The organism is Gordonia sp. UCD-TK1 (assembly GCF_001691435.1).
GTDB lineage: Bacteria > Actinomycetota > Actinomycetes > Mycobacteriales > Mycobacteriaceae > Gordonia > Gordonia hongkongensis.
The window spans coordinates 115,343-173,013 of record NZ_LZMP01000057.1; the positions used below are offsets into that span (position 1 = coordinate 115,343).

At 66.9% G+C, this 57,671-nt stretch carries 48 protein-coding genes, 1 tRNA gene and 6 pseudogenes (2 of these 55 running past the window's edge); 28 read left to right on the forward strand and 27 right to left on the reverse strand.

What is annotated here, in order from left to right; genetic code table 11:
• The 5 genes from A9310_RS21805 to A9310_RS21825 all read left to right on the forward strand — a co-directional run.
• Positions 1–612, forward strand: the 3' end of a protein-coding gene (locus A9310_RS21805; RefSeq protein WP_065632355.1) for an ABC transporter ATP-binding protein/permease. It extends 1,374 nt beyond the left edge of the window; only the last 612 of its 1,986 coding nucleotides appear in the window; the start codon falls outside the window, past its left edge; it ends in the stop codon at positions 610–612.
• 108 nt (positions 613–720) lie between these two features.
• A complete protein-coding gene (locus A9310_RS21810; protein ID WP_065632356.1) occupies positions 721–2,550 on the forward strand; it encodes a long-chain fatty acid--CoA ligase in 1,830 nt (609 codons plus the stop codon).
• A 53-nt stretch (positions 2,551–2,603) separates the two neighbouring features.
• Positions 2,604–3,074 carry a DUF6325 family protein gene (locus A9310_RS21815; protein ID WP_065632357.1) on the forward strand — a complete coding sequence of 157 codons (471 nt, stop codon included), beginning with the start codon at positions 2,604–2,606 and terminating at the stop codon, positions 3,072–3,074.
• Positions 3,075–3,115: 41 nt separating this feature from the next.
• Positions 3,116–3,421 carry an SHOCT domain-containing protein gene (locus tag A9310_RS21820; RefSeq protein ID WP_065632358.1) on the forward strand — a complete coding sequence of 102 codons (306 nt, stop codon included), beginning with the start codon at positions 3,116–3,118 and terminating at the stop codon, positions 3,419–3,421.
• A 524-nt stretch (positions 3,422–3,945) separates the two neighbouring features.
• Positions 3,946–5,010, forward strand: coding sequence for an IS110 family transposase (locus tag A9310_RS21825; protein WP_065632406.1), 1,065 nt, complete (start codon positions 3,946–3,948; stop codon positions 5,008–5,010).
• Between the two features lie 115 nt (positions 5,011–5,125).
• On the opposite strand, the gene eutC is transcribed toward A9310_RS21825, so the two are convergent.
• The 3 genes from eutC to A9310_RS21840 all read right to left on the reverse strand — a co-directional run bounded on the left by eutC (position 5,126) and on the right by A9310_RS21840 (position 7,726).
• Positions 5,126–5,929 (reverse strand): ethanolamine ammonia-lyase subunit EutC, encoded by an 804-nt coding sequence (eutC, locus tag A9310_RS21830; protein WP_065632359.1) that lies wholly within the window; start codon positions 5,927–5,929, stop codon positions 5,126–5,128.
• Positions 5,926–7,335 carry an ethanolamine ammonia-lyase subunit EutB gene (locus A9310_RS21835; RefSeq protein WP_065632360.1) on the reverse strand — a complete coding sequence of 470 codons (1,410 nt, stop codon included), beginning with the start codon at positions 7,333–7,335 and terminating at the stop codon, positions 5,926–5,928. The genes eutC and A9310_RS21835 overlap by 4 nt, the downstream gene beginning before the upstream one ends.
• 163 nt (positions 7,336–7,498) lie before the next feature.
• The gene (locus A9310_RS21840) at positions 7,499–7,726 is read right to left on the reverse strand and encodes a dodecin (RefSeq protein WP_065632361.1); all 228 of its coding nucleotides are present in this window, start codon (positions 7,724–7,726) and stop codon (positions 7,499–7,501) included.
• A 113-nt stretch (positions 7,727–7,839) separates the two neighbouring features.
• On the opposite strand from A9310_RS21840, the gene A9310_RS21845 reads away from it, so the two are divergent.
• Positions 7,840–8,229: a YchJ family protein gene (locus tag A9310_RS21845; RefSeq protein ID WP_065632362.1), complete on the forward strand. Its 390-nt coding sequence runs from the start codon at positions 7,840–7,842 to the stop codon at positions 8,227–8,229.
• A gap of 7 nt (positions 8,230–8,236) precedes the next feature.
• Here the strand turns inward: A9310_RS21845 and A9310_RS21850 are convergent, their stop codons facing one another.
• The 4 genes from A9310_RS21850 to A9310_RS21865 form a co-directional block, all read right to left on the reverse strand.
• The gene (locus A9310_RS21850; RefSeq protein ID WP_065632407.1) at positions 8,237–9,169 is read right to left on the reverse strand and encodes an antibiotic biosynthesis monooxygenase; all 933 of its coding nucleotides are present in this window, start codon (positions 9,167–9,169) and stop codon (positions 8,237–8,239) included.
• Between the two features lie 79 nt (positions 9,170–9,248).
• Positions 9,249–10,646 carry an amidohydrolase family protein gene (locus tag A9310_RS21855; RefSeq protein ID WP_065632363.1) on the reverse strand — a complete coding sequence of 466 codons (1,398 nt, stop codon included), beginning with the start codon at positions 10,644–10,646 and terminating at the stop codon, positions 9,249–9,251.
• Positions 10,647–10,839: 193 nt separating this feature from the next.
• Positions 10,840–11,475: a DUF2461 domain-containing protein gene (locus A9310_RS21860; protein WP_065632364.1), complete on the reverse strand. Its 636-nt coding sequence runs from the start codon at positions 11,473–11,475 to the stop codon at positions 10,840–10,842.
• 2 nt (positions 11,476–11,477) lie between these two features.
• A complete protein-coding gene (locus A9310_RS21865) occupies positions 11,478–12,071 on the reverse strand; it encodes a CHAP domain-containing protein (RefSeq protein ID WP_065632408.1) in 594 nt (197 codons plus the stop codon).
• Positions 12,072–12,263: 192 nt separating this feature from the next.
• Here A9310_RS21865 and A9310_RS21870 point away from each other — a divergent pair, with 192 nt between their 5' ends.
• Positions 12,264–13,748, forward strand: a complete 1,485-nt coding sequence (locus A9310_RS21870; RefSeq protein WP_065632365.1) for a phospholipase D-like domain-containing protein — start codon at positions 12,264–12,266, stop codon at positions 13,746–13,748.
• Positions 13,749–13,750: 2 nt separating this feature from the next.
• Here A9310_RS21870 and A9310_RS21875 read toward each other — a convergent pair whose 3' ends face one another.
• The 10 genes and pseudogenes from A9310_RS21875 to A9310_RS21920 all read right to left on the reverse strand — a co-directional run bounded on the left by A9310_RS21875 (position 13,751) and on the right by A9310_RS21920 (position 21,664).
• A complete protein-coding gene (locus A9310_RS21875) occupies positions 13,751–14,353 on the reverse strand; it encodes a TetR family transcriptional regulator (protein ID WP_065632366.1) in 603 nt (200 codons plus the stop codon).
• Positions 14,350–15,546 carry an NAD(P)/FAD-dependent oxidoreductase gene (locus A9310_RS21880; RefSeq protein WP_226513510.1) on the reverse strand — a complete coding sequence of 399 codons (1,197 nt, stop codon included), beginning with the start codon at positions 15,544–15,546 and terminating at the stop codon, positions 14,350–14,352. Before A9310_RS21880 ends, A9310_RS21875 begins: the two co-directional genes overlap by 4 nt.
• Positions 15,543–15,722 carry a rubredoxin gene (locus A9310_RS25765; RefSeq protein WP_058251790.1) on the reverse strand — a complete coding sequence of 60 codons (180 nt, stop codon included), beginning with the start codon at positions 15,720–15,722 and terminating at the stop codon, positions 15,543–15,545. Before A9310_RS25765 ends, A9310_RS21880 begins: the two co-directional genes overlap by 4 nt.
• On the reverse strand, positions 15,719–15,931 hold the full coding sequence (locus A9310_RS21890) for a rubredoxin (protein WP_065632367.1): 213 nt from the start codon (positions 15,929–15,931) through the stop codon (positions 15,719–15,721). Before A9310_RS21890 ends, A9310_RS25765 begins: the two co-directional genes overlap by 4 nt.
• Positions 15,928–17,163 (reverse strand): alkane 1-monooxygenase, encoded by a 1,236-nt coding sequence (locus tag A9310_RS21895; protein ID WP_065632368.1) that lies wholly within the window; start codon positions 17,161–17,163, stop codon positions 15,928–15,930. The genes A9310_RS21890 and A9310_RS21895 overlap by 4 nt, the downstream gene beginning before the upstream one ends.
• A gap of 444 nt (positions 17,164–17,607) precedes the next feature.
• Positions 17,608–17,772 (reverse strand): annotated as a pseudogene (locus tag A9310_RS25375) (HNH endonuclease); the annotation flags it as partial.
• A gap of 6 nt (positions 17,773–17,778) precedes the next feature.
• Positions 17,779–18,120, reverse strand: a pseudogene (locus A9310_RS21900) (integrase core domain-containing protein); the annotation flags it as partial.
• Position 18,121: 1 nt separating this feature from the next.
• On the reverse strand, positions 18,122–19,321 hold the full coding sequence (locus A9310_RS21905; RefSeq protein ID WP_139104710.1) for an IS30 family transposase: 1,200 nt from the start codon (positions 19,319–19,321) through the stop codon (positions 18,122–18,124).
• Between the two features lie 286 nt (positions 19,322–19,607).
• A pseudogene (locus tag A9310_RS26435) lies at positions 19,608–20,578 on the reverse strand (IS3 family transposase); the annotation flags it as partial.
• A 486-nt stretch (positions 20,579–21,064) separates the two neighbouring features.
• Positions 21,065–21,664 (reverse strand): hypothetical protein, encoded by a 600-nt coding sequence (locus A9310_RS21920; protein ID WP_065632371.1) that lies wholly within the window; start codon positions 21,662–21,664, stop codon positions 21,065–21,067.
• A 414-nt stretch (positions 21,665–22,078) separates the two neighbouring features.
• Between A9310_RS21920 and A9310_RS21925 the strand changes: the two genes are divergently transcribed.
• From A9310_RS21925 to A9310_RS21935, 3 genes and pseudogenes are all read left to right on the forward strand, one after another.
• Entirely contained in the window at positions 22,079–23,689 is a 1,611-nt protein-coding gene (locus A9310_RS21925) for an aldehyde dehydrogenase (NADP(+)) (RefSeq protein ID WP_065632372.1), read from the forward strand.
• Between the two features lie 25 nt (positions 23,690–23,714).
• The gene (locus A9310_RS21930) at positions 23,715–24,647 is read left to right on the forward strand and encodes a 5-dehydro-4-deoxyglucarate dehydratase (RefSeq protein ID WP_065632373.1); all 933 of its coding nucleotides are present in this window, start codon (positions 23,715–23,717) and stop codon (positions 24,645–24,647) included.
• 6 nt (positions 24,648–24,653) lie between these two features.
• Positions 24,654–25,793: pseudogene (locus tag A9310_RS21935) on the forward strand (glucarate dehydratase family protein); the annotation flags it as partial.
• On the opposite strand, the pseudogene A9310_RS25380 reads toward A9310_RS21935, so the two are convergent.
• Both A9310_RS25380 and A9310_RS21940 read right to left on the reverse strand, forming a co-directional pair.
• Positions 25,794–26,540 (reverse strand): annotated as a pseudogene (locus A9310_RS25380) (pirin family protein); the annotation flags it as partial. It lies immediately after the preceding pseudogene.
• An 86-nt stretch (positions 26,541–26,626) separates the two neighbouring features.
• Positions 26,627–27,301, reverse strand: coding sequence for a DUF1345 domain-containing protein (locus A9310_RS21940; RefSeq protein ID WP_065632374.1), 675 nt, complete (start codon positions 27,299–27,301; stop codon positions 26,627–26,629).
• Positions 27,302–27,407: 106 nt separating this feature from the next.
• On the opposite strand from A9310_RS21940, the gene A9310_RS21945 reads away from it, so the two are divergent.
• From A9310_RS21945 to A9310_RS21985, 9 genes and pseudogenes are all read left to right on the forward strand, one after another.
• Positions 27,408–27,701, forward strand: coding sequence for a hypothetical protein (locus A9310_RS21945; protein ID WP_065632375.1), 294 nt, complete (start codon positions 27,408–27,410; stop codon positions 27,699–27,701).
• Positions 27,698–28,521 (forward strand): annotated as a pseudogene (locus A9310_RS21950) (hypothetical protein). The gene A9310_RS21945 and the pseudogene A9310_RS21950 overlap by 4 nt, the downstream one beginning before the upstream one ends.
• A gap of 58 nt (positions 28,522–28,579) precedes the next feature.
• A complete protein-coding gene (locus tag A9310_RS21955) occupies positions 28,580–30,526 on the forward strand; it encodes a fumarate reductase/succinate dehydrogenase flavoprotein subunit (RefSeq protein ID WP_065632376.1) in 1,947 nt (648 codons plus the stop codon).
• Position 30,527: 1 nt separating this feature from the next.
• Positions 30,528–31,274 (forward strand): succinate dehydrogenase/fumarate reductase iron-sulfur subunit, encoded by a 747-nt coding sequence (locus tag A9310_RS21960; protein WP_065632377.1) that lies wholly within the window; start codon positions 30,528–30,530, stop codon positions 31,272–31,274.
• Positions 31,275–31,354: 80 nt separating this feature from the next.
• A complete protein-coding gene (locus tag A9310_RS21965; RefSeq protein ID WP_083207481.1) occupies positions 31,355–32,728 on the forward strand; it encodes an AMP-binding protein in 1,374 nt (457 codons plus the stop codon).
• A 64-nt stretch (positions 32,729–32,792) separates the two neighbouring features.
• Positions 32,793–33,935, forward strand: coding sequence for an acyl-CoA dehydrogenase family protein (locus tag A9310_RS21970; RefSeq protein WP_065632378.1), 1,143 nt, complete (start codon positions 32,793–32,795; stop codon positions 33,933–33,935).
• 240 nt (positions 33,936–34,175) lie between these two features.
• Positions 34,176–35,120 carry a WcbI family polysaccharide biosynthesis putative acetyltransferase gene (locus A9310_RS21975; protein WP_065632379.1) on the forward strand — a complete coding sequence of 315 codons (945 nt, stop codon included), beginning with the start codon at positions 34,176–34,178 and terminating at the stop codon, positions 35,118–35,120.
• Complete coding sequence (locus A9310_RS26055; protein ID WP_065632380.1) at positions 35,117–36,127, forward strand: hypothetical protein; 1,011 nt, start codon at positions 35,117–35,119, stop codon at positions 36,125–36,127. Before A9310_RS21975 ends, A9310_RS26055 begins: the two co-directional genes overlap by 4 nt.
• Complete coding sequence (locus tag A9310_RS21985; protein ID WP_065632381.1) at positions 36,124–37,500, forward strand: glycosyltransferase family 2 protein; 1,377 nt, start codon at positions 36,124–36,126, stop codon at positions 37,498–37,500. The genes A9310_RS26055 and A9310_RS21985 overlap by 4 nt, the downstream gene beginning before the upstream one ends.
• 43 nt (positions 37,501–37,543) lie before the next feature.
• Here A9310_RS21985 and A9310_RS21990 read toward each other — a convergent pair.
• Positions 37,544–37,620 (reverse strand) — tRNA-Leu (locus A9310_RS21990).
• 111 nt (positions 37,621–37,731) lie between these two features.
• Here A9310_RS21990 and A9310_RS21995 point away from each other — a divergent pair.
• Positions 37,732–38,355, forward strand: coding sequence for an ANTAR domain-containing response regulator (locus A9310_RS21995; RefSeq protein ID WP_065632411.1), 624 nt, complete (start codon positions 37,732–37,734; stop codon positions 38,353–38,355).
• 195 nt (positions 38,356–38,550) lie between these two features.
• Positions 38,551–39,915: an ABC transporter substrate-binding protein gene (locus tag A9310_RS22000; protein WP_058251839.1), complete on the forward strand. Its 1,365-nt coding sequence runs from the start codon at positions 38,551–38,553 to the stop codon at positions 39,913–39,915.
• 92 nt (positions 39,916–40,007) lie between these two features.
• Here A9310_RS22000 and A9310_RS22005 read toward each other — a convergent pair whose 3' ends face one another.
• From A9310_RS22005 to A9310_RS22020, 4 genes are read right to left on the reverse strand one after another with little or no spacing between them, the layout of a single operon-like run.
• The gene (locus tag A9310_RS22005) at positions 40,008–40,820 is read right to left on the reverse strand and encodes an ABC transporter ATP-binding protein (RefSeq protein WP_065632382.1); all 813 of its coding nucleotides are present in this window, start codon (positions 40,818–40,820) and stop codon (positions 40,008–40,010) included.
• Complete coding sequence (locus A9310_RS22010; RefSeq protein ID WP_065632383.1) at positions 40,817–41,869, reverse strand: ABC transporter ATP-binding protein; 1,053 nt, start codon at positions 41,867–41,869, stop codon at positions 40,817–40,819. Before A9310_RS22010 ends, A9310_RS22005 begins: the two co-directional genes overlap by 4 nt.
• Positions 41,862–42,851 (reverse strand): branched-chain amino acid ABC transporter permease, encoded by a 990-nt coding sequence (locus A9310_RS22015; protein ID WP_058251842.1) that lies wholly within the window; start codon positions 42,849–42,851, stop codon positions 41,862–41,864. The genes A9310_RS22010 and A9310_RS22015 overlap by 8 nt, the downstream gene beginning before the upstream one ends.
• A 3-nt stretch (positions 42,852–42,854) precedes the next feature.
• A complete protein-coding gene (locus A9310_RS22020) occupies positions 42,855–44,129 on the reverse strand; it encodes a branched-chain amino acid ABC transporter permease (RefSeq protein ID WP_254661314.1) in 1,275 nt (424 codons plus the stop codon).
• A 239-nt stretch (positions 44,130–44,368) separates the two neighbouring features.
• Between A9310_RS22020 and A9310_RS22025 the strand changes: the two genes are divergently transcribed.
• The 6 genes from A9310_RS22025 (at position 44,369) to A9310_RS22050 (ending at position 51,891) form a co-directional block, all read left to right on the forward strand.
• Complete coding sequence (locus A9310_RS22025; RefSeq protein ID WP_058251877.1) at positions 44,369–44,941, forward strand: hypothetical protein; 573 nt, start codon at positions 44,369–44,371, stop codon at positions 44,939–44,941.
• 60 nt (positions 44,942–45,001) lie between these two features.
• Complete coding sequence (gene polA / locus A9310_RS22030) at positions 45,002–47,782, forward strand: DNA polymerase I (protein WP_065632384.1); 2,781 nt, start codon at positions 45,002–45,004, stop codon at positions 47,780–47,782.
• Positions 47,782–48,867 carry an isocitrate/isopropylmalate dehydrogenase family protein gene (locus A9310_RS22035; RefSeq protein ID WP_065632385.1) on the forward strand — a complete coding sequence of 362 codons (1,086 nt, stop codon included), beginning with the start codon at positions 47,782–47,784 and terminating at the stop codon, positions 48,865–48,867. The genes polA and A9310_RS22035 overlap by 1 nt, the downstream gene beginning before the upstream one ends.
• A 357-nt stretch (positions 48,868–49,224) precedes the next feature.
• Complete coding sequence (locus tag A9310_RS22040) at positions 49,225–50,124, forward strand: ABC transporter substrate-binding protein (RefSeq protein ID WP_065632386.1); 900 nt, start codon at positions 49,225–49,227, stop codon at positions 50,122–50,124.
• A gap of 1 nt (position 50,125) precedes the next feature.
• Entirely contained in the window at positions 50,126–51,088 is a 963-nt protein-coding gene (locus A9310_RS22045; protein ID WP_065632387.1) for an amino acid ABC transporter permease, read from the forward strand.
• Positions 51,085–51,891 carry an amino acid ABC transporter ATP-binding protein gene (locus tag A9310_RS22050; protein WP_302621832.1) on the forward strand — a complete coding sequence of 269 codons (807 nt, stop codon included), beginning with the start codon at positions 51,085–51,087 and terminating at the stop codon, positions 51,889–51,891. Before A9310_RS22045 ends, A9310_RS22050 begins: the two co-directional genes overlap by 4 nt.
• Before the next feature lie 6 nt (positions 51,892–51,897).
• Here the strand turns inward: A9310_RS22050 and A9310_RS22055 are convergent, their stop codons facing one another.
• Positions 51,898–52,761, reverse strand: a complete 864-nt coding sequence (locus A9310_RS22055) for a class I SAM-dependent methyltransferase (RefSeq protein WP_065632388.1) — start codon at positions 52,759–52,761, stop codon at positions 51,898–51,900.
• Positions 52,762–52,778: 17 nt separating this feature from the next.
• On the opposite strand from A9310_RS22055, the gene A9310_RS22060 reads away from it, so the two are divergent.
• Positions 52,779–55,793 carry a BTAD domain-containing putative transcriptional regulator gene (locus A9310_RS22060; RefSeq protein WP_254661311.1) on the forward strand — a complete coding sequence of 1,005 codons (3,015 nt, stop codon included), beginning with the start codon at positions 52,779–52,781 and terminating at the stop codon, positions 55,791–55,793.
• On the opposite strand, the gene A9310_RS22065 is transcribed toward A9310_RS22060, so the two are convergent.
• Both A9310_RS22065 and A9310_RS22070 read right to left on the reverse strand, forming a co-directional pair.
• Complete coding sequence (locus A9310_RS22065) at positions 55,743–56,840, reverse strand: trans-aconitate 2-methyltransferase (RefSeq protein WP_065632389.1); 1,098 nt, start codon at positions 56,838–56,840, stop codon at positions 55,743–55,745. The genes A9310_RS22060 and A9310_RS22065 overlap by 51 nt on opposite strands.
• A gap of 353 nt (positions 56,841–57,193) precedes the next feature.
• On the reverse strand, positions 57,194–57,671 hold the 3' portion of the coding sequence (locus A9310_RS22070) for a 2'-5' RNA ligase family protein (RefSeq protein ID WP_065632390.1). 101 nt of this gene lie beyond the right edge of the window; the window shows 478 of its 579 coding nt (coding positions 102–579); its start codon lies beyond the right edge, outside the window — the gene reads right to left on this strand; its stop codon occupies positions 57,194–57,196.

Sequence of the window (57,671 nt, forward strand, 5' to 3'; positions counted from 1 at the left end):
GGCGACGAACTCATCAGCGCGCTCAACCTGTCCCTGGCACCCGGGGCCGCTCTCGTCGTCAAAGGGCGGTCGGGCTCGGGCAAGACGACACTGCTCCGCGGCCTCGCCGGACTGTGGCCCTTCATCGACGGCGAGTTCACCCGGCCGCCGGGGGAGCACACGCTGTTCCTGTCGCAGATGCCCTACATCCCGCTGGGGGATCTGCGCACGGCGGTCGCCTACCCGGCACTGCCCGACGACGTCGGTGACGAGGCCATCAAGGCGGCGCTCGAGAAGGTCTTCCTCCCGCATCTGGCAGACCGGCTCCACGACGAGGAGGACTGGGTCAAGGTGCTCTCCCCGGGCGAGCAGCAGCGCATCGCCTTCGCGCGCATCCTGTTGACCCGGCCGCAGGCCGTGTTCATGGACGAGGCGACCTCGGCTGTGGACGAGGGGCTGGAGTACTCGCTGTACTCGCTCGTCCGCACGGAGCTGCCGGAGACGATCCTGGTGTCGGTGAGTCACCGCAGCACCACCGACCAGCATCACACCGACCTGCTTGAACTGACCGGTGGCGGCGCCTGGAATCTTGAGTCGCTGACCGAGCGTCCTTCGCTCGACAAACGGTCCTGATCTGGGGTTTTTGTCAACAGTTCACCATTCACCGGAACCGGCCGTGACGCGCGCCCAAACTGGCTAATGTGACGTGCAACACATCACTTCGGCCAGTCGAGGACTGTCATGACCGCTGCAGAGACCATCACCTTCCCCCATCAGACCGGTGTCGCGGTGGCGACGCTGCCCGCCGCGTTCCAGCAGACGGTCACCGTACGGCCCGACGCCGTCGCCATCCGTACGGTCGGTGGGCTGCAGGAGATCACGTGGACGGAGTACGCCGCGCGCGTCGAAGCCATCGCCGGCGGGCTCGCGGCCCTGGGGGTCAAGCGCGGCGACACCGTCGGGATCATGCTGACGAACCGCCCCGAGTTCCACCTCGTCGACGCCGCGGCGCTGCACCTCGGCGCGGTTCCCTTCTCGATCTACAACACCAGTTCGCCCCAACAGATCGAGTACCTCTTCGGCAACGCGGAGAACTCCGTCGTCGTCACCGAGCAGGTGTTCCTGCCCGCGATCACCGCCGCGGCGACCGGGGTGTCCACCACGATCGTCGTCGACGGCGTCGCGACGGGCGCGTTGTCGCTGGCCGATCTCGAACAGTCTCCGCCGCCGGCCGGATTCGACTTCACCGCGACGTGGCAGGCGGTGGAACCCGAGGACCTCGCGACCCTGATCTACACCTCGGGCACCACCGGCCCGCCGAAGGGCGTCGAGATCACCCATCGCAACATCGTCGCCGAGATGACGGCGCTCGCCGAGATCGTTCAGGCGGGCTTCGACGACCGGGCCATCTCGTATCTACCCGCAGCGCACATCGCCGACCGGGTCTCCTCCCACGCCGCGAACATGATGCGCGGCATCCAGATCACCACGGTGCCCGATCCCCGGGAGATCGCCGCGGCCCTTCCCGACGTGCACCCGACGTTCTTCTTCGGGGTGCCGCGGGTGTGGCAGAAGATCCGAGCGGGGATCGAGGCGAAGCTCGCCGAGGAGTCCAGCCCGGTCAAGAAGGCGCTCGCCGACTGGGCGTTCCGCGCCGGAGCCTCGGCGGCGCAGGCCCAGATCGACGGCAAGGGCTCCGGTGGTCTCACACACGGTCTCGCCGACCGCCTGGTGCTGCACAAGGTCCGTACCGCGCTGGGCCTCGACCAGGTCTCCTTCGCCGGATCGGGTGCGGCCGCGATCCCACCGGAGGTGCTGAAATTCTTCCTGGGACTCGGTATCCCGGTTCTCGAGGTCTGGGGGATGTCGGAGACCACCGGCGTCTCGACGATGACGACCAGCGACAACCTCGGGATCGGAACCGTCGGCAAACCGGTCCGCGGCATGGAGGTGAGACTGGCCGACGACGGAGAGCTCCTCGTCCGCGGACCGGTCGTGATGCGCGGCTACCGCAAACAGCCCGACAAGACGGCCGAGACGATCGATGCCGACGGCTGGCTGTCGACCGGTGATATCGCGACGATCGACGGTGACGGCAACGTGACCATCGTCGACCGCAAGAAGGAACTGATGATCAACGAGTCCGGGAAGAACATGTCGCCCACCAACATCGAGAACGCGATGAAGGCGGCGTCGTCGCTGATCGGTCAGGTCGCGGCGATCGGCGACGGCCGGCCCTATGTGTCCGCGCTCGTGGTTCTCGACCCGGATGCGGCGGCCGCGCGGGCCAAGCGACTCGACCTGTCCGGTGCCGACCTGACCGAGTTGTCCTCGCACCCCGACGTGGTGGACGAGGTGGCGGTGGCCATCCGTGCCGGAAATCGGTCACTGTCCCGCGTGGAGCAGGTCAAACGATTTACCATCGTGCCGACCGCCTGGGATCCCGGCGGCGACGAGCTCACCCCCACGATGAAGTTGCGCCGCAAGCCGATTGCGACCAAGTACGCCAGTGAGATCGGCGAACTGTACGAGGCGCAACCGGGACGTTCGGTGGTGGATCTGAGGTCGTGACCGGGGCCCGTTGCCAGACGGTCACATCGACGGCACGAGACAGGGAGAAGGAATTGGACGACCAAGCAGGTGTCGACCAGACGGCTGACCGCGAACTCGGACCCATCGACTACATCGTGGTCGAGTGGACGGGCAAGCAGCCGACCGGTGAGGCACTTCCACATCTCATCGATCTGATCGACCGCGGGATCGTGCGACTGATCGACATCGTCTTCATCACCAAGGACGCCGACGGTACGGTCGCCCGGCTCGAGATCAACTCGCTCGGCGCTGATTTCGCGATCTTCGACGGCGCGGCGACCTCCCTGCTCGACGACTCCGACCTCGCGGAGGCGGCCACGGTGATCGATCCGGGGTCGAGCGCGGCCGTCCTCGTCTGGGAGAACGCATGGGCTGCTCCGTTCGCCACCGCCGTCCGAAAGGGCGGCGGACAGCTCGTCGCTTCGGGCCGGATACCGGTGAACGCACTGCTCGCCCAACTCGATGCGGCCGACGAGGCGGCGCCGGCCGCTCCGACCGCGTAGCGCACTGCGACCACCGACCTGAAACCTCGAAAGGACAGACCATGCCAGGACTTCTCCGCGGCGTCGCCCGCACCGCCGTCATCTCCGGCACCGCGACGGCGGTGAGCAACCGGGTGTCCCGACGCCAGGCGAGCCGATGGGCTCAGCAGGGTGCCGCTGCCCAGGACCCACGGGCACAACAACAGTACGCACAACCCCAGTACGCCCCGCCGCCTCAGCAGCAGGCGCCCGCATCGACCCCGACGGACACCATCTCGGCGCTGAAGGAGCTCGGAGCCCTGTACCAGCAGGGCATCCTCACCGAGGCCGAGTTCGCCGCACAGAAGGCGAAGATCCTCGGGACCTGACCCCTCCGCTCCCTGATCCGAAAGAAGCACAGACCCAACTGGTCGCTGAGGTGCGAGGAGCGTTAGCGACGAGCCACGAAGGGCCGGGTGAGACACGTATGGAGTCCTTCGAGGCTCGCTTCGCTCGCACCTCAGTAGCTGCACCTGGCGGCCGTCGTGGACTGGAACGAACTCGTTGTGCTCGGAGCGGGCCCAATTACTGCTCCCTGAGGAGGCCGGAGCTTGCGGAGGCCGTCACGAAGGGTCTTGGTGAGATGCGTCGTCAAACCCTTCGTGGCAGTGAGAATGGGTGTGGTGATCGTCGGGGGTGAGGTCTGACCTGCTTCGTGGCTGACCTTGTGTCATGGACGAGATCTGTCGACCTCATTCCGCCGGTGATCACCGCCGCAAACGACCTTGGAGAGGCCTGGGCGGGTGTGACCCAATAAGGGCCGTGTTCGGGCGTGAGCCCGTGACTCCTCACTGTCGTGTCCACCCGCCCCGGCGAGGTCATCCAACACCGCAGTGAAGGAGACATCGCCAGAATGACCGAGACCGCAGTGGATATGCAAGTGGTCGTACTCGGAGTCGACACCCACCAACAAACCCATCACGCAGCGATCATCGACACCCTCGGCCAGCCGTTGGCCGATCAGGAATTCTCGGCCACCGCCGCCGGCTACCGGCAGCTGCTGGAGTGGGCCCGCACCCACGGCCGCCTCGAGCAGGCCGGGGTCGAATCCAGTGCCTCCTACGGTGCCGGACTAGCCCGGGAATTGACCGCGAACGGTGTCGAGGTGATCGAGATCAACGCCCCGGATGTGCGGGCGCGGCGAGCCCACGGCAAGTCCGATCAACTCGATGCCTACGCCGCGGCGATGGCGGTGCTCACCGGTCGGGCCAGCGGCCACGCCAAAGACACCTCAGGTGTCACCGAATCGATCCGAATGCTGTATGTGGCAAGGAGAATGGCGGTCGATCACCGCACCCAACTCGGTGACCAGCTACGTGATCTGTGCACCACCGCACCCGATGAATTCGCTGACCAACTCAAAACCCGCACCACCACCCCGCAGCGACTCGCACTGGTCGAATCGTGGACGGCCCCGGCGTCGTTGACCGACCCGCGTGCAGCGTTCGTGTTCGCGGCGAAGTCTATTGCCGGGCGGTATCGGCAGACCCACCGGGAGGTCACCACGCTGACCCGCGAGTTGAAGACGTTGTTGAAGGCGTTGGTGCCGACGGTGCTGGCGCTCCCTCAGGTCGGTCCGATCACTGCCGCGCGGTTGCTGATCACGATCGGGCAGAACGCCCAGCGGATGCGTACCGAAGCGACGTTCGCCAAACTCGTCGGCGTCGCGCCGTTGCCGGCCTCCTCAGGTAAGACCGTGCGTCACCGCCTCAACCGTGGCGGTGACCGTGGCGCCAACAGCGCGTTGCACATGATCGTCGTCGGACGGATCAAATCCCACGCCCCCACCCGCGCCTATCTCGCCCGCCGCGAGAACGAGAAAACGAAGAAAGAAATCATCCGATGCCTCAAACGCTACGTCGCCCGCGAACTCTACAAAGCCTTCACCACCGACCTCGGAGCGCTTGACAATCTATAGGACCATCTCGTCGCTTGCGCTCCTCGCACCTCAGGGAGCAATGGTTGTGTCGTCCTTTCGGATCAGCGAGCAGAAGGAGGCTCGCTTCGCTCGCACCTCAGGGAGTGAAACGCACTCACGACTCGTGCGGGAGTGCCTCCGCGTCGTCGATCTGCGCGAGGGCGTCCGTGCGCGACATGTCCTTCAGTGCGACACCGGATCGTCCGAGTTTCCGGGCGCCGTCGATGAGCGCGGCAGTCGTCCGTGCGGCGACGTCGTAGTGCAGACCGTCGGGCGGGTGGATGTTCGAGATGCAGTTCCGGTCGGAGTCGGCGCGTCCCGGCCGGGGGAGGTGGGTGAGATAGACGCCCAGGCTGTCGGCGACCGAGAGGCCGGGACGCTCGCCGATGATCACGATGAGCGTGCTGACGCCGAGCGCCTCGCCGATGTGATCACCGAGGGCGACGCGGGCCTCGGTCGCGATGACCGGCGGCGCGATCGAGTACCGGCCGTCGAATTGACGTAACAGTGCCGCGACCAGGCCGCCGCCGTGATCGGTGAGGGCCCGCGGTGACAGTCCGTCGGCCAGCACGATCCCGATCTCGGCGTCGGCGTGCGGGAGCTGCGAGAGATCTTCGGGTAGCCGGCCGAGGTCGGGTCGGCGCAGGTACTCGCTGCGCGTTGCCGCGCGACTCCGGACCACGATCGGGGGATCGAGGTCGAGTTCGCCGATCGCGCGCGTGAGATCCTCGACGTCGAGCGGCTCGTGGACGGCGTCGCGGGCGACTGCGTGAGCGGACTGGAACTCGAGAACTCGTTGCGACGGAAGCGAATTGCCCGCGCGTCCGAGTCCGATCCGGGCCTGTGTGCTCCGGCGCAGCTCGGTCCAGGGGTCCGGGGTCGGCTGATCGTCCGCGGGTGCGGGCTGGGTCGGCGTCATCGCCCGGACGCCAGTGGCAGGAGTGGGGATTCGCCCGGATCGACCGGCAGGATGCGACCGGCGCCGTCGGTCATGCCGAGACGCGCCAGCCAGGATTCGAACTCCGGCGCGGGCCGCAGTCCGAGTGCCTCACGGACATAGAGGGCGTCGTGAAACGACAGGCTCTGATAACCGAGCATCACGTCGTCCGCCCCGGGCACGGCGATGACGAACGCGGCGCCGGCGACGCCGAGCAGGGTGAGCAGCGTGTCCATGTCGTCCTGGTCGGCCTCGGCGTGATTGGTGTAGCAGACGTCGACACCCATCGGGAGCCCGAGCAGCTTGCCGCAGAAGTGATCTTCGAGTCCCGCGCGGATGATCTGTTTGCCGTCGTAGAGATACTCGGGTCCGATGAAGCCGACGACGGTGTTGATCAACAACGGTTTCAGCATCCGCGCCACCGCGTAGGCCCGCGTCTCCAGGGTCTGCTGGTCGACCGGCTTGCCGCCGGTGCCGAGATGCGCACCGGCCGAGAGCGCCGACCCCTGACCTGTCTCCAGGTACATCACGTTGTCGCCGACGGTTCCGCGGCGCAGCGACCGGCCCGCCTCGTCGGCCTCGCGCAAGATGTCCAAGGTGACGCCGAACCCCTTGTTGGCGCCCTCGGTGCCCGCGATGGACTGGAACACGAGATCGACCGGCACCCCCTGCTCGATGAGGTCAACCGTGGTCGTCACGTGCGACAGCACGCACGACTGCATCGGGATCTCGAAACGCTGCCGGATGTCATCGAGCATGTGGAGCAGGTCGGCGGTCGCCCGCGGCGAGTCCGACGCCGGGTTGATCCCGATGACCGCGTCGCCGCAGCCCATGAGCAGGCCGTCGAGGGTCGCCGCGGCGATGCCGCGTGGGTCGTCGGTGGGGTGGTTGGGCTGTAGGCGCGTCGCGATCCGGCCGGGCAGTCCGATGGTCGTGCGAAAGGCGGACGTCACCCTGGTCGCCGCCGCCACCAGGATCAGGTCCTGGTTCCTCATGATCTTCGACGCGGCGGCCACCATCTCGGGGGTCAGTCCGGGGCCGACGCGGGCGAGCCGTTCACCGGCATCTGATCGGGTGGCGATCTCCAGCAGCCAGTCCCGGAACCCGCCGACGGTCAGGTCGGCGATCTCGGCGAACGCGGTCCGGTCATGGGTGTCGACGATCAGTCGGGTCACCTCGTCGGACTCGTAAGGCACCAGCGGCTCGTCGAGAAATCGGCTCAGTGGCACATCGGCGAGTTGCCATGCGGCCGCGGCACGTTCGGCGTCGGAGTCGGCGGCGCAACCGGCCAGTTCATCGCCGGATCGGCGTGGGGTGGCCTTCGCCATGAGTTCGACGAGGCCGTCGAACCCATAGGTGGTGCCGGCGATCGTCTGTGTGTACTTCATCAGATCGACCGGCCGGGGAGGAGCTGAGTGCGCGTCATGATCCCCCGAAGTCTAGGTTCGGACCCGACCGGGCGCATGCCGAACGCGGGCGTCTCCTCGCACCGTCGGGGCCGAGATCGGTGCGTTCCTCACCGCCGCGAACTCACGGCGGTGAGGTCGCGGGTCACTGTGCCGCGTCGGCAGAGGACTCGAGCGTGAAACCGATCTTCAGCGTGACCTGGAAGTGCGCGATCTGACCTTCCTCGATGTGGCCGCGGGTCTCGGTGACCTCGAACCAATCGAGATGCTTGACGGTCTGCGAGGCACGAGCGATCGCGTTACGAATGGCGTCGTCGGTGCCGGTCGATGACGATCCGACCACTTCGATGACTCGATACACATTGTCCGACAAGGTAATCGCTCCAATCGTGAGAACATCTGGGCATAGTCCGCGGTGGGTCCGCCGCCCGGGCGGGCCGCCACTCCTGTCTACCCTACGATCGAGGGGTGAAACGCGGTTCGGAAATGCGGGACGTCCCCGAGCGATGCCCGTGCACGTCCGGCTTGTCGCTCGGCGACTGCTGCGGTCCCGTTCTCGCCGGTGAGCGGGCCGCGCCGACCGCAGAGACGTTGATGCGTTCGCGTTTCACCGCTTTCGCGCTCGGCGATCGGAATCATCTGCTCGCGAGCTGGCATCCCGACACCCGCCCCGCCGCACTCGATCTGGACGAGTCGATCCGTTGGTACCGCCTCGACATCGAGTCGAGTAGTGGCGGTTCACTGTTCGAGGTCGAGGGAGAGGTCACGTTCACGGCCCACTATCGGCGAGGTGCGGAGCGTGGATCGCTGCACGAGCGCAGTCGCTTCCTCCGAGCGAACGGCCGCTGGCTGTACGTCGACGGGATCGTGGGGTGAGCCGAGATCAGGCGTCGGCGTAGTCCCAGAACTGGAGCCACGTCACGTTGGCGAACACCGTCAGACACAGGAGGTAGAGGAGCAGGACCGTAGCCGCTCCCGCGATGTTGCTCCGCCAGTTGCTTCCGTCGACCGGATCGAGCCACCGCCGGAACGGGCGTGAGGCCCATGGCATCAGCCACCACTGCATGAGCGAGACGCTGACCACCTGGCTCAGCCACAGTGCCAGCCACGGCTCCGCACCGAGGCGATCGAGTGTCGGGCCGAGGAACCTGGAGAGGGTCATCACGGTCGGGTACAGGACCAGCAGCACCATCATCGCCGACTTCCAATTCGGTGTCTGCAGAATCCGGCCGCGATCGGTGCGCACCGTGGTGCCGAAGGCCGTCGTGCTGGCCATCGTCTCGAAATCATGGGTCAGGCTCGAACGCAGCCCGGCGAGCGCTTCGCTGCGTCGGCTCGACGAGACCCAGGCCGCCAGCTGGCGGCCCGTGCGAAACCGCAACACCGACAGCGATGTCTCCTGTTGCGCATCGACGAACAGCGCGGTGCCCTCGTAACCGCCGAACTCGCTCGCTGCGTCGGTCAGCACGTATTGTGCCGCAACGAATTCGGGCACCGCTCCGGCGACGATGTCGTGCCGGAACGCTCCGACACCGGGCGGCGGCGACCGCCCGTCGACGAGTTCGAGCACGGGCGTCGCCGGTAGCCAACCGTGCGCTCGTCCGGCATCGAGCGCCGCGCGGTGACCCGAGCTGTCGAGCCAACGATCCAGGGCGTCCTCGTCGACGAAGGTGGTGGCGACCGCCGGATCGAAATGCCCGTCGGTCACCGCCGAGATCGCGACACCCAGACAGCCGTCGGAGTCGGTGGCCGACGCGGCGAGCGTCGCGGCCCACTCCGCGAAATCGCCGGTTTCGCCGGCGTGGAAGACCGACACCGCGATGATCGCGGTGCCTGTGGCGTCGTGGGTGGTGACGATCGTCGTGTCCTCGGGTCGCCGATTCATGGGCTGCCGGTCAGACGGTGACCCGACGCCCCTGGACGTAGACCTCGGCGATGGACGACTCGCGCAGGCCCATCAGCAGGCCGAACAGGGTCTGGTCGCGGGCGAGATCGGCATCGTCGGACCGGACGGCGTTCTCCAGCGTCGACTTCAGGGCGTCCACGGGTTCGATGACCAGGAAGTCGGCTTCCTTGCCCTCATCGAAGTTGCCGAAACGGTTCTCCATGTCGAGCGCCCGGGCCCCGCCGACGGTCCCGATGAACAGCATTTCGGCAGGGTGCATCGACACCCCGGCGTCTCCGGGCTCGGTGATGTGCTGTTTGAAGGCATCTCCGAGTACGCGCGGGACGAGCCATTCGTCGCCGCCGCCGAAATCGGTTCCGGCGGAGATGTTCACACCCGCCGCCACGGTGCGCTTCCACGGCATCGTGCCGGATCCGAGGAACAACTGAGACACCGGACAATGCGAGATCGAGGTACCGGTCTCGGCCATGCGCGTGAGTTCGGCGTCCTGGCAGTGCACGCAGTGCGCGAGTATGGTCCGCGGACCGAGCAGGCTCTTGCCGCCGACCTGCGATCCGGGCAGGAACTTCCCGTCATAGGTGTCGAGGTAGGAGTCGACCTGGTAGACCTCCTTGGTGGTGTCCACCTCTCCGGTGCCGGGACGGTTGTTCTCGTTGAGGTGGCTGTGGACGTAGACGCCCTGCTCGCGGTATTCGTCGTACAGGTCGCCGAGGTTCTTCAGCGTCTCGGTGGTCACCGACAGCGAGAACCGCGGCACGATCGCGACGTGCAGCAACGCGGTCCGGTAGTCGCCGGTGTCGGCGGCATGCCACTTGTCGATCTCGGCCCGGGTGAGGCGGATCGCCTCCTCCTCCGAGGTCAGCAGCGGCTTGGCGGTGTCACCGCCGACGGTCTGGATGCCGCGGCCGGCCACGATACGCAGCCCGGCCTTCTGGGTCTCGGTGAACAGGGAATCCTGGGCGTGGGGGAAGGCGGAACCGAACACCATCATCGCCGTCGTACCCGCGGCGACCCGTCGCCTGGTGAACTCGACCGCGGCGGCCTGGGCGAATTCGTGGTCGGCGAACTTGGATTCGGACGGGAAGATGCACAGATTGAGCCATTCGAGCAGTTGCCCGCCGCCGTAGGAGTCGCCGGCGTAGGTCTGCGGGAAGTGGATGTGGGTGTCGACGAAGCCCGGGATGAGATACCCGCTCGGGTGCTCGTGCGCCTCCGCGCTCGCGAATTCGGAAGGGAGCTCGGATCTCTCGCCGGCGAACTTGATCGTGCCGTCGTCGCCGACCACCAGAGCTCCGTCGGGTATCGATACCAGCGCGTCCACCGCCTCGGTGATCGCGGGACTACCGGCGAGATGGAAGATGTGCCCGTAGTGGACGGTGTCGGTCATCGGTGCTCCTCGGGCATCGGGGTCACAAACTCGGATCGTCATCGGAGGTCCACCCGGGTGCCTGTGATCGTCCTCGGATCTCGGACGCGGTCGGCGACCAGTATCACCCGCCTCCCGTTGCACGCGCGCGCCAACCGTCGAAGTCGCCGTCTGATCGTTTCCATGTGGCGCGCGAACCGGTCGGTGCGGGCTCTCAGCTACCGGTGCGGGCCGCGATCCATTCGACGAACGGGACCGTCGCCCGCCAGTCCCGCCGCACCCGATCGACGAGTTCCGCGGAATGGATGATCTCGTCGAATCCGTAGTCCCGACCCACCGACAGCGATCGGTGGCGGAGCAGTTCGATTCGCGGGTGGGCGACGTCGTACCCGCGAGGTGCGGTCTTCAGCCGGTCCCCGGCGATCTCCCAGCCGTCCCCCGTGAGCCGCCGGAGCAGGCTCTCGAGCTCGGGTCCGCTGCGGTCGTGGTCGATGGACTTCCGAATCTCGGCGAGCCGGGCCGGGGTGGCCTCGTAGAAGCCCGCGCCGACGCGAACACCCGGTGCGCCGATCTGCACGTAGTACCCGGTGGCCGGGGCCACGGCGACGAACGCGCCCTGATGGGTCTTGTACGGCGCTTTGTCCTTCGAGAACCGGACATCGCGGTGCGGTCGGAAGATCTTGGCCGGGCCGAACTCGTCGGCCAGCGCGTCGGTCAGGGCGCGGATGGGTTCGGCCACCGCGGCACGGTAGGTGTCCTTGTGGGCCTCCCAGAACACCTTGGAGTTGTCGATCTCCAGATCGTCGTAGAAGTCGAGGGCGGCCTCCGGGAACCCGGTGAAGTCTGTCATCGTCACCCCGGCAATCCGCGGCCGAATCCGACGACACCGCCGTCGGAGCGCCAGTCCAGCGAATGCACCCGGATGCGGCCCATCTCGTTGCCCCCCACGGTGACGGCGGACTCACCATCGACTGCGACGACGATGTTGGTGTGCTGTCCGAATCCCGACGACCGGTCGTAGAGCACGACGTCGCCCACTCGGGGCGGTTGCTCGCCGACCGCGTCGAACCGACCGGCGGCCTCGTAGTATTCCTGCAGCGTGTACACCCCGGGGATACGCCAGTGACCGGAGTGGGGGTTGACCAGCGGATTGCCGGCCGTCCGCATGATCCAGCTCACGAAGTTCGCGCACCACGGTTCGTCGACGCCCTCGGAGTAGAACGTCCCGGGACGCTGAGCGGTGTGTTCGTGGCGCACCGCCTCGACGACGCGTCGCTGGGCCGGCGTGAGTTCCGCGGCGTCGATCTGCGGGAACTCGGCGGTGTCCCAGGGCAACCACCGTTCGGGTACGGCCCGCCATGCGACGAGACCGACGCCCGCGACGACGATCACGACCAGCGCCGCGGCGATCACCGTCCGCCGACCGCGTCGACGCACCGGGCGCATGCCCGCACCGTCTGCGGGTCGGTCGGCAGTCGTGTCGGCGCTCACCTCGACGAGTGTAGGCATCGTCCGTGGCCGCGCCTCGTTCCTCGTCCCCGCCGACGTTCGCCCGGCGCCTCGCCCGCGCGGGCGACATGCGCGCTTGGCACAATGGGCGCCGGTCGGGGGGCCAAGGCGATTCAAGGAGCGAACGCGGTGGACGAGTCAGATCACGAGCCGATCCTGCGTGCCGGGGACACGTGCCGGGAGATCGCGACCGCCGACCGCGTCGCATGCATCGTCGACGCGGCGGACTACTTCCTGCACGCGAAGTCGGCGTTGCTGCAGGCCCGGCGCCGCATCGTCCTCATCGGTTGGGACGTGGACACCCGGATCCGGCTCGATCCGCGGACCGCCGACGACGAGGTCCCCGACGTGCTCGGTGACTTCCTGAGGTGGCTCATCGACAACCGTCCGGAACTGGAGATCCACGTCCTGCGCTGGAGCACCGGCGCGTTCACCGGAATCCTGCGCGGAGTCGCGCCGCCCTTCGTCCAGGATCTGCTCACCGGCCGTCGTCTGCACTACCGGATCGACGCCGCCCACCCCGTCTCCGCCGCGCATCATCAGAAGATCGCGGTGATCGACGACCAGTTCGCGTTCTGTGGCGGCATCGACATGACGGTGAACCGGTGGGACACTTCGGAACATCTGTCGCACAACGAGTTTCGCCGGGATCCCGATGACCGGCCGCATGGGCCCTGGCATGACGTCACGGTCGCCCTCGACGGCGACGCCGCGCGCGTGGTCGCGTCTGTCGCGCTCGACCGGTGGGAGGCCGCCACCGGCGAGAGCCTCAAACCCCTCGTCGACACCGACGGCCCCGACATCTGGCCGACGGATCTCGACGTCACGTTCACCGACTGCGACGTCGCGGTGGCCCGGACGATTCCGCAGTACGACGGCCGGCCCCAGGTCGAGGAGATCCGGCGCCTGTACCGTGCGGCCTTCGCCGCGGCCCGCCGCACGATCTACATCGAGAGCCAGTACCTGGCGGCGCGCGAGGTCGCGGACGCGCTGGCGGAACGACTCGCCGAGCCCGACGGGCCCGAGATCGTCCTGGTGCTGCCGAGGCATGCGGACAGTCCGGTGGAACGGCTCGCCATGGACGGTGCGCGGCACAAATTGCTGCAACTCCTGTGGCGCGCCGACAAGTACGACAGATTCCGCGCCTTCTACCCCGTGACGGCCGAGGGGGACCCGATCTACGTGCACGCCAAGGTGCTCATCGTCGACGACGTCCTCCTGCGCATCGGATCCTCGAACCTCAACAACCGGTCGCTCGGATTCGACAGCGAGTGTGACGTCGCCATCGAGGCCGATCCGAACGACCCTGCCGACGGCGACCTGAGCGAGACGATCCTGTCCATGCGCACGCGGTTGTTGTCCGAGCATCTGGGCGTCGACCACGAGGTGTTCGACGATGCTTCGGCACAGGAGAACTCACTCGTCGGGGCGGTCGATCGGCTGACCGGCCCGGGCCGGACACTCGAGGCTTTCGATCACGAGACGATCGACGGCGAGGAGTCCCTCATCGCGGAGAACGAACTCGTGGACCCGGAGGACGCGCGGATCGGCACGATCGACCGCATCTACCGCGCGGTGATCCGTCGGGGCACGCGGAACCTGCTGCGGCGCTGACGTCACACCCGCGTGCGGGCCGCCTCGATGGCGGGGGCGATGACCTCGGCGAGGTCGGATGCGACGTCGCGATCGCCCTCCGGGGGCATCGCGATGTAACTCAGCGCCATCCTGGTGATCGCGCGCGAGATCCGCACGACGTCGGACTCCGGCATCGACAGCCACTCGGACTCGCGGAAGGCCTCGGCCAGCCGGTCGGCGGCCGTGGTGATGATCGGTGCCGCATCGGTGGTGATCAGCTTCATCAGATCGGGTTTGGCCTCGCCGGACAGCAGCGAGGCGATCAGCGGGTCGGTGGCGACTCCGGCGAAGAATTCACCGAACCCCTTGTGCAGGGCCTCGGTGACGTCGTCGACGGAACTCGCCAAGGAATCTGCGACATGGCCGGCGAAACGGCCCGCCAACCGCACCGCGTAGCCCTGCGCGAGGCCGTACCGGGAACCGAACTCGTTGTAGACGGTCTGGCGGCTGACCCCCGTCGCGGCGGCCACATCGGACATGCGCACCGCCGCCCAGTCCCGGTCCAGCAGCAGGTCGTGCAGTCCGTCGAGCAGCGAGTTGTGCAGCAGGGCTTTGCTGTCCTGCGCATAGTTGCGAGTCGTCATCCGTGCGCACCGACCGGCTGGAGAGATGACTCGATCTCGGCGCGCAGGGATCGTCCCGAGCCGCCCCTGCCCAGGCAGACCGCGCCGACAAGACGACTGCCGGCGAAAGCCCGCACGACAGAGCAGGAGTCGTCCAGGTCGACCTCCACACGATCTCCCGATGTCGGCCACCCGACGATCTGGATGTTGGTCGTGTACTGCATCGTCCAGGCCAGTGGCACACGCGGTACCGCAGTGCTGATGCCGGTGTCCAGCCCGAGGTCGGCGGCGATCGTCATGGCGACCAGTCTGCCGTGCTCGGTCGCGGTGAGCCACTGCTCGGCACGCATCGGTGCGCCCGTCAACGGATGGGGCCGCGCCGCGACGTCGCCGGCCGCGTAGACGCCGGGGACTCGGGTTCGCAGCGAATCGTCGACGACGATCCCGGCCGCATCGACGGGAATGCCTGCGCTGCGCGGCAATTCGAGATCGGGCTCCATTCCGATCGCGCTGATCACCGTTCCGGTCAAGGCCCGTCCGTCGGGCAACGTCACGGACTCGGCGGTGATCGTGGTGGGCACCACGCCGGTGAGGATCTGCACCCCGCGTTCCCGGTGCAGGGTCGCCACCGCCTCGGCCACCGTTGCCGGAACGACCCGTGACAACAGCGACGTCTCGCGCTCGATGACGGTGACGCGCGAACCGTCTCCGGTCGACGCCACGGCTGCGGCGATCTCCAGTCCGATCAGTCCGCCGCCGAGAACGATCACCGGCCCGTCCTGGATCGCGTGCCGGAGCTCCGCCGCGTCGTGCCGGGTGCGCAGGGCGAGCGGGGACGACGTCGTGCCGGGGAGTCGCCGGGCACGCCCTCCGGTGGCCAGGACCAGCGCGTCGTAATCCACCTGGGAGGAGTCGGCGAGGCAGACCCGCCGCGACGAGGTGTCGACGTCGGCGACGCGCGTCGAGGTCACGATCTCGATGCCCCGATCCGACCAGTACCCGGGCGGACGGAGCGTGATCTTGGCGTCCGTCAGGTCGCCGTCGACGAGGTTCTTGCTCAGCGCCGTTCGTCGGTAGGGGAGTTGTGGCTCGTCCCCGAACACGGTGATTGTTCCGTCGAAACCGTTGGAACGCAGCGACTCCGCAGCCGTCATGCCGGCTACGCCGGTGCCGACGATCACCACCGAACCGCCCCGGATGGTGCCGGCGCTCACGGACGGGCCACCTCGACCATCTCGAAATCGGCCTTGGCCGCACCGCAGTCCGGGCAGCTCCAGTCGTCGGGGATGTCGGCCCAGCGGGTGCCCGGCTCGATGCCGTCCTCCGGCCAGCCGAGCTCTTCGTCGTACTCGAAACCGCAAACCTCGCAACGGAAGAGCTTGAAATTCATCGCACAGAGTTCCCTTCGCTGATTTCATCCGGCCCGCTCGCTTCGCCCCCGGCGCCGAGGAAGTCGATCTTCTCCCGCACCCCGCAGTCGGGGCACGGCCAGTCGTCGGGAATGGTGGCCCAGGGCGTGCCGGGCGGGAATCCCTCCCGGGGGGCGCCGACGGTCTCGTCGTAGACGTAATCGCAGACCGGACAACGGAAGGTGCTCATCGCGGCGACACCCCGTGCTCGGCCAGGACGCGTTCGCGGCGGTGCGGTGCGATGTTGATCCGTTCGACGTTTCCGTCGTAGTGGTCGAGCACCCGCTTGTCCATCACCCGCCGCCAGATCGGCGGGAAGTAGGCGAGCGTGATCATGCTCGCGTATCCGCTCGGCAGGTTGGGCGCGCCGTCGAAGCTGCGCAGCGTCTGATACCTCCGGGTGGGGTTCGCATGGTGGTCGCTGTGGCGCTGGAGGTGGTACAGGAAGATGTTGGTGCAGATGTGGTCGGAGTTCCAGCTGTGCTCGGGCGTGCACCGCTCGTAGCGGCCGGTCCGCGTCTTCTGGCGGAGTAGACCGTAGTGCTCGAGGTAGTTCACGGTCTCCAGCAGTGAGAAACCGTAGACGGCCTGGATCACGAGGAAGGGGAGGATCTCCCAGCCGAAGATCGCGGTGAGCGCCCCCCACAGCACGATCGACATCGCCCATGCGTTGAGGACGTCGTTGCTCGGATGCCAGAAGGGCTTGCCCGCCCGCTCGAGGCGTTTGCGTTCGAGTTCGACGGAGGACGTGAGGCTTCCCCAGACGCTACGGGGGAGGAAGCGCCAGAACGACTCTCCGAAACGGGAGCTGGCCGGATCTTCGGGCGTCGCGACCCGCACGTGGTGCCCACGGTTGTGCTCGATGTAGAAGTGACCGTAAAACGTCTGGGCGAGAGTGATCTTCGACAACCAGCGTTCCAGATCGTCCTTCTTGTGCCCCAGTTCGTGAGCGGTGTTGATTCCGATCCCGCCCATAGCGCCGATCGACAGCGCCAGCCCGATCTTCGACGCGAGCCCGAGCCCGCCGTCGATGCCGAGCCAACTGAGGTCGTCGGCCGTCCACAGGTGGCAGGCCATCACGAGACTCGCGAGCTGGAACGGGATGTACACGTACGTGCAGTAGCGGTAGTACTTGTCGTTCTCCAGCTGCTCCATCAGCTCTTCGGGCGGATTCGATCCGTCGGGCCCGAAGAACACGTCGAGGATCGGGAGCAGGACGTAGACGAGTAGCGGCCCGATCCACCACCACACCGGCGACACGACGTCGAAACCATGGCCGATCGCATTGAAGCCGGCGACGAGACCCATTGCGAGAAAGATCGACGTCGGTGGGATCAGGCCGAGCAGCCAAAGATGGCGTTTGCGGTCCTTCCACTCGGCGGCGGAGTCATCCGCGGTGAACGGGGTCGGTGCGGTACTCATACGCGCTCCTGTCTGGGCGGGCTGTGTTCTACGCCACTAGACATTAACTGCGACAATGTCCGTTGTCTAGACATTGACATCAATTTGTAAAGAAGCAACGCTGCGGGGACGCACGACGAGGACCTGGGCGGCAGGAAGGTTGCTCGCCGACGCGTGCGGCAGTTCTTGTGTTCTGGAGTTCGGGTTCGCGCATGCCTACGTGGTCACGAACCGCGCCGTGAGGCTGTTGCCTGTGCGACTGCCGCCGTCATGGTGCTCGACCGAGGTCTGTTCAGTGATCAACGTCGACGTCGGGTTCGGCTGCCCGGAACCCGCTCCCGCTCGAATGGCCGAGTGGGAGCGGGTCGGTCGTGTTCCGCTGTGGAGTTGTCAAAGTACGGATGCGGTCCCGGGTATGGCCCGGGTGCGGAGGGTGCTACGCGAAAGTGGTTGTCGGACGGCCGGTCAGGCGGCGTCGTCGAGGCGCATGGTGCGGCGGTTGTAGGCGGGTAGTGGTCGGCGGTGCGGGTCGATCGAGGTGGGTGGGACGAGCCAGGGGTGCCGGTCGAATCCCATGACGATGTCCCAGCCGTGGTGGTGGACCTGGGTGTGGCAGCGCTGGCACAGCAGACTGAATCACCCTAGGTTCTGTGCCGCCTCCAATGTGGGCTGGTCCTCGGGGCCGAGGCCAGCGTAGTGAAGCGTTTCGAGCTCGGTCGGGGGGATCTGGCCGATACTCGAGTGCAGCCTGCTGTTGTTGTACCAGTCGACCCAACCAGCGGTCGCGAACTCGACGTCGGAGACTGTCTTGTACGGACCGGAGTGGAAGATCGTGGTCCGGATGCACTCGGTCTTGTACAAGCCGTTCACCGACTCGGCCAGCGCGTTGTCGTAGGCGTCCCCGACCGTTCCGATCGACGCGGCGATGTCTTCGAGTCGCAGACGTTCAGTCAGTGTAACCGATGTGTACTGGGCGGGTTCAATCGGTCCATGCAACACCGGGTTGTTGTAGTGAGTGTAACTGTCCTCCAAAGACTTCGGCGGGGGTCTTCCAGCCGAGGGCCTTTCGGGGACGGTTGTTGAGGGTGTATGCGATGGCCTCGAGGTCGTTTGCAGACCACCGTGACAGGTCAGTTCCCTTCGGAAAATATTGGCGCAGCAGCCCATTAGTGTTCTCGTTGGACGGTCGCTGCCACGGTGAATGCGGATCGGCGAAGAACACCTGCGTTCCGGTATCCATCGCGAACTGGGCATGAGCGGACAGTTCCTTACCGCGATCCCACGTTAACGTCTTGCGCAACTGCTGCGGCAGCGCCGCTATCGACGCCGTCAGTGCCGCGTTCATCGCGATGGCGCCGTAGCCACCGAGTGCCGGCCCGTTCTTCACCCGCGGTTGCTCACCCCACCCTTGCAAGCGTGGGAGATGGACTAGAATCGTTGCGCGACTGCGCCGTTCGACAACAGTGCCGATAGCCGACCGACCCACACCGATGATGAGATCACCCTCCCAGTGGCCGGGGACAGCACGGTCGTGGGCCTCAGGCGGGCGCTGGCTGAGGACGACATCGGAGGTGACGTGACCCTGCGGCTTGTTGCGTGAGCGAGCACGGGGCTCCCGCAATGCCCGCCCGGTCCGCAGGCACGCCACCAACTCGCGTTTGAGCGCGCCACGGCCCTCGATGAACAGGGATTGATAGATTGTCTCATGACTGATGCGCATGGATTCATCATCGGGGAAATCGACCCGCAGGCGCTGGGAGATCTGCTCCGGACTCCATGCCAGAGACCACCGCCGGTCGGCCCGGTGCGGCTTGTTGAGCCCCTTCCACGGCGGCGGCGTGGGGCCGGCGACGATCGTGCCGTCGGGGCTACGGACAGTGCCCGCCAACCGCTCCTGCACGTACTCCCGCAACTCGACGTTGGCCACGAGTTTCGCTGTTTTCGGGCGCTTGGCGGCCTGCTCAGCTTTCCACTGCGCCACCGAGGCTCGATACTCACGTTTCCCACTCCTGGTAGCGGAGTTGCGGCGCAACTCACGCGAAATCGTTGCCGGACTGCGTCCGATCTGCCGAGCAATCTCTCTCACACCACACTGTTGGGCGCGGAGCAGCGCGATCTCTTCCCGTTCAGCGAACGACAGGTAACGACCCGCCGGCTCGTCCAGACTCAGTGGCGTCATTCCGCCAGCGTGGCGGAACCACCGCGACCCCACCGGCACCGACACGCCGACCGCCACCGACGCCTCCGCCGTGCTCATCCCCGTCGCGATCAACCCCCAAAACTGACGTTGCACCGCCCGCGACGGCTCGGGCCGGCCCGGCGAACGCATCGCCGGCCGCAACGCACGATCAGCTCGCCCCTGCCGACGAACCCCCGTGGGCGCATCGCTGGTCTTCTTGCTCCAGTCTGCTGTAGCCAAAGCCAACACCTCCAYGATCAWGGTGTTGCGACGACCAGTTGAATYCRCCCTGACTTCCMGCATCYGAATGRTGAATCAGCTCAGCAGCTTTCACCGGATGMCCYTCYCGYTTSCGCTGCCACAGCGCCATCCGAAGCGGGACCGTCACCAGCTCGACTGTCTTCGATGTCGAKGCGTGCCACGCCACGATTCGACGGGAGAACACGTCGATGATGAACACCACGTACACCCACCCGGCCCATGTCCGGCAGTAGGTGAAATCGGTCACCCAGACCCGGTTGGGTTCGGCGGCACTGAACTGTCGGTTCAGCAGATCCTCCGCGCGTACACCGTCAGTGGAGCGGACGGTCGTGCGGACCCCTTTGGATCTTCGAATTCCGTTGTGGCCTAGCATTTTCATTGCTCGATCAACAGCGCCGTAGGACACCCCAGGCAGTGTTGTGCGGTGCAGATGGGCGCGCATCTTCACCCGCCCGTAGAGGCCCTCGGGAGTCATCTTCCGTCGGCCGTCGTCATCGGTGCGCCAGACGACATTGCGCACCGCATCGACGACGTGAGCGTCGGAGACGGTACGAGCAGCAGGCATTCGTGTTCGCCATGCCCGGTAGGTTCGTGCGGCAACCATGCAGCCCTGCTCACGCAGGACCCGGCAGATCGACTCGACCGCAAAACCGTTGCTGCGCACCTGATCTATGAACGCCACGATCATCGGTTGCGGGGGTCGAGTTCCCCCGCGAAGAAAGTTGTCGCCGCCTTCAGAATGGCAACGTCTTCTCGCAACTGCTTGTTCTCCGCCTTGAGACGCTTGATCTCGGCGGACTCCTTCGAGGTGGTCCCGGAGCGGGCGCCGGCATCGACCTGTGCCTGCACTGCCCACCGGCGTACCGTCTCTCCGCCGACACCGACCTGCTTAGCGATCGCTTCGGCAGCGGCAGTCAACGACGTGTACTCGCCGCCGTGGGCCTCCAGCAACCGCAGAGCCCTCGAACGGACCTCTGGATCGATCTTTTTAGGCATGAGCTCATCCTTCCTGACTCAGAAGGAAGCGGCATCAAACCAGGGGTGATTCACGTGGGTCGAGAGAGCCCGCACCGACCTCCACCAGTGTGCGCGGCGGTGAACTCGTTGATGGAACGAGCCGTGACGTACATCGATCAACCCATCATTGGGCCCCGGCCGGTCAGGTTCGGCGGGTCATCGAGGGGCTCGGCGACGTGAGAACTCATTGGTTTGCTGCATCTCAGCGGCCAGGTAGCGACGTCGCCACCGGACTGGACACGCGCTCCGCATTGTCGAGAAGCGCGCTTGACCGGGTCGGGCGTTCGGCGCCGATTGCCGACACGGTCACTGGCGGCCGCCGACTTCTACGGCACGGTGCATGCCGGGCCCACCGCCGAACGCGCGTCCGCAAGCTGTAAGAAACAGATAATCCCCAACCCCGCACGCGGAGTTGGGGATTCTGCAGCATCTGGGACTCGAGTAGCGAGGCCCTGCTCGCTGGTCTTACGGAGTGTTGATCCAGTTCAGGATCGACTGCCCGGCGCGGGGGTCGCCGTTGTTGATGCCGATGACCGCTCCGATGGCCGCGCCGACGCCCGCACCCCAGACACAGCCGACGATGATGATGCAGCCGATGATGAGGCCGGCGAGAGCGCCGATGGCGGTGGTGACGTTGCCGCCGCGGTTCCACCCGTTGTTGATGTGCCAGATCATCTGCTGGTAGGCGCGGTCCTTCTTCGCCGAGGCCGGGCGGACGCCGGCAGCGATCGCCGCGCGGGCTTCGGGGGTGAGGATCGGGGTGAACGTCGCCTGGGTGCGGTCGGCGGAGACCTTCGCGCGCATCGGGACAGCGGCGCCGTCGAACGGCAGCACCAGTCCGATCCGCTCGATGGTCCGTCCGTGTGAGTCGACGACCCGGAGCTCCTGCTCGCCTGCGACGAACGTCGCGTTGCGGAGCTTGGAAGTGATGGAGGTCCCGTCGGCGGATGCGCTGGAGAAGTGGGACGGCGCCGCGGGCGCGGGAGCGCCGTGTGCGGTGCCGTAGGAGACGGTGAGTGCCGAGATGGCCAGGGCCATGACGGCGAGGAGGCGAATGCGCTTCATCGGTTCTGGATTCCGCTTTCGTCGAATGGGTGGTGTGCCCGCTCCGACAGCCGGTGCTCGCCGTGGCTCGGCGATGTGCGGTATGTCGGATTCGGCGCAGTGATTGTCCCACTGTCGACTGCTGTTGGTCCGGTACGCGGCGCGGCGTGGGCCGGCCGGATGACGTATCGGCTGACAAGCGAGCGCGTCCCGACTGAACCGGACACCTGGGTCGATTCACTCTGAGCATTGAAGACGTCCATATTTGACTTGGACATGTATGGATCGTGGGTTCTACGGTCGGGGCAAGGCCGAGCTCACCGCACAGCCGCGCCGACGGCGACCCGCCATCGAGAGCAGATGACACCTCTCTCGTGGCGCCGCCGCGGCCGGGCTACCTCGGCGGAATGCCAACGCACAACGGATGGGACCACGATGACCATTGCGCAGCACCCCGCACCGCTGACGACGCAGGACCTCACCGGACAACTGATCATCGCGGGTGAGCGGGTGACCGGCGCGGGGAAGGCCGTCCACGGCGTGGACCCGACGACAGGCACTCGTCTCCTGCCCGCGTACACACACGGAACCCCAGCCGACGTCGTCCGTGCCACCGCTGCGGCCGCGGAAGCGTTCGGACCGTATCGCGCCACCTCGTCCGAAGAACGGGCGCGGTTCCTCTCGACGATCGCGGACAACCTCGATGCGGCGACCGAGGTCCTCGTCGAGCGTGCCGTGGCCGAGACCGGACTCCCGGCGGCGCGGATCACCGGTGAGGTGGGACGGACGTCGGGTCAGCTCCGGTTGTTCGCCTCGGTGCTGCGCGAGGGCAGCTGGCACGGCGCCCGTATCGATCCCGCACGGCCGGATCGGACGCCGCTGCCGCGCGCCGACATCCGGCAGCGCAAGGTGCCGCTCGGACCCGTCGCCGTGTTCGGCGCCAGTAACTTCCCGCTCGCGTTCTCGGTCGCCGGCGGCGACACCGCGTCGGCATTGGCCGCCGGATGTCCCGTGGTGGTGAAGGCCCACGACGCCCATCCCGGCACATCAGAACTGGTGGGACGTCTGATCACCGAGGCGGTGGCCGCCACCGGAATGCCTGCCGGCACCTTCTCCCTGCTCTACGGCAGCGGGCCCGACCTGGGTATCGCCCTCGTGACCGACCCGCGCATCAAAGCGGTGGGCTTCACCGGGTCGCGTTCGGGCGGAACGGCTCTCGTCGCCGCTGCGGCGTCGCGAGCCGAACCCGTCCCGGTGTACGCAGAGATGAGCTCGATCAATCCGGTCTACCCGCTGGAGGGGGCGCTGCGTGCCGATGCCGCCGGCCTCGGCCGCGCATTCGTCGGCTCGCTGACGATGGGTTCGGGACAGTTCTGCACCAATCCCGGCCTGGTCATCGCGGTCGACGGTCCCGATCTCGATGCATTCATCGCCGCTGCCGCGGAGGCGATCGCCGCCTCGACGCCGACGCCGATGCTGACCCCGGGGATCGCCGCGAGCTACGCCTCCGGCGTGGAGGAGTTCGGTTCGGCCGCGGAGGTTCTCGCCCGATCGGCGGAAGCGACGGGTCCGAACACCTGCGCCGCCGCGCTCTTCGGCACGCGGGCCGAGACCTTTCTCGCTTCGGAGACGTTGCAGCAGGAGATCTTCGGGTCGTCGAGCCTCGTGGTGCGGTGTCGCGACCTCAAACAGGTGCGGGAGGTGACCGCCGAGCTCGAAGGTCAGCTCACCGCGACCGTTCATGCTGCGGACTCCGACCTCGACGACGCCCGGGTGCTTCTCGAGGCACTCGAACTCAAGGCCGGGCGAATCCTTTTCAACGGGTGGCCCACCGGCGTCGAGGTCGGACACGCGATGGTCCACGGCGGACCCTATCCGTCCACTTCCGACAGCCGTAGCACCAGCGTCGGGTCGCTCGCCATCGAGCGTTTCCTGCGGCCGGTGGCGTATCAGGACGTTCCGACGGCGCTGTTGCCGGACCCCATTGCCGACGGAAACCCCGAACAGATCTGGCGCCGTGTCGACGGCGRACTCATCCGCGACTGATCCTCACCCCATCCAAGGAGTCCCAATGCTCAACGGCGTCTTGTTCTTTCCTGTCACACCCTTCGACAGCACCGGAGAGGTGGACTACCGTCGCCTCGCCGAACACATCGACCGCGGGGTGGCCGCCGGTCCCGGCGGCGTGTTCGTCGCCTGCGGCACCGGCGAATTCCACGCCCTCGGACTCGAGGAGTTCGGGCGGATCGTCCGCTGCGCGGTCGAGACCGTCGCCGGCCGCGTCCCGGTGTTCGCCGGTGCCGGCGGCTCCCTCGTCCAGGCCCGCGAGTTCGCGGTGAGCGCGAAGGCCAATGGGGCCGACGGCATCCTGCTCCTGCCCCCGTACCTGGTGACGATGCCACCTGCCGGCCTCGCCGGGTACACGCGGTCGATCGCGGCCACCACCGATCTGCCGCTCATCGTCTACAACCGCGGAAATGCCGTGTTCGACGAGGCGTCGGCCATCGAGGTCGCCAAGCTGCCGACGGTCATCGGGTTCAAGGACGGCACCGGTGACCTCGACAACGTGTCGCGCATCGTGATCGCGGTCAAGGAAGCACTCGGGGACAGCAAGGAGTTCCTGTTCTTCAACGGCCTGCCCACCGCCGAGATCACCCAGCAGGCCTACCGCGCCATCGGTGTCACGTTGTACTCGTCGGCGACGTTCGCGTTCGCCCCGGAACTGGCCTTGGCCTTCTACAACTCGTTGGAGAACGGCGACGTCGAGCTGACCGAGGCGCTGCTGCGAGAGTTCTTCCACCCCTTGGTCCGTCTGCGCAACAGGGTGCCGGGCTATGCGGTCGCACTCGTGAAGCACGGTGTGACGATGGGGGGCATCGAAGCGGGTCCGGTGCGCGCGCCGCTGGCCCAGCCGACACCGGAGCACCAGGCCGAGCTCGAGCGGATCACCGCCGCCGGGCGCGCCGTCCTCGCGACGACGCTCGCCGCGCAGGCCACGGTCTGAGAACTCATGTCGACGAATACCTTCCAGTCGGTGCCGGTCGGGACGCGAACCGTGGCGAGTCCGCACACCGACACCACGATCACCGAGGTCACGGTCACCCCGGTCGCCTTCGTCGACCCGCCGCTGCTCAACACGGTGGGTGTGCACCAGCCCTACGCACTGCGGGCGATCATCGTGATCGAGACGGCCGGCGGAATCCGCGGGCTCGGCGAGACCTATGCCGACACCGCTCATCTCGCGCGGGTGGAGGCCGCCGCCGAGGCGATCATCGGACTCGATGCCTTCGCGCTCCACAACCTGCGCGATGCCATCGACCTGCGGGTCTCGACCCTGTCGGTGACCGGGGGCGACGGAGTGGCCGGCATGATCACCACGGCCAGCACCACCGATCGTGTCTTCTCGCCATTCGAAGTCGCCTGTCTCGACATCCAGGGCAAGGTCCTCGGTCGACCGGTGAGCGATCTGCTCGGCGGCCGCGTGCGGGACCGAGTTCCGTTCAGCGCCTACCTGTTCTACAAGTGGGCGGCCCACCCCGGGGCGGCCGGCACCAACGGACTGCCGGACGAGTGGGGCGAGGCCGTCGATCCGAGCGGACTGATCCGGCAGGCGCACCGGATGATCGACCGCTACGGGTTCACCGCGATCAAACTGAAGGGCGGCGTGTTCGCCCCCGACGAAGAGATTGCCGCGATCAAGGCGCTGCACGCCGAGTTCCCCGGAATCCCGTTGCGCCTGGACCCCAATGCGGCGTGGACCGTGGAGACCTCGCTGCGCGTTGCGGCGGAACTCGAGGGCATCGTCGAGTACCTGGAAGACCCGACCCCGGGCCTCGACGGTATGGCGCGCGTCGCCGAGCAGGCGTCCATGCCGCTCGCGACGAACATGTGCGTGGTCGCCTTCGATCACCTCGAACCGGCGGTGCGCAAGCGGTCGGTCTCGGTCGTCCTGTCCGATCACCACTACTGGGGCGGCCTGCAGCGGTCGCGTCTTCTCGGCGGTATCTGTGAGACCTTCGGACTCGGCCTGTCGATGCACTCCAATTCGCACCTGGGCATCAGCCTCGCCGCGATGGTGCATCTCGCGGCTGCGACACCCAACCTCACCTACGCCTGTGACACCCACTGGCCATGGAAGACCGAGGATGTTCGTGTGCATCTCCCAGAACAGGATCTCGGCCTCAGACCTCGCGGACACGGTGACCTCGCCCTGATCGATGGTGCGCAGCGCATCGCCCTCGACCAGTCGCGCGCCGTCGTCGAGGTCGACTTCGCCGCGCGCCACGTAGAGATGTCCGTACGGTGCCGGGGGAAGAGTGACCGACTGCCCGGAACCGATCCGGGCCATGTGCAGTGCCGCGAACGGGTTGCCGATCGAGATCGCATCTGTGCCCGCGTGTTCGGGCCTGCCGGAGACCACCGTGACCAGCCCGCCGGTCGCGAGATCGGCGCTGAAGTCGCGTTCGGCGTAGCCGGGTTCACCTCCACCGTGCTCGGGCGCCACCCACATCTGCACGACGCGCAGGTCCCGGTTCTCGCTGCGCCGTGACGCATTCGCCTCGGTATGGGTGATCCCGCGGCCCGCGCTCATCCGCTGCGCGACGCCCGGCGTGATCGTGCCGGTGTTGCCGAACGAATCACGATGAGCGACAGCACCTTCGAGTACCCACGTGATGATTTCGGCATCCCGGTGGAAGTGGGCGTCGAAACCTTCACCGGCGTCGACGCGATCGTCGTTGTGCACCAGCAGGACTCCGTGGGCGTTCGCCGCGAGATCGAAGTTGCCCGTGACGGGGAAGGACTGGCGGGAATCGAGCCACCCGCTCCGGAAGATGTGCCGCTCGGTACCCGGAATGACCTGCCGCGACGGCACGGTCCTGATAGATGGCTCGCTCATCGTGACTCCGATCTGGTCCTCCGGACCCCGCCGGCACAACCGTCACGTCGCCGACCCTATTCCGGTGTGCGATCGTGCCGCGGTCGTCAATCGAGAAGGTTGACCGCGTTGGCCACCACCAGGCTGAGGATGACGATCGACAACAGCGACTGCGACGCCATCGCCAGCTTCGCACGACGCGACAGCGGCATCACGTCGGTGGGGCTGAAGGCAGTCGCGTTGGTCAGGGCCAGATAGAGGTAGTCGAAGAACACGGGACGCCATCCCGGCGGTGCCAGTCGGGGCTCGAGGTGTTGCGGAAAGGCGAGGTCCGGGTATGCGGCCGGACGCAGGTGCCGGTTCACCGGACCGCCGCCGTCGAGCTCCCAGTAGAGGAATGCGAACGCGATGACGGTCTGCAGCCAGACGAGAGCCCCGGCGACCAGCAACTGGTTCGCCGCCGCGGTCTGCGGATCTCCGTGCAGCAGATCCCACACGAGCCGCGCCGCGGCCCACGCCGCACCTGCGGCGATGGCGACGACCAGCCCCACGGAGAGGCTGCGGACCCACCGGCCGGGCCGGTCGATGCGACCGGGGTCGACCACGATCAGTGTCAGCAGGACCAGCCCCTCGATCGCGGGTAGCAGCCAAGCGGTACCGGCGGCGTAACGCGCGGGCAAGAGGAACGGGATCGCCATCGCGACCAGTACGAACGCCGATGCGGTCCAACGCTGCTCAGCTCGGGGCAGGTTCTGCGCGGGAACGTGGTCGTCGTCGTTCATCTGGCGGCCTCCGGTCGGGGGAGCCGACACGTTCCGCCAACATCGTTGACTCAGCGGGCCCGGCCGGTACTGTGTTCTTCATCACATAGGCAGGAAGGGATGTGCCATGATACCGACCGAGATTAAGGAGCTGCATCGGAGTATAGGTGCGCTACGGCATCACATGACCACGCTGCAGACGCAGTACGGCGATGTAGACGCGGTTCGGCGAATGTCCAACGATCTGGATCGGCTGGAGATCGACCTTCACGACTTCGAGCACGCACCGCCACCGCTGCTGCAGACGAAAGTCGGACGAGACCAGGTTATCTATGTGCCTGACTGCAAGTCGGACGAGTCGGCCTGGCTGGGTGCGCAGGACGAAGGGCTGGGCTTTCATTCGCGTGAGCGCACGAAGTGAGCGCCCCCGCGACTGAGCGGGACACAGTCGGGGTCTTCTCTCCGGGCCGCGCGCGAATCCTGGCCCGAACTCTCCGCCAGGACAGGTGGTGGCTGTCGCCGCTGCTGACAGTCGTGGGTCTCGCGGCCTTCGTCATCTACGCGACGATCCGGTCCTTCGTGCGCACCGCCTATTACGCCGCGGACTATCACTACCTCTCGCCGTTCTATTCGCCGTGCCTCAGCGAGTCGTGCGTGCCCGGGGCGAGTCATTTCGGTACCCCCTTCCCCGAACTCCCGATGTGGATTCCGCTGGCATTCCTCTCGCTGCCGTTCCTGCTCGGGTTCCGACTGACCTGCTACTACTACCGCAAGGCCTATTACCGGTCGGTCTGGCTGTCGCCGCCTGCCTGCGCCGTCGCCGAACCCCACAGTCGTTACACCGGCGAGACGCGACTACCGCTCATCATCCAGAATTCGCACCGGTACTTCTTCTACGCGGCCGTGGTCATCTCGGTGATCAACACCTACGACGCGATCGTCGCCTTCCACGGTGAAGGCGGCGGTTTCGGCTTCGGGCTGGGCAACGTCATCCTCGTCGTGAACGTGCTCCTGCTGTGGACCTACACGGTGTCGTGCACTCGTGTCGCCACGTGACCGGCGGCCGGCTCAAGCACTTCTCGAAACATCCGGTGAGGTACTGGGTCTGGAGTCAGGTGTCCAAGCTCAACACCCGGCACATGCAATTCGCCTGGATCACGCTCGGGACTTTGGTGCTCACCGACTTCTACATCATGCTGGTCGCCAGCAACACCATCTCGGACCTGAGGTTCGTGGGTTGACCGAGTGACAACACAACGCCTGTGGTGCAGCCGTTCTCAACGTTGGGAGTCCCGATAGATGACCGAGCCGGAACGCTACGAGTACGACGTCGTTGTCATCGGTGCGGGCGGTGCCGGGTTGCGGGCGGTCATCGAGGCCCGCGAGCGCGGCTACTCGGTGGCCGTGGTGTGCAAGTCGCTGTTCGGCAAGGCCCACACGGTCATGGCCGAAGGCGGATGTGCCGCCTCGATGGGCAACGCCAACTCGAAAGACAACTGGCAGAAGCACTTCCAGGACACGATGCGGGGCGGCAAATTCCTGAACAACTGGCGCATGGCCGAGTTGCACGCCAAGGAGGCCCCGGATCGCGTCTGGGAACTCGAAACCTATGGCGCCCTGTTCGATCGAACCGCGGACGGGCGGATTTCGCAGCGCAACTTCGGCGGCCACACCTATCCTCGACTCGCTCATGTCGGCGACCGCACCGGGCTGGAGCTCATCCGGACGATGCAACAGAAGATCGTCTCGCTGCAGCAGGAGGACTACGCCGCCACCGGTGACTACGAGTCTCGCATCAGAGTGTTCGCCGAATGCACGATCACCGAACTGCTGAAGGACGGCGACGCGATCGCCGGTGCGTTCGGGTATTGGCGCGAGTCCGGCCGCTTCATCGTGTTCGAGGCGCCCGCGGTGGTCGTCGCCACCGGCGGGATCGGCAAGTCGTTCAAGGTGACGTCGAATTCGTGGGAATACACCGGCGACGGGCACGCTTTGGCACTGCGAGCCGGCGCGAGCCTGATCAACATGGAGTTCGTCCAGTTCCATCCGACCGGGATGGTGTGGCCGCCCAGCGTCAAGGGCATCCTCGTGACCGAGGGCGTTCGCGGCGACGGTGGAGTTCTCAAGAACACCGAGGGTAAGCGCTTCATGTTCGATTACATCCCACCGGTCTTCAAGGGTCAGTACGCCGAGACCGAAGAGGAAGCCGACGAATGGCTGGCGGACAACGACAGCGCCCGGCGAACACCGGACCTGCTGCCGCGGGATGAGGTCGCGCGGGCGATCAACGAGGAGGTCAAGGCCGGACGCGGCACCGAGCACGGCGGCGTCTACCTCGACATCGCGTCCCGCATGCCCGCTGAGGAGATCATGCGCAGGCTGCCGTCGATGCACCACCAGTTCAAGGAACTCGCCGACGTCGACATCACCGCCGAACCGATGGAGGTGGGGCCGACCTGTCACTACGTGATGGGCGGGATCGAGGTGGATCCGGACACGGCCGCGTCACGGGTTCCGGGCCTGTTCGCGGCCGGCGAGTGTTCCGGCGGGATGCACGGCTCGAACCGGCTCGGCGGAAACTCGTTGTCGGACCTGCTGGTCTTCGGACGGCGGGCCGGCCTCGGGGCGGCGGCGTACGTCGAATCGCTGACGACCCGTCCCGCGGTCTCCGCCGACGACATCGACCGGGCGGCGGCGTCCGTGCTGGCGCCCTTCGATCCGCCGGCCGAAGGCAAACCGGAGAACCCCTACACCCTGCACACCGACCTCCAGCAGGCCATGAACGATCTGGTCGGGATCATCCGGAAAGAGGACGAGATGCAGGAAGCGATCGGCGTGCTCGCGGACCTGCGAAAGCGTCTGGGCGGCATGCAAGTCGAGGGACATCGGCAGTTCAATCCGGGCTGGCATCTCGCAGTCGACCTACGCAACATGCTGCTGGTGTGCAAGTGCGTCGCGAAGGCCGCACTCATGCGCACCGAGAGCCGCGGTGGTCACACCCGCGATGACCATCCGTCCATGGACTCGAACTGGCGCAATGCGCTGCTTGTGTGCACCGCGGACCTCGACGGGGACGACGCCGCGGTGCCGGAGGTCAGCGTCGTGCGCACGGAACAGACGCCGATGCGGCCGGACCTCTTGGAACTGTTCGAGTTCCCCGAGATCGAGAAGTACTACACGGCGGCCGAGATAGCCGGTCATCCCGGCGCCGGTGGCGAGCGAGCCGAGGGGCATTCGGAGGACTGACATGGGATACGACGCGAAGTTCCGGATCTGGCGCGGCGACACCGACGCCGGCGGTCTCGAGGACTACACTGTGACTGTCAACGAGGGCGAGGTGGTGCTGGACATCATCCACCGCCTGCAGGCGACGCAGGCCCCGGATCTCGCGGTGCGCTGGAACTGCAAGGCGGGCAAGTGCGGATCGTGTTCGGCGGAGGTGAACGGGCGTCCGAAACTGCTGTGCATGACCAGGATGTCGACGTTCACCGAGGACGAGGTCGTGACAGTGACGCCGATGCGCACGTTCCCGGTGATCCGCGACCTCGTCACCGATGTCTCGTTCAACTACGCCAAAGCCCGTGAAGTGCAATCGTTCACACCGCCGCCTGGCCTGGCGCCGGGGGAGTACCGGATGAAGCAGGTCGACGTGCAGCGTTCGCAGGAGTTCCGCAAGTGCATCGAGTGCTTCCTGTGCCAGGACACCTGCCATGTCGTGCGCGATCACGAGGACAACAAACAGAACTTCTCCGGGCCGCGTTTCCTGATGCGCGTCGCCGAACTCGACATGCACCCCCTGGACGTGGCCGAACGCCGCGACTCGGCGCGCACCGAGCACGGACTGGGCCTCTGCAACATCACCAAGTGCTGTACCGACGTTTGTCCGGAACAGATCAAGATCACCGACAATGCGCTGATCCCCATGAAGGAGCGAGTCGTCGACCGCACCTACGACCCGCTGGTGTGGTTGGGCAACAAGCTCTTCCGACGTTAGCGGACCCATACGCAGTATCGTCTTCGACGAACTCCCGTTCCCGGGTGCGCGGCGCGCGCGGGCCACCCGCTCGAGGCCAGATGTCGCACAACGTTGCGCCCAGAGCAACGACTCACTACATCTACAGGGGTGACCCCACCGCCGTCATCGACGGTGCGCTCCGCCTCACCTACGCCGACCTGCATCGGCGGGTCGGGCAGCTCACCGCCGCGCTGGAGGCGCTCGGCGTCAGGCCGGGTGACCGCGTCGCCGCCCTCTGTGCGAACAGTGCGGTCATGCTCGAACTGCACAGCGCCGTGCCCGCGCACGGTTCGGTGTTGGTGCCGCTCAACATCCGGCTGTCCGAACCCGAGCTCGTCTACATCCTGGAGCACAGCGGTGCGACGCTACTTCTCGCGACCGTCGAGTTCGCCGACCGTGCACGGGCCGTCGCCGAATCGGTGGGGATCCGGGTCGTCGTGGGCGGTTCAGCGGACGGCGCGGACGAGTACGAGTCGCTGCTCGCGCAGGCCGGGGCGCCGGTTCGGCGAGAGACCGACGAGCGGGGGTTGCTGGCGATCAACTACACCTCCGGGACGACGGGCCGTCCGAAGGGCGTGATGTACCACCACCGCGGCGCGTACCTGCAGTCCGTGGCGATGGCCTACCACTCCGGTCTCGGACCGGGCTCGACATACCTGTGGACCCTACCCATGTTCCATTGCGACGGTTGGTGTTTCACCTGGGCCGTCATTGCCGCGGGTGGTACGAACCTCTGCCTGCGCAGCATCGACACCGGACGGATCTGGCGCCACCTCACCGAGGATGGGGTGACCCATTTCAGCGCGGCTCCCACGGTGCTCACCATGATCGCGGAGGACCCGTCCGCGGCAAGGCTCGACCGCGTCGTCCGGGCTGCGACGGGAGGTGCACCGCCGTCTCCCGCGCTGCTCTCGCGGATGGCCGGGCTCGGCATCGAGATCACCCATCTTTACGGGATGACCGAGAAGTTCGGCCCGATCGTCGTGAACGAGTGGCAGCCTCAGTGGGACGACGCCACGGACGACGAACGCGCCGTACGCAAGGCACGGCAGGGGATCGGGAACATCGTGGCAGGGCGGGTTCGGGTGGTGTCCGACGAGGGACGAGATGTCCTGTCCGACGGCGAGACCATCGGTGAATTGGTGGTCCGCGGCAACAACGTGATGCTCGGTTACTACCGCGACCCCGCCGCGACCGCCGCGGCCACCGTCGACGGATGGTTGCGAACCGGCGATCTCGCGGTCATGCACGCCGACGGGTACGTCGAGATCCGCGACCGCAGCAAGGACGTCATCATTTCCGGCGGTGAGAACATCGCCTCGGTCGAAGTCGAACGGGTCCTGGACAGCCACCCCGACGTCGTCGAGTCGGCGGTGGTCGGCCGTACCGACGAAGAACGTGCTCCGCAGTCAGGGATGACGACGCCGCCATGATAGTGCCAATGGTGACTGTTACGGTCACCGTTGACACTGTCAATCGTGGATAGGTACGCACAACATGACCGAACGGTCCTCCTGGGAAGACGACGATCTCACCGCGCTGCGGGATCTCGCACGTAGCTTCTGTGAGAAGGAGATCCAGCCGAACACCGAGAAGTTCATCGAGCAGCACCATGTCGACCGCGACCTGTGGAACAAAGCCGGTGACCTCGGCCTGCTCTGCATGTCGATTCCCGAAGAGTACGGCGGCGGCGGTGGCACCTTCGCGCACGAGGCCGTGCTCATCGAGGAGCAGGCGCGCGTCGCCGACAGCTCGTGGGGCGTCAGCCTGCACAACGGCATCGTCGCGCACTACATCCTCGAGTACGGCTCGGAGGAGCAGAAGAAGACCTGGTTGCCCAAGATGGCCAGTGGCGAGGCGGTGGGCGCCATCGCGATGACCGAACCGGGTACCGGGTCGGATCTGCAGAACGTGAAGACGAAGGCGATCAAGCAGGGCGACGAGTACGTCATCGACGGCTCCAAGACCTTCATCACCAACGGTGGTCAGGCCGACATCATCATCGTCGTCGCCAAGACCGACGTCTCCGAGGGAGCCAAGGGCATCTCGCTCATCCTGGTCGAGGCCGAGCGCGAAGGCTTCCGACGCGGCCGGGTGCTCGACAAGATCGGCCAGCGAGGGCAGGACACCTCGGAGCTGTTCTTCGATGGTGTGCGCGTCCCCACCTCGAACCTCCTCGGCCCCGAAGAGGGCCAGGGCTTCGTCCAGCTGATGATGCAGCTCCCGCAGGAACGGCTGATCATCGCGCTGGCCTCGGTGGCCGGCATGGAGAAGGCCGTCTCCGAGACCATCGCCTACACCAAGGACCGCACGGCATTCGGCCGGCCGATCTTCAGCTTCCAGAACACGAAGTTCAAACTCGCCGAGGCGGCGACCGAGGCACGGATCGCGCGCGTGTTCGTCGATGACTGCATCAACAAGCACATCAAGGGCGAGCTCGACATCCCGACCGTCGCCATGGCGAAGTGGTGGACCAGTGACCGGGCCATGGTGGTCGCCGACGAGTGCCTGCAGCTGTTCGGCGGGTACGGCTACATGAACGAGTACCCGATCGCGCGTCTGTGGGCCGACAACCGCGTCCAGAAGATCTACGCGGGCACCAACGAGATCATGAAGGAGATCATCGCCCGGACGTTGTGACGCCACCTCCCGTACGGCAGAGACGGCCCCGGTGATCTGATCACCGGGGCCGTCGCTCACCCGTCCGGTTTCCGGTGCGTTCCGAATGTCTGGGGAACCGAGGCAGTGTGACCAAGCCGATGATTCGTCAGCGAGCCGAACGGTTATACGAGGAGCTGGGGTCGGCCGGTTGTCCGCGAGGGGAGTCGATACACACGATGACAGCACACCACCAGGTCGCTCGACCACAGCGAAGCGCGTATGACGTCGAGTGACACCGTGCTGGTGGACGGGCGGACCCGACACTACGGCGAGTTCTACGGCGTCACCGAGGCGCCGATGAACGATGACGAGCAGCTGCTCGTCGTCTGGGGAAACTGCCAGGCCGAAGCGCTGCGGATCGTGCTGTCCAGCTCCCCGGACCTTCCGTTCCGCACCATTCGAGTCCCACCGGTCCACGAACTCGAGTCCACCGACATCGCTCATGTCGAACGCCTCGTCCGCCGGGCCGCGGTCATCGTCTCTCAGCCGGTACGTGCCCGATACCGGGGGCTCCCGATCGGTGGACCCGACCTCGCGGAGATGGCACCGGCCGCGACCGTCGTGGTGTGGCCGGTCATCCGCTACGGCGGGTTGTTCCCGTTTCAGGTCATCGCCCGACATCCCGCGCAACCGTCCGCGGTACCCGCTGCTGTTCCCTACCACGATCTCCGGACCGTCCTGGCGGTCAGAGCCGGCCGGACCCGCTTCGACGAATGGGATGTCGAGGTCTCCGCCGACCGCTTCCGGGAGGCCGCACAGTGGAGTGTGGCCCAGCTCGAGGTCCGCGAGCGGCGGCACTGCGACGTCGGGATCTCCGACATCCTGCTCGACGTCGGGGCCGACGCCGCACATACGATCAACCATCCCGGCAACCGGGTACTACTGACCCTCGGCGGTCGGATTCTCGAGGCGCTCGGGGCGTCGGCGCCGGTCCCGCCGTCACGCGACCTGCTCGGCAACATCCGGGCGCCGCTGGAACGACGGGTGATCGACGCGCTCGGTATCCAGGCGACCCCGCGAGCGTCCTGGGACGTCGACGGTGCGGAGCTGACCGAGGAAGAGGTGCACCGCAGTCAGATGCAGTGGTACGCAGAGCATCCCGAGTTCATCGACGCCGTGCTGGACCGGTACGGCGATCTCGTCGAGATCCTGGGAATGTCATGACGAGCCCAGTGGGGCACCTCCTCGTCGGACCCCGCTCGCACGGTGTGGTGCGGTATGCCCAGTCTGTCTTCGACGCGGTGACGGCCCAGGGTGGCGATCATCGACTGGTACACCTCCGCACGCGCTGTGCCGGCGTGTCCTCGGTTCTGGCCGAGTGCGCACACGTGCACATGCACGTGACCGACCGTCTGTTCGGACACACTCCGTTGCGAGCGCGCGACAACCTGCTCGCCATGATTGCGGGGCTCCGACGCCCGGTCTCGGTGACGTTGCACGATCTGCCGCAGCCCTCGGATGGACGGGCGATGCCGGCCCGCATCGAGTTCTTCCGGGCGGTGGCCCGATCCGCCGCGGGCGTGATCGTGTCCAGCCGACACGAGGCGTCGCTCTTCGCCGAGTATGTCGACGCGTCGATCGAGGTGGAGGTCGTGCCGCTGATGTTCGACGCCGTCCGTGCCCACAAGCCCTCGGACTCAGACGAATTGACCGTCGGTGTGCTCGGCTACCTGTATCCGGGGAAGGGTCACATCGAGACGCTCCGAGCGATGGCCGGTCTCGATCCGTCGGTCGGTTTCGTGGCGCTCGGAACTCCGTCGCCCGGCCACGACGATCTCGCCGACGACCTCGCGAAGCTCGCCGCGGACACGGGGAGGCGATGCACGATCACCGGCTACCTGACCGACGACGAACTCCGCCGGGCGTCGGCCGACGTCACGGTTCCGGTCGCATACCACCGGCACATGTCGGCATCCGGCTCCATCAATTCCTGGATCTCGGCCGGACGTCGTCCACTGGTTCCGCGGACCGCCTACACCGAGGAACTCGCCGCTCGGTCGCCGGGCGTGCTCACGATGCACGACAACAACGACGCGGCGCTTCGGGCCGCCATCGAGAAAGCGTTCGCGCATCCGGAAGCCACGTGGATCGATGCGGCGGTGTCGCCGTCGCCGACCGCCGCCGACGTCGGTCGAAGCCACGAGATGTTGCTGCGGCGGTGGAGTGCGTGACGGTCGTCGGACTCGACGATGGCCGGACCATCGTGCCCGACAATCGCTGGGACCTAGTCGGGAATCCTTCGTCGAGACCATTGGTGAGCGTCGTGATCCCGTATTACGAGCAGCCACATCAACTCTCATTGGTCCTCGAGGCGTTGACGGCGCAGACCTACCCGCCGGATCGACTGGAGGTGGTGGTCGCCGACGACGGATCGAGAGTTCCCCCGGATGTGAGCGCGTGGACCTCCCGGTTGACCATCACCGTGGTCAGGCAGGAGGACAGGGGATTTCGGGCCGCCGCCGCCCGCAACCTGGGAGTCGCGGCGTCGAACGGCTCGGTTCTGTGTTTCCTCGACGCGGACACGGTTCCGACCGCCGGCTACATCTCTCACATGGTCCGACTGGCCGCCGCGGTGCCGGACGCGCTCGTGGTCGGCCGACGCAAGCACGGGGACCTGAACCAGGTCGAGCCGCGGACGGTGGTCGAATGGCTGTCCGCCCAGCGGCATCTCGAGGTCGCGCACGACCATGAACCCGAGTGGCTGGTCAACGCCTATGACCGCACAGCCAACCTCCTGCTCCCGGGCTGGGACGGCTACAAGTACATGATCAGCGCGGTGATGAGCTGTAGCCGGGAGCTGTTCGACGATGTAGGAGGATTCGACCCGTCCTTCGTCGGGTACGGGGGAGAGGACTGGGAATTCGCGAACCGGGCTTTCATGATGGGTGCGGTGTTCGTTCACGAACCCGACGCCGTCGCCTGGCACGACGGACCCGACTGGGCCGAGCGTGCGGTGCCCGAACGGATCTCGGAGAAGAACGCCGAAGCGCTCGCTCTCGCGCCCCTCATCACCGATCCGGCGGCCCGGACCGCCGGGCTGCTGTATCCGATCCCGGACATCGTCGTGCTGGTGTCGACGGACGGCCACACCGCGGCTTCGCTGCTGCACACCGTCGGCAGCGCCCTGCGCGGGTCCGATGCCGCCGCCTGGCTTGTCGGGGACGACGCCGAAACGCTGGTTGCTCAGCTCGGAGTCCGTGATTCGCGAATCCGGATCGGTGGCCCGGACGCGTCGACGCTGTCGCGGTGCAGGTTCGTCGTCGAGGTTGCCGGGCCCGTGGTCTTCTCCGCTGATTCGCTCGCGCTCCTCGCGACGCGCGTCGCACCGGGGGAGGGTGGCCAGGTGACGGTGGACTTCGGCGGGTTGCGGCCGGCGTCGGTCACGCTCACGGCGTCGCGTGCACGACACCGTGTCCGACGCTGGGCGGAGCACACCGACCTGGGTGCCGATGAGCTCCTGAGGCGTCTGTTCGGGGTCCGGACAGTGCGTTGCGACGATGTCGGGATCGGCGTCGGCGGCTGCGAACCGGCGTTGGCCTGGTGAGTGTGCCGAGCCGCCGCAAAGCGGGCGGTGATCAGGTCGTTTCTGGTGCCCCCGGTCAGACTCGAACTGACACTGGACGGGTTTTGAATCCGTTGCCTCTGCCAATTGGGCTACGGGGGCCAGTGCGCGGGTTGCCCGCGCCGGGAACCAACTCTAGATGATCGGCCGAGCGGCCTGCCAACCGGTACTCTGCGTGCACACAGACGTGGCGTCAGCGACGTGGAGGAGGGGATGGTGACGGTGACCGACAGTGCGACGACCGCAGCTGGTGAGACCACGACAACACACCGCGTGCTGGTGGCCGAGGACGATTCGCTGATCCGGATGGATCTGATCGAGATGCTGCGTGAAGAGGGCTACGACGTCGTCGGCGAGGCGCCGAACGGGCAGGTCGCCGTGGAATTGACCGAGTCGCTGGCCCCCGACCTCGTGATCATGGACATCAAGATGCCGGTGCGCGACGGTATCGATGCGGCGACCGAGATCGCCGAGAAGCGACTCGCCCCGGTCGTCATGCTGACCGCGTTCAGCCAACGCGACTTCATCGACAAGGCGCGCGACGCCGGTGCCATGGCCTATCTCGTCAAGCCGTTCACGAAGGCCGATCTGGTGCCGGCCATCGAGGTGGCGGTGAGTCGCTACCAGGAGCTCAAACAGCTCGAGCGTGAGGTCGCGACCATGAACGAGCGGCTGGAGACCCGCAAGCTCGTGGAGCGGGCCAAGGGCCTGCTCATGGAGAAACAGGCTCTGTCCGAACCGGAGGCCTTCAAATGGATACAGCGTGCGGCCATGGACCGTAGGACCACCATGAAAGCCGTTGCGCAGGTTGTCGTCGAGACGCTCGGCAGCGACTGACCCAGAACCACTGGACGGCGCAATGCCTGTGCGCGCAAACCAGTTTCACTGTCTTTACGCAGCCGCAACAAGATCGCGCTAGCTTTTCTCCTGCGAGGCGCGGTTCGCCGTACCGGTGATGCGCCGCTTTCGTGACAAACGCCGAACGCACCGGCCGACCGCCGAACGCGCAGGCCAGACGCAAGGAGAGCATCGATGTCCGTACGCTTTTTGAGGAGCGGGGCAGTGGTCGTGACCGCGGCGGCGACGCTGGTGATCGCGGGCTGTAGCAGTTCAGATTCGGGTTCCGACGGCGGTTCCGAGGCGTCGTCGAGTGCCGCCGTCGAGTCGACCCCCGCACCTCCGGGCCTCGGCCTCGCACAGAAGCTGGCGTGCAACCCGCCCAAGGCTGTCCCCGGCCCGGCGAGCACGGCCGCACTCAAGGTCGGCACCCTGCTCCCGGCGACCGGTTCGCTGGCCTTCCTCGGACCGCCCATGGAGGCGGGCGTGGAGCTCGCGATCAAGGACATCAATGCCGCCGGCGGGGTTCTCGACCAACCCGTCGAGCTCGTCACCGGTGACTCTGGAGACACCACGACAGACACGGCCAACGCCACCGTCGACCGCGAACTCAGCGCCGGAACGCAGGTGATCATCGGTGCCGCGTCGTCCTCGGTGTCGTTGAAGGTGATCGACAAGGTCGCCAATGCGGGTGCGGTCATGTTCTCGCCCGCCAACACCTCCGACGAATTCACCTGTTACGAGGACAAGGGGCAGTACTTCCGCACCGCACCGGCGGATACCCTCCAGGCGCAGGCGCTCTCGCAGACGATGGCCGAAGACGGCGTGCAGCGCGTGTCGATCCTCGCGCTCAACGACCCGTACGGAACCGGACTGGCCGACAACACCGTTCGCGATCTCGAGGCCGCGGGTGTCCCGGCCGACCAGATCCAGAAGATCATCTACGACCCGAACGCCCAGTCGTTCAACGCCGAGGTCGATCAGGTGAAGAACTTCAACCCAGACGGCATCGCGGTCATCGGTTTCGAGGAGAGCGCCAAGATCATCACACGTATGCACGAGGTGGGCATCGGCCCGAGCGACGGCAAGCTCGTCTACGGTGTCGACGGCAACATGGGCAACGCCCTCGGTGAGGCCGTCGGTCCGGGCCTGCTCGCCGGTATGAAGGGCACCACGCCGCTCACCCAGACCAGCGGTGACTTCCAGGCGGCCCTGAAGGAGGTCGACGGCGATCTCATCGACTTCAACTACTCGGGTGAGAGTTACGACGCCACGGTGCTGAGTGCACTCGCGGCCACCGCGGCCAAGTCGACCGACGGCCGCGCGATCGCGGCAAACATCATCGGGGTGACCAACGGCGAGGAGAACTGCGACTCCTACCAGGCCTGCCTGGACCTGCTGAACGGTGGCAAGACGATCGCCTACGTCGGCAAGACCGGCAACCTGGCGTTCAACGCAGCCGGTGAGCCGAGTGTCGGCTCGTACGGTGTGTTGGAGTTCGACGACGCCAACAAGCTGCTCACCCCGACGCGCAAGTACGTCTCGGTCGCGGCGCAGTAAGACCCGCACACGACGAGACCCCCGGCTTCGGCCGGGGGTCTCGTCGTCGGTGCGGTCGGCGGGGGAAGTGCCGTCGGGACGGGCCTATGACCTCAGTTCTTCTCGGAGCTGCCCGCGAGCGTGCCGAGGTAGAGCTCGATGATCTTGGGGTCGGTGGCCAGGTTGCGGCCGGTGTCCGTATAGGCGTTGCGGCCCTGGTCGAGGACATACCCGCGGTCGCAGATCTGCAGGCACCGCCGGGCGTTCTGCTCGACCATGATGATCGAGACGCCGGTCGCGTTGATGGCCTTGCAGCGGATGAACACCTCGTCCTGGAACATCGGGGACAGACCGGCCGACGGCTCGTCGAGCAGCAGTACCGCCGGGTCCATCATCAGCGCACGGCCCATCGCGACCATCTGCCGTTCGCCGCCGGACAGCGCACCCGCCTTGATCTTTCGCCGTTCCGAGAGCAGCGGGAAGAGTTCGGACACGAAGTCGAATCGCTTGGCGAAGGTCTTGGGCCGCAGATAGACGCCCATCTCGAGATTCTCCTCGATCGTCAACGCGGAGAACACATTCTGTGTCTGCGGGACGTAACCGACACCCTTGTCGACGAGAACATGGGCCTTTGCCGAGGTGATGTCGTCGCCACGGAGGGTCACCGAACCCTTGCGCACCGGGATCAGTCCGAACAGGGTCTTCAACAGCGTCGACTTCCCGGCACCGTTGGGGCCGATGATCCCGACGATCTCCCCGTCACCGAGGTAGAAGTTGCATTCCTCGAGGATGTTGATGCCGGGCAGGTAGCCGGCGGTGATGTCGTCGGCCCGCATCAGGGCGTCGCCGGCCAGCTTGCGGTGCTCCTCGGCGGTGGCCGCGAGTTGCGCGGGCGTCAGCTGTCCGGGACCGGGGTCGGTGCTCATCGTCCGTCCTTCGTGTCGGGGGTCGCCGAGGGCAACTCGGTGACCTCGGAGAGATCGCCGCCCTCCTCCAGCGTGGCCTCGATGGCCGCCTCGACCTTCTCCGCGAGGACCGCGGTGGCGCCCACCGGCCGGCCCTGATCGTCGAACTCCAGGGCCTGGTCGTGATGCCCGCCGAGGTACGCGTCCACGACGGCGTCGTTGTCGCCCAGGCGATCCGGGAGCGACTCGGCGATGATCTGACCCTGGGCCATCACGACGACCCAGTCGCTGATGTCGCGGATGACGTCCATGTCGTGTTCGACGAAGACGACCGTGACCCCTTCGTCCCGCAGCGACTTGATGTGTTCGAGCAGACTCTGGGTGAGGGCCGGGTTGACGCCCGCCATGGGCTCGTCGAGCATCACGATCTCGGGGTCGGTCATCAGGGCGCGCGCCATCTCCAGCAGCTTGCGCTGCCCGCCCGACAGGGAGCCGGCGAAGTCGTCGGCCTTGGCGTCGAGCTTGAAGCGCCGGAGCAACTCGTGTGCGCGTTCGGTGACCTCGGCCTCCTGTCTGCGCCACACCCAGGGCGCGAGTGCGGCGAGGAAATGCTCGCCCCGCTGCCCGGTCGCGCCGAGTCGGACATTGTCCAGCACAGTCAGTTTCGCGAGCGCCTTGGTGAGCTGGAAGGTGCGCACCATGCCACGGCGGGCCACCTGATGCGGAACCATCCGGCCCAGGGAGTCGCCGTTGAGCGACCACGTGCCCGAGTCGGGCTTGTCGAAGCCGGTGATCAGGTTGAAGAAGGTGGTCTTGCCCGCGCCGTTGGGGCCGATGAGGCCGGTGATGGCGCCGCGCTGCACCTCGAGATGATCGACCTGCACCGCCTTGATGCCGCCGAAAGTACGGGAGATGTTGTCCACCACGATGATCGGATCGGGTTTGGGCGAACCCGACTCGGCGGCCACACCGGCGAACAGCTGGGCACGCTCGGTGGCCGAGAGCGCGGTGAGGTCCCGGCGCGTCGCCCGGATGGCCGCAGTACCCGTGTAGGCGGAGTCGTCAGGCATCGAGCTGCACCTCCCTCTTGTTCCCGAGCAGGCCCTGCGGTCTGAACACCATCATCAGGATGATCGCCAGACCGAGCAGAACGTAGCGGAATGCGCCGACCTGCTGCGCGGACAGATTCAACAGCGGGTCGTCGCCGGACGTGGCCTGCCGCAGCAGTGCGTCGGGCACGGCGAGGAGGAACCAGAACAACATGGCACCGAGCACCGGACCGAACACCGTCGCCGCCCCGCCGAGGATCAGCGCGCCGTAGGCGAAGAACGTCTGTGCGGTCGAGTAGAAGTCGGGATTGATCGACTGCGTCGCAAAGGCATTGAAGACACCCGCGAGGCCGCCGATGCAACCGCCGAGTACCAGGGCCTGCATCTTGTAGAAGTAGGCGTTCTTACCCAGCGAGCGGGCGGCGTCCTCGTCCTCGCGCACCGCCTTGAGGACGCGGCCCCACGGACTGCGGACCAGCAGATACACCATCACACACAGCAGGCCGACGACGATCCAGCCGACCACCATCGACCACAGGTCGCCGCCGAGGAACTTGACCCCGAGGAACGAGTACTGCTTGCCGTTGTCGAACGGGCTGATGGAGAAGAAGCTGCCCGCGTATCCGTAGATGCCGTTGGTGGAGCGGGTGAAATCGTCGGTCGACGTCGAACGGAAGACCAGACGCAGGATCTCCGATGCGGCGATGGTGACGATCGCCAGATAGTCCGCGCGCAGTCGGAGGGTCGGGAGGCCGAGCACCACGGCCAGCATCCCGGCCGCGGCGATGCCGATGATGGCGCCGAGCCACAGGGGCTGGTCGTAGTTCACCGCCATGATGCCGACGCCGTATCCACCGAGCAGTGCGAAGGCGATCTGGCCGAAGTTGAGCAGGCCGGCGTAGCCGAAGTGCAGGTTCAGGCCGATGGCCAGCAGGGCGTAGAAGATCGCCGACGGGCCGATCAGCTGGGCGATCGCTATCTGGAGCGCTGAGATGATGTCCATGGGTCAGCCGATCCTCGCTCGAGATCCGAGAATGCCCTGGGGCCGGATGGTCAGGATGATGATCAGGATCAGCAGCCCGCCGATGTATTTCAGGTCGGGACTGACGATGTAGGTCGACAACTGGACCAGCAGACCGACGATGACACACCCGAGCAGTGCGCCGTAGGCCGTGCCGAGTCCGCCGAGTGTGATGCCGGCGAACATCAGCAGGAGCAGCTTGAAGCCCATCTCCCACTGCACCCGGCCGCCGAGTTCGGAGAGCGCGAACATCACGCCGCCGAGTGTCGCCAGACCGCCGGCCAGGGCCCACACGAACAAGATGACCCGGTCGACGTCGATACCCGACGACTCGGCGAGATCCTTGTTGTCGGCGACCGCTCGCATGGCCTTGCCGATCCTGGTGCGCTGCAACAGCAGTGCGACGCCGAGCAGGACCACGATGCTGATGATGATGCAGGCCAGGTTGACCGGTGTGATCGCGAACGGACCCGAACCGATCTGGGTCTGCGCCTGATAGTCGTCGAACGGTTCGGCGCGATCGGAGAAGAAGATCAGGATCAGGTAGCGAAGCACCAGCGACAGGCCGATCGACACGACGAGCATGGCGATCAGCCCGGTTCGTCGTCTTCGCAACGGTCTCCACAGACCGAGCTCGTTGAGGATGCCGATACCGATACCGACGATCACCGCCAGGATCGTCGCCGGGATCAGCTGGACGCCGAGCTTGACGTTGATCACCCATGCGATCACCGCGCCGAGCGTCACCAACTCGCCGTGCGCGAAGTTCGTCAGCCCGGTCGTGCCGAAGATGAGGCTGAGACCGACGCCGGTGATCGCGATGATCAAGCCGAACCGTATGCCGTCGATGGCCAGCCGTGTCAGCTCGGAGACTGCCGACACCTCGGTGCCGGTGCGGACATCGCCGAAGGAGAAGATGACCGGTCGCGCGGTGCCACCGCTGACGTCGACGGGCAGCTCCGCCTTCTGGACCTCGACGCCGTCGGGGAGTGAGTCGGTGTTGATGACGATCGTGTACTGGCCGGGTGGCACGTTGATGGACCACGCACCCGTGGCCGACGAGGTCGCGGTGCCGACAACGGTTCCGGACGCGTCCTTGGCCTCGAGTTCGACGCCGGCGACCTTGTCCGTACCGTTGCGCAGCACGCCGAAGACGCGGACCGAGTCGCCGGGCGCGGCCGCGGCCGGGGAGGCGCCGAACAGCCCGAACAGCATCGACGCGGCGAGAAACACCAGCATCGCGATCGCCGACCGGCGCATCGGTGGAAGGTGGCCAGACGGATGGCTCTCGCGATCGGGACGGTCGTCGAGAGCACATCGTGGCGGCGTCTGCGGCACGGTGCCGGCGCGTTGCGATGTCACCCTGCGGGACATTAGCGCCAGCGTCGTCACCACGTGGCGACAACGACGTTTCCCGGAGGTAACTTCTCCCCGACGCTGCCCAGTCGGGAAGTCGCGATGTGCTGTCGGAGACCCGATCCGGGTCGTACGCTGGTCCGATGGTCCCGGTCAGCGTGTCCACCACCACAGACGTCGAACTCGCCGCTTCGTTGCTGGCACAGGCCTTCGCCGACGACCCGGTGACGGTCTGGATGCAGCCCGACACGGCGCGGCATCTCATCATGTTCCGCACCCTGCTCAAGTACAGCCACGGCCCGAATTCGACGCTCGATCTCGCGATGCGTGACGGGCAACCGGTCGGTGCCGCCGCCTGGGATCCCCCGGGCCACAAGGTCTCGGCCCTGTCGCAGATGGTGTCGATGGTCGGCTTCTTCCGGGCGATGGGCTCGCGGATGAGCCGCGGGATGAAGCTCGAGGAGGAGTTCGGCAAACGACGTCCCAAGGAGCCGCACTGGTACCTCGGTCAGATCGGGGCGCCGGTGCACGGGGTCGGGGTGGGCACGTCTCTCCTGGGGCATCGACTCGAGCAGATCGACGGACCCGCCTACCTCGAGTGCTCGAACGTCCGCAACGTGCCGCTCTACGAGCGGTTCGGGTTCAGCGTGACCGAGGAGTTCGAACTGCCGCTCGACGGCCCCAAGGTGTGGTCCATGTACCGGCCCCTCCCGTGAGAGGCCGAGTGTGAGGAGTCCGGCAGGCTGTGTCGGGGGCGGTCACTAGACTCGGCGATTGTGAGTCCAGCGCAGAGTTCCCCGGCAACGACCCCAGCCAAGGCCACCGGATCGACGGGCAAGGCGGCACCCGGCGCCAAGGGCAAGACCAAGCAGCCGGTGTTGATGCTGCTCGACGGGCACTCCCTGGCGTACCGGGCGTTCTTCGCGCTCCCGGCGGAGAACTTCAAAACCCATTCGGGGCAGACGACCAACGCCGTCTACGGCTTCACCTCGATGCTCATCAACCTGCTGCGCGATGAGGAGCCCACGCACATCGCCGCGGCCTTCGACGTCTCACGCAAGACGTTCCGGTCGGAGATGTATCCGGAGTACAAGGCGCAGCGGTCCAAATCCCCGGACGAGTTCAACGGCCAGGTCGATCTCACCAAAGAGGTCCTGGACGCGCTGGGTGTCTCGGTGCTGGCCATCGAGGGTTACGAGGCCGACGACATCATCGCGACCTTGGCGACGCGGGCCCGGGAGGACGGATACAAGGTCCTGATCGTCACCGGCGACCGCGACTCGCTGCAGCTCGTCGACGCCTCCACCACGGTGCTCTATCCGCGCAAAGGCGTGTCGGACCTCACGCGGTTCACGCCCGAGGAGGTCGAGAAGAAGTACGGTCTCACTCCCACCCAGTACCCCGATTACGCCGCGCTGCGCGGTGACCCCAGCGACAACCTGCCGGGTATACCCGGAGTCGGGGAGAAGACCGCCTCGAAGTGGATCCGCGAGTACGGGTCGCTCGCGGCCCTCGTCGATCACGTCGACGAGGTCAAGGGCAAGGTCGGCGACGCATTGCGCGCTCATCTGGCGTCGGTACAGACCAACCGACAGCTCACCGAGCTCGTCCGGGACATGCAGCTGCCGACGTCCCCCGACGACCTGGCCATGGTCGGGTGGGACCGGGACCGCATCCACCAGCTGTTCGACGACCTGGAATTCCGGGTCTTGCGAGACCGTCTCTTCTCGACGTTGAGTTCGGTCGAACCCGAGGCGGAAGCAGGTTTCGATCTCGACGGTGCGGTCCTGGGTGCCGGTGAGGTCGCCGGATGGCTGACCGAGCATGCGCGCACCGGTCGCGTCGGTCTCGCCGTCACCGCCCCGCATGTCGTGGTCGGGGCGGACCCGACCGGGGTGGCGGTCGCGGCCGCTGATGGGACCTCCGCCTATGTCGATGTGACCGCGCTGAATCCCGAAGACGAGGCGGCACTGGGGGATTGGTTCGCCGACCCGTCCGCGCCGAAGGCGGTTCACGAGGCGAAATGGGCCGTACACGCGCTGCGCTCACGCGGCTGGAAGCTCGACGGTGTCACCAGCGACACATCGCTCGCGGCCTACCTGGTCCGACCGGGACAACGGACGTTCAACCTCGACGACCTCGCGCTGCGCTACCTGCGTCGTGAACTGCGCGCCGACGGCGGCCCGGGCGACGGCCAGATGTCGTTGCTCGACGACGATTCGGACGGGCGGGTGGCCGAACAGCACATGCTCGAGGCGCGGGCGGTCCAGGAACTCGCCGACACGCTCGACACGGAACTGGACCGGATCGACTCCAAACCGCTGCTCACCGAGATGGAACTGCCGCTGTCGTTCGTGCTCGCCGATGCCGAGGCCGCGGGCATCGCCGTCGACGTCGATCATTTCGGTGCCCTCGAGCGGATGTTCGCCGACCGGATCCGCGCCGCGGCCGAGGCGGCCTACGAGGTCATCGGAGAACAGATCAACCTCGGTTCGCCGAAACAGTTGCAGACCATTCTCTTCGACAAGCTGGACATGCCGAAGACGAAGAAGACCAAGACCGGCTACACCACCGACGCCGACGCGTTGCAGTCGTTGTACGAGAAGACCGAGCATCCCTTTCTCGCACACCTCCTCGAGCACCGCGACGCGACGCGGCTGAAGGTCACTGTCGACGGGCTGCTGAAGTCGGTCGCGGACGACGGACGTATTCACACGACGTTCAATCAGACGATCGCCGCGACGGGACGCCTCTCGTCCACCGAACCGAATCTGCAGAACATCCCGGTGCGTACCGAGGCGGGCCGCGAGATCAGGCGCGGCTTCATCGTCGGCGCCGACACCGCGACCGGTGTGCCCTACGACTGCCTCATGACCGCCGACTACAGCCAGATCGAGATGCGGATCATGGCACACCTGTCGGAGGACGCCGGCCTCATCGAGGCCTTCAACACCGGGGAAGACCTCCACAACTTCGTCGGGTCACGGGCCTTCGGGGTGCCGATCGACGAGGTCACCACCGAGATGCGCCACCGGGTGAAGGCCATGTCGTATGGACTCGCTTACGGGCTCAGCGCATTCGGGCTCGCCGCCCAGCTCAAGATCAGCCGCGACGAGGCCAAGGAGCAGATGGAGGCGTACTTCGCGCGGTTCGGCGGGGTGCGCGATTATCTGCACGACGTGGTCGCCGAGGCCCGCCGAAACGAGTACACCGCAACACTGTTCGGTCGCCGGCGGTATCTGCCCGATCTGAACAGCGACAACTGGCAGCGCCGGCAGGCCGCAGAACGGATGGCGCTCAACGCTCCCATCCAGGGCACCGCCGCCGACATCATCAAGGTCGCGATGATCAACGTCCACAAGCGCCTCGCAGCTGAAGGGCTCACGTCGCGAACACTTCTCCAGGTCCACGACGAACTCGTGATCGAGGTCGCCTCGGGTGAGCGGGAGGCCGTCGAGGCCGTTGTCCGGGAAGAGATGGGCAATGCCATCACCTTGTCCGTCCCGCTGGAGGTGTCGGTCGGGTTCGGACGCTCCTGGGACGACGCAGCTCACTGATGGGTGACCGGGACAGAGAGTTCGGAGTCCTCGTCGGGGACGGGATCGGACCCGAGATCGTGCCGGCGGCGGTGACGATCGCCGAGGCTGCCGCTCGTGCGGAATCGATCGAGATCAGTTGGCAGCACTTACCTTTCGGGCTGTCTGCGATCACCTCGCACGGCGATCCGGTGCCGGCGGAGACGCTGACGGCCCTCGACGAGCTCGGCTTCTGGATCGTCGGCCCCCACGACTCGGCGGCGTACCCGCCGGGTCATGGGGACCGCACGCCGGGAGCGGTCCTGCGAACCCGGTACGACCTGTTCGCCAATCTCCGTCCCGCCCGGGCATTTCCGGGTGTTCCGGCGCTCCGGCCGGACATGGACGTCCTGGTCGTGCGGGAGAATTCCGAGGGCTTCTACGCCGATCGCAACATGGCGGTCGGCAGCGGCGAATTCATGCCGACACCCGACGTGGCACTGGCGGTCGGGCTCGTCACACGCGCGGCGTCGGAGCGAATCGCGCGAGTCGCATGCGCCGCCGCGATCGAGCGTGCGGGTTCCGACCGGCAGCCGCGGTTGACCATCGTGCACAAGGCGAACGTCCTGCGCATGACCACCGGCCTGTTCCGGGATGCATGCCGCGACATCGCCGCCGGGTTCCCCGAGATCGAGGTGTCCGAGCAACACGTCGATGCCATGGCGGCCCTGCTGGTTCGGCGTCCCGCGGACTTCGACGTCCTCGTCACCGAGAACCTCTTCGGCGACGTCCTGTCCGACCTCGCCGGCGAGCTCGCCGGTTCGCTGGGCATCGCCGGTTCGGTCAACAGCTCGGAGTCCCGCGTGATGGCGCAGGCGTCGCACGGTGCCGCACCCGACATCGCCGGGCGCGGCATCGCGAACCCGGTCGCGATGATCGCCTCGGTGGCCATGGGTTTCCAGAGGTACGGGCAGATGACCGACGACGCGGCCCTCGTCGCGGTCGGTGCCCGGATCGACGCCGCTGTCGCCGACACGCTCGCGCACACCGCGACCCGCGACCTGGGCGGCGAGGCGAGCACCGCCGAGTTCGCCGACGCGGTGGTCCGGCGGATCGTCGAGCGGTGAGCTCTGCGAGCGGACTGGGAAATAATCCGTTGTGCTCGGAGCGCGCCCGATTACTGCTCCCTGAGGAGGCCGGAGCTTGCGGAGGCCGTCACGAAGGGTCTTGGTGAGATGCGTCGCCAACCCTTCGTGGCTCGTCGCTTGCGCTCCTCGCACCTCAGGGAGCAGAGGAGGGCATCGCTTGCACAACATAGACCAGCGGTTTGTTGTTCTTTCGTTTTGGGGAGCAATGGTTTGCGGGACTCTCGGATTGAGGGAGCGGAAACAGGCGCGCACACGCGTGAACGGTGGGTGGCGAGCCGGGGCGCGGCGGGCGAACTACAGTGAGTTGGTGCGATCGGCCGGACGAAGGGTAGTGGTGTGACGCGGGTGGCTCGTTGGCTCGGCGTCCTGCTCGCCGTCCTCGTCGTCGTGACCGGATGCGTGGACAACGAGGCGCGGGAGCGCGCCGGTCAGGTCGTGCCGATCGACGTCGACGTCGCGACGGTGCCGGAGATCGCCGCGCTGGTCCCACCGGAGATCGCGCGCACCGGACGCCTGATCGTCGGGGTCAACATCCCGTACCAGCCGAATGAGTTCAAGGACGCATCGGGAAGGATCATCGGCTACGACGTCGACCTGATGAACGCCGTCGGCAAGGTGCTCGGACTCGTACCCGATTACAAGGAGTCCCAGTTCGACACCATCATCCCCTCGGTTCAGGCCGGGACCTACCAGCTGGGGATGTCGTCGTTCACCGACACCCTCGAGCGCGAGAAGCAGGTCGACTTCGTGACCTACTACAGCGCGGGCGTGCAGTGGGCGCAGGSGAGCGACAACGACGACGAGATCGACCCCGACAACGCCTGCGGGCTCCGGGTCGCGGTGCAGACCACCACCTACGAGGACACCGACGAGGTTCCCGCCAAGAGCGCGGCGTGTGTCGCTGCGGGGAAACCGGCGATCGACAAGGTCCGGTTCGACAGCCAGGACGAGGCCGTCAACGCACTGATCCTGGGTCGGGTGGACGCGATGTCGGCCGACTCGCCGGTCACGGCCTACGCGATCAAACGCACCGACGACCGTCTGAAGCCCGCCGGCGGGGTCTTCGACTCCGCGCCGTACGGGTGGCCGGTGCGGAAGGGCTCACCGCTCGCGCCCGCACTGCAGCGGGCCGTGCAGTACCTGATGGACAACGGACAGTACGAAGAGATCGCGGCCAACTGGGGCCTCGAGGAGGGCATGATCGATGTCTCCGTCATCAACGGCGCGGTGAGCTGACATGACGTCACCGCACAGCACCGCCGCGTCACCGCCGGGCGAACCCGAACCGATCGAGGCGGTTCCGCTCCGTCGTCCCGGACAGTGGGTCGCGGCGGTGATCATCACCGTGTTGGGCGCACTGTTCATCTACGGTGCCGCCACCAACGAGGCCTACAGCTGGGGCACGTACGGCAACTATCTCTTCGACTCGCGCATCCTGTCGGGGGTCGGTTACACCCTCGCTTTGACCCTGCTGTCGATGGCCATCGCCATCGTGCTCGGCGTCGTCCTCGCGATCATGCGGTTGAGCCCGAACCCGGTGTTGCGCGGCACATCGTGGGTGTATCTGTGGATCTTCCGCGGCACCCCCGTGTATGTGCAGCTGGTCTTCTGGGGCCTGTTCCCGGCGATCTACAAGCAGATCGACCTCGGCATACCGTTCGTGCACCAGTTCGTGTCGCTCGACATCCAGACGCTCAACGCCGCGTTCCTCTTCGCGGTCATCGGACTCGGCCTGAACGAGGCCGCGTACATGGCCGAGATCGTCCGCGCCGGTGTGTCCTCGGTCGGTGAGGGACAGACCGAGGCGTCGGTGGCACTGGGTATGTCGTGGGCGCAGACCATGCGACGAACGGTGCTGCCCCAGGCCATGCGGGTGATCATCCCGCCCACCGGCAACGAGCTGATCAGCATGCTCAAGACCACGAGCCTGGTGGCGGCGGTGCCGCTCACCCTCGACCTCTACGGACGGCAGCGGGACATCTCGGGCGTGATCTTCGAGCCGATCCCGCTGCTTCTCGTCGCGTCCACGTGGTACCTCGTCATCACCAGTGTCCTGATGGTGGGCCAGTACTACGTGGAGCGCTATTACGCGAAGGGCGCGACCCGGCAGCTGACGGCGCGGCAACTCAAGACGATGGCCGACGGCGCGGCCACGGCGCCCGGCGGCGCCGCCGGGCCGGCAGGGGGAGAGAAGGCATGAGTCCCGCAGAAGACACGGCCGTACCGGCCGCCGGCGGATCGCCGCCGCCGATGGTGGTGGCCGACCGGGTCTGCAAGAGCTTCGGTTCGGTCCAGGTCCTCAAGGGAATCTCGCTGGAGGTGGCGCGCGGCGAGGTGCTGTGTCTCATCGGTCCGTCGGGATCGGGGAAGTCCACATTTCTCCGCTGTGTGAACCACCTCGAAGTCGTCAACGCCGGCCGGCTCTACGTCGACGGTGATCTGATCGGCTACCGGGAACGCAACGGCAAGCTCCACGAGATGAGCGCCAAGGACGCGGCGACCCAGCGACGCGACATCGGCATGGTGTTCCAGCATTTCAATCTGTTCCCGCATCGCACGGCCCTCGAGAACGTGATCGAGGCGCCGATGCAGGTGAAGGGTCAGTCGCGTTCGGAGGCGGTCGACAAAGCCCGCTACCTGCTGGACCGGGTCGGCCTGTCCGACCGGGCCGACGCCTATCCGGCCCAGCTGTCGGGTGGCCAGCAGCAGCGTGTCGCCATCGCGCGTGCGCTCGCGATGGACCCCAAACTCATGTTGTTCGACGAACCCACCTCGGCGCTCGACCCCGAACTCGTCGGTGATGTCCTGAAGGTGATGCGTGAGCTGGCTGCGTCGGGCATGACCATGCTGGTCGTCACGCACGAGATGGGGTTTGCCCGGGAGGTCGCCGACCAGCTCGTGTTCATGGACGGCGGCGTCGTCGTGGAGAAGGGGAACCCTCGTCAGGTCCTCGCCGATCCGAGAGAACAGCGCACCCGGGAGTTCTTGTCGAAGCTGCTGTGAGCGCCGCTAGTCGGCCTTGTGGCTGCAGAAGATGGCTGTTCCCGGAAAGTAGCTGCCGCGCAACGGGCTCCATTGCCCCCAGGTGCGGTCGAAACCGTCCGGCCACTCGGGTTCGATGATGTCGTCGAGAACGAACCCGGCGGCCCGGAGTTCGCGAACACGGTCACCGATGGTGCGGTGGTGCTCGACGTAGGTCAACGTTCCGTCGGCATCGGTCTCGGTGTACGGCGTGCGGTTGAAATAGGGGATCCGTACGGTCAGGCCCTCCGGCCCGGGATCGTCGAGGAACATCCAGCGCATCGGGTGATTGACGGCGAAAACCCAACGCCCACCGGGTTTCAGCACTCGTGCGACCTCGCTCATCACGCCGGCCGAGTCGGCGACGAACGGTACCGCGCCGAAGGCCGAACACGCGGCGTCGAACGACGCGGCCGCGAAGGGCAGGGTCTCGGCGGTCGCCTGGACGAGCGGGACCCGCACGCCTTCCGCCGCCATCGCGTCGAGTCCGATGCCCAGCATCCGCCGCGACAGGTCGACGCCGACTGCGCGCGCGCCGTGCGCGGCCAGCCATCGGGCACAGGGCGCCGAACCGCAGCCGATTTCGAGGATGTCCTGGTCCTCGATGTCCCCCAGGAGCCGAACATCGGCCTCGCGTAGACCCTCCGGACACCACACGAAATCTCCGCCCGCGGCATGGGCACCGAGGAAGTCGCCGTGCTCGACGTGATAGTTCTCCGCGTCGTGATCCCACCACCACCGGCTGGCACGGTCACTGGTCGCGGAGTCGACCTCGCCGAGGATCCTCGGGGGACGGCTCGACCCCGGGCCGTTCGATGTGGTTTGTTCGGATTCCGCCTGGTTGGGGGACATCCTGCGATGATAAGGCCATGGTCTGTCTCACTCTGCTGGGTCCGGTGGACACACCGGATGACGCGGGTGTGTCCCGACCGCAGTTCGGCACCCCTCGCCTCCGCTGTCTGCTCGCCGCCCTGGCATTGCGCGCGAATGCGGTGGCCGATGTGGACTGGCTGACCGACATCCTGTGGGCCGACGCGCCGCCGGCCACCCCGGAGTCGGCCCTGCACAACCTCGTCTTCCGACTACGAACCACCTTGCGGCGACGTCAGGTCGACGGCCGTCTGCGAGTCGTCACGACCGCGCCCGGGTACACGCTCCTCGTCGATCGGACCGATGTCGACGCACTGCTCTTCGACGACACCGTGGCACGGGCCGTCGCCGTCGTGGATGTGGAGCCCCAGCTGGCTGTCGATCTGCTCGACCAGGCCGAGAGTCTGTGGCATGGAACGCCATACGGCGAGTTCGCCGACTGTGCCTGGGCGCAGCCGGAGGTCGGGGCGCTCCTCGAACGGCGTGTCCTGGCCGCGGAGACAGCTGCCGATGCCCTGGTCACCCTCGGCCGTCCGGAAGACGCCTATGTCCGGTTGCTGCCCTTCGCCGATGATCATCCCTATCGCGAGGGGCTCCACCTCAGGGTCATGGCGGCGTTGTGGCGGACGGATCGCGCGGCCGAGGCGCTCGATGCCTACCAACGGTTGCATCGACGCCTCGCGGAGGACCTCGGCACGGACCCGGCCCCGTCGGTCCGCGAACTGCATGCCCGCATCCTCGACGGGGCCCCGCCGCCGCGCCGCGTCCGCGGGGATCGGCGGCCGGCCGGAACAGTCGCGGTACCACATACCGAAATCGGCGCGGCGAGCCATGATTCGGGCCAGCTGATAGGCCGGGATGCCGACCTGACGGGCCTGACGGCAACCGTGCGGGGACGCGGGGTCTTCACGGTCCTCGGCCCCGGTGGTGTCGGCAAGACGGCGCTTGTCCGGCACCATGTCCGGTCGGCGAGTGACCGTCCCGTCTGGTTCGCCGAACTGGCAGCGGTCGCGAGCCGCGACGCGGTGGTGCACCTGGTGGCTTCGGCGACGGGCCTGTCGATGCGTCGCGATGTCGCGGCCCTGGACGCACTCACCGGCGCGCTGACCGGTCGACGCGGACTGCTCGTGCTCGACAATTGTGAGCACGTCCTCGAGGCAGCGGTCGAACTCGTTGTCGCGCTGCAGGATCGGTGCCCAGATGTCACGGTGCTCGCGACCTCGCGGGTGCCGCTGGGAATTGCCGCCGAACAGATCATCTCCCTTGATCCACTTCCGGTGCCGGACGTGGATGCGGCGCCCGCCGCCATCGAGTCGTCGGATGCCGTCCGGCTGTTCTGTGTCCGTGCCCGGGCACGCGATCCACGCTTCGAGCTGAACGAAGCAACGGCGCCGGCGATCGCGGAGATCTGCCGACGGCTCGACGGCCTGCCGCTCGGCGTCGAGCTCGCGGCGACGAAGGCGCGCGCGATACCGCCGGCAGTGCTCGTCGACCGACTGCACTGGCGTTTCCGGGTCCTGCGCGGTCCGCGCGGGATCGCGCCCCGGCACCGGAGCCTGCACGCACTCGTCGACTGGTCCTATGGACTGCTGAGCGACTCGGCGCGTGGTCTGTTCGACGTCCTCAGCATCTTCCCCTCCCGGTTCGGACTCGACGATGCGGAGTTCCTGGCCGCGGCGACGGGAGTGCTGGACCGCGAAGACGTGGCCGATGCGATGGCCGAACTGGTCGACGCGTGCATGGTGTCGGTCGATCCGGGGGGCTACCTCCTCTTGGAGACGTTGCGTGCCTTCGGTATCGATGCACTGGCGAGTCGGGACGCCCTCGACGGTGCGCGGTGTGCGCACACCGCGTGGGTCGCGGATTGGCTCGGTCCGTTGGGGTGCGAGGTCTACGGTCGCGGACACCTCGACGCCGCGCGCCTGATCGATGAACGGCTCGATGACGTGCGGCAGGCGATCGACCATGCGAGTGTTCACGATCCCGCTCTCGCCGACACGATCCTGCAGGGGTCGATCCCCTTCCTCGAACTGACCATGAGTCCGGAGGTCACCGCATGGGCGCGGATGCTCATCGACCGTCACGACGACTCGTCGCTCGGGTCCGCGGTGTGGGCGGTGTCGGCCGGCGGTGCCCGCTTCGACGGCGACCTGCCGACCGCGCGGCGGTGCACGCGCCGGGGCCTCGACGCCGGCCCAGACCCGTCGGTCCGCGTCTACCTCCACATGATGCTCGTGGACATCGGCCTGTTTCAGGGAGATCTCGACATTGCGCTCGACGACGCGCGGACGTTCCGCGAACTCGCACTGGCGGCCGGGATGCCGGGTGCGGCGCACATGGCCGACATCAGTGCACTGCTCATCCGCGCCTACCGCGGCGAGGACTCGTACCCGGCTGCGCGGTCCCTCGAGATCGCCTGTGCCACAGCGGGTGAAGACGTTGTCGCGGCCTGGTGTCGCTACGTGTCCGGCGAGTGTCTGCTCGACGCCGATCCCGGGCGGGCGCGGCAACTCCTCGAGGGTGCCATCGAGTCCGCGCGCCGGCACGGTGACCGGTATCTGCTCGGGGTGGCGATGGCGTCGCGGGCGTCGATCGAGGCCCGTTCCGGCGCAACCGACGCCGCCGCCCGGTCGTACGTGGAGGTGCTCGAGCATTTTCGGCAAGCGGGAAACTGGACGAATCAGTGGGTGACCCTGCGCTCGGTGATCGGCGTCCTGGTCGATCTCGGGCGGTGCGAACAGGCGTCTCTGATCCTCGGTGCCACCCGGCGAGCACACGAGGTGGCCGGGTCCGATCCGTTCGGGAACGACGTCGGGCGACTTGGTTCCGTCGAGAATCGAATCCGAGCCGCGCTGGGCGAGGCGGCGACGGACGATCTCGTCGCGACCGGTGCCGCCACGGCTCCGTCCGATGTCGTCGACGTCGCCGTCACCTCGTTGCGGGCCGGGCGCGCACCGGCGGGGTCAGGTCGTCAGCTCGTAGAAGCGGAAGAAGCTGAAGTCCTCGATGGGTAGGACCGTCACGCCCGCGTAACCCGCGTCGTGCGCGTACCGACGCAGCGTCGACGGTCGGAACACCGTGCCGGTGGCCGCAGACGGTGGTGAACTCATCGAGTCCGGCAGACACACCAGCAACGAGAACCCGTACATGATCTTGTCGAGATCGTCTGCGGGACCGTCGAACTCGTCGGATACGGCTTCGTCCATGACGATCAGCGAAGCTCCGGGCGCCAGTGCGCGCCGGACCGCGGCGAGGACCTCGACCGGCCGCGGCATGTCGTGTAGGCACTCGAACGCGAAGGCGGCGTCGAACGGGCCGTGCGCCGCGGCCTCGTCGCCGTCGGCGACGAGGAACGTCACGCGGTCGGTGACACCCGCCGCCTCGGCATGCGCACGGGCCATCCGTACCGACGCCTCGTCGACGTCGAGCCCGATGAAGGTGGCCTCCGGGTAGGCCCGCGCGAGTGCGATGGTCGAGTGGCCCGCTCCGAACCCGACGTCGGCGATCCGCGCCCCGGGCCGGGACAACCGCTCGTGCAGGGCTTCGACACCCGCCAGCGCGGGCGCGAGGCGTGCGTCGAACCAGGGCCGGTTGAGATCGGCCTGGCACTCTCGCGCGTCGGCGCCCAGGGTTTCCCAGCTCACGCCCCCACCGTTCCGGTAGGCATCGAGCAACTCCGGCAGATGGCGTGCCGACGCTGCGAACATGCGGGGGAGGGCGCCGAGGTACGACAGGCTGGTGGTGTCGGTGAGTACCTCGGCGACGCCCGGCGAGATCGCGAAGGTGTGCGGCCGGGTGGTCAGGTCCGCGTCGAGAATGCCGAAGGCGCTCTGCATCTCCAGCCATTCCCGGGCATAGCGTGCGTTGGTGTCGGTTCGTTCGGCCAACCCGTCGGCGGTGAGGGGTCCCGATTCGGCCAGGCATCGGTACCACCCGAGGCGCTCGCCGAGGTACACGCTCATGGTCTCGGCGGTGGCGAGCGTCGAACCGAAGAGTCGTTCGGCGAACTCGTCGGCGCTCGGTGCTGGTCGGTCGGTGGAGGATCTCAGTGTTTCGGTCATGCCCAGATCATCGGGCCGTGGGCTCTCAAGTCACTCTCATCGTGATCTCGGAGTTCTTCACCCGGTGCCGGTGGGACGCGCTCGTCGCCGTGGCGACGACGTGGGTCACAACCTTCGACGACCCCGGGTCCGAAGACCCTGCTTGGGTAACCTGAGCGCCGTGGGCGACCAGACTTGCCGATGCGGTCACGACCGATCGGCTCACGAGCACTACCGGACGGGTACGGATTGCGCGCTCTGCGGCGAGCGGTCCTGCCCGCGGTTCCGTCCGGACTCCCGGCTTCGTCGGCTACTCGGCGCGTTGCCGGGCCGACGGGGGAACGGCGGCTCCTCCGTCTGACTCCGCAGCGCGATCAGCAGGCCCGCCCCGCGAGCACGACGTCGGTTCCCGCATCTGGGTCCCAGCGTCGCAGTGCGGTGAACTCGCCGACGATCTCGGCGCGGATGTCGAGGATGTCGAAGGCGCGGACGAGCTGTTCGGCGTCCATCCGCCGCGCGAGGGTGACGTGCGGGGTCCACTGCCCGGGAACGGTGTGCGCGAATGGCATTCGGCGACCATCGGTCGAGGCTGTCGGCGTGTCGGCCGGCTCGGGGTCGACGAACTCGGCGGACAGTCGCGAGACCTGGGCGTGGACCGACAGTAGTTCGCTCGACGGCACCACGAGCCGCGCGAGCGTGGATCGTCGACCGCCGCCGAAGACGATCGGAGCGCCGAGCCGCATGCCCACCGGCAGGCGCATGGCGACTGCGGCCAGTGCCGCATCGGCGTTCCCGTCGATCCGGGACGCGGCCACCAGCGTCACGTGGGGCCGATTCGTCGGCGACGCGACG

Bases quoted from the DNA above. Each gene is read 5' to 3' on its own strand.
- A9310_RS21810 (WP_065632356.1), top strand. From the start codon at position 721: ATGACCGCTGCAGAGACCATCACCTTCCCCCATCAGACCGGTGTCGCG.
- A9310_RS21820 (WP_065632358.1), top strand. From the start codon at position 3,116: ATGCCAGGACTTCTCCGCGGCGTCGCCCGCACCGCCGTCATCTCCGGC.
- A9310_RS21825 (WP_065632406.1), top strand. From the start codon at position 3,946: ATGACCGAGACCGCAGTGGATATGCAAGTGGTCGTACTCGGAGTCGAC.
- eutC (WP_065632359.1), bottom strand. From the start codon at position 5,929: ATGACGCCGACCCAGCCCGCACCCGCGGACGATCAGCCGACCCCGGAC.
- A9310_RS21835 (WP_065632360.1), bottom strand. From the start codon at position 7,335: ATGAAGTACACACAGACGATCGCCGGCACCACCTATGGGTTCGACGGC.
- A9310_RS21845 (WP_065632362.1), top strand. From the start codon at position 7,840: ATGCGGGACGTCCCCGAGCGATGCCCGTGCACGTCCGGCTTGTCGCTC.
- A9310_RS21855 (WP_065632363.1), bottom strand. From the start codon at position 10,646: ATGACCGACACCGTCCACTACGGGCACATCTTCCATCTCGCCGGTAGT.
- A9310_RS21860 (WP_065632364.1), bottom strand. From the start codon at position 11,475: ATGACAGACTTCACCGGGTTCCCGGAGGCCGCCCTCGACTTCTACGAC.
- A9310_RS21865 (WP_065632408.1), bottom strand. From the start codon at position 12,071: ATGCGCCCGGTGCGTCGACGCGGTCGGCGGACGGTGATCGCCGCGGCG.
- A9310_RS21875 (WP_065632366.1), bottom strand. From the start codon at position 14,353: ATGACGACTCGCAACTATGCGCAGGACAGCAAAGCCCTGCTGCACAAC.
- A9310_RS25765 (WP_058251790.1), bottom strand. From the start codon at position 15,722: ATGAATTTCAAGCTCTTCCGTTGCGAGGTTTGCGGTTTCGAGTACGAC.
- A9310_RS21890 (WP_065632367.1), bottom strand. From the start codon at position 15,931: ATGAGCACCTTCCGTTGTCCGGTCTGCGATTACGTCTACGACGAGACC.
- A9310_RS21895 (WP_065632368.1), bottom strand. From the start codon at position 17,163: ATGAGTACCGCACCGACCCCGTTCACCGCGGATGACTCCGCCGCCGAG.
- A9310_RS21905 (WP_139104710.1), bottom strand. From the start codon at position 19,321: ATGACGCCACTGAGTCTGGACGAGCCGGCGGGTCGTTACCTGTCGTTC.
- A9310_RS21920 (WP_065632371.1), bottom strand. From the start codon at position 21,664: ATGAAGCGCATTCGCCTCCTCGCCGTCATGGCCCTGGCCATCTCGGCA.
- A9310_RS21930 (WP_065632373.1), top strand. From the start codon at position 23,715: ATGCTCAACGGCGTCTTGTTCTTTCCTGTCACACCCTTCGACAGCACC.
- A9310_RS21940 (WP_065632374.1), bottom strand. From the start codon at position 27,301: ATGAACGACGACGACCACGTTCCCGCGCAGAACCTGCCCCGAGCTGAG.
- A9310_RS21945 (WP_065632375.1), top strand. From the start codon at position 27,408: ATGATACCGACCGAGATTAAGGAGCTGCATCGGAGTATAGGTGCGCTA.
- A9310_RS21955 (WP_065632376.1), top strand. From the start codon at position 28,580: ATGACCGAGCCGGAACGCTACGAGTACGACGTCGTTGTCATCGGTGCG.
- A9310_RS21960 (WP_065632377.1), top strand. From the start codon at position 30,528: ATGGGATACGACGCGAAGTTCCGGATCTGGCGCGGCGACACCGACGCC.
- A9310_RS21965 (WP_083207481.1), top strand. From the start codon at position 31,355: ATGTCGCACAACGTTGCGCCCAGAGCAACGACTCACTACATCTACAGG.
- A9310_RS21970 (WP_065632378.1), top strand. From the start codon at position 32,793: ATGACCGAACGGTCCTCCTGGGAAGACGACGATCTCACCGCGCTGCGG.
- A9310_RS21975 (WP_065632379.1), top strand. From the start codon at position 34,176: ATGACGTCGAGTGACACCGTGCTGGTGGACGGGCGGACCCGACACTAC.
- A9310_RS26055 (WP_065632380.1), top strand. From the start codon at position 35,117: ATGACGAGCCCAGTGGGGCACCTCCTCGTCGGACCCCGCTCGCACGGT.
- A9310_RS21995 (WP_065632411.1), top strand. From the start codon at position 37,732: ATGGTGACGGTGACCGACAGTGCGACGACCGCAGCTGGTGAGACCACG.
- A9310_RS22000 (WP_058251839.1), top strand. From the start codon at position 38,551: ATGTCCGTACGCTTTTTGAGGAGCGGGGCAGTGGTCGTGACCGCGGCG.
- A9310_RS22005 (WP_065632382.1), bottom strand. From the start codon at position 40,820: ATGAGCACCGACCCCGGTCCCGGACAGCTGACGCCCGCGCAACTCGCG.
- A9310_RS22010 (WP_065632383.1), bottom strand. From the start codon at position 41,869: ATGCCTGACGACTCCGCCTACACGGGTACTGCGGCCATCCGGGCGACG.
- A9310_RS22015 (WP_058251842.1), bottom strand. From the start codon at position 42,851: ATGGACATCATCTCAGCGCTCCAGATAGCGATCGCCCAGCTGATCGGC.
- A9310_RS22020 (WP_254661314.1), bottom strand. From the start codon at position 44,129: ATGCGCCGGTCGGCGATCGCGATGCTGGTGTTTCTCGCCGCGTCGATG.
- A9310_RS22025 (WP_058251877.1), top strand. From the start codon at position 44,369: ATGGTCCCGGTCAGCGTGTCCACCACCACAGACGTCGAACTCGCCGCT.
- A9310_RS22035 (WP_065632385.1), top strand. From the start codon at position 47,782: ATGGGTGACCGGGACAGAGAGTTCGGAGTCCTCGTCGGGGACGGGATC.
- A9310_RS22045 (WP_065632387.1), top strand. From the start codon at position 50,126: ATGACGTCACCGCACAGCACCGCCGCGTCACCGCCGGGCGAACCCGAA.
- A9310_RS22050 (WP_302621832.1), top strand. From the start codon at position 51,085: ATGAGTCCCGCAGAAGACACGGCCGTACCGGCCGCCGGCGGATCGCCG.
- A9310_RS22055 (WP_065632388.1), bottom strand. From the start codon at position 52,761: ATGTCCCCCAACCAGGCGGAATCCGAACAAACCACATCGAACGGCCCG.
- A9310_RS22060 (WP_254661311.1), top strand. From the start codon at position 52,779: ATGGTCTGTCTCACTCTGCTGGGTCCGGTGGACACACCGGATGACGCG.
- A9310_RS22065 (WP_065632389.1), bottom strand. From the start codon at position 56,840: ATGACCGAAACACTGAGATCCTCCACCGACCGACCAGCACCGAGCGCC.